Below are 57,516 nucleotides of genomic sequence, written 5' to 3'. Positions count from 1 at the left end.
CCGCACAGTTGGTGGTGATCAAAGGCAGGAAGATACCCAATACGCGGTAAAGTAGCGGACTGGTTTTACGTACCACCATTTCAGTGAATTGCACCACAACGGCAATCACTAAGATGAAGGAAATGGTTTGTAGATATTCCAAGCCGAAAGGCTGCAATATATAGGTAAACGTCAGATAGCTGCATAGGCTAGACAAGGTCAAAACAAAGGTGGTAGCCATGGCCATACCTATGGATGTTTCGAGCTTACCCGATACGCCCATGAAAGGGCATAGTCCTAAAAATTGTACCAATACAAAGTTATTAACCAATATGGTGCTAACCAGTATAAGGAGATAATCAGTCATCTCACGTCCATAAAAATAGTCGAAAAAAATATGCTAATAAAATGCAATACGATAGGTTTTTGTGCAGCGTAACTATAGCAAGTTGCTTATAACTAACAAGATCAAAACATGACCTTATTTAGTTTAATTTAGAATATATATAATAGGTTGAGATTATATAACCTCACATTATGTATTGATAAAGTACAACTGGCCTAGCTTATAAAGACCAGTTGTACCGACTCTCTAATGCTGTGCTTACATAACCCGTTGGCCTGGCTTAGCGCCTGCATGGGGCTCAAGTAGGTAAATCTCGTCACCCCCCGGGCCTGCTGCCAATACCATGCCTTCCGACAAGCCAAACTTCATTTTGCGTGGTGCAAGGTTGGCCACCATCACGGTAAGCTTGCCTTCTAGGTCTTCTGGCTTATAAGCGGACTTAATACCAGAGAAAACCGTGCGAGTTTCACCGTCGATATCGAGGGTGAGTTTTAGTAGCTTGTTGGCTTTTTCGACATGCTCGGCTTTGGCGATCAAGGCGATGCGAAGATCCACCTTCGCAAAGTCATCGAAATTGATTTCAGCTTCTAGAGGCTCTTTGCTCAACTCTGTAGCTTCTTGCTTAGGCTCAGATTCAGCTTTGGCGGCGGCATCTGCTTCAGCTTCCAAACGGCCTTCTTCGATCATGGCATCGATCTGCTTCTGCTCAATACGACCCATTAGCGCTTTAAATTTGTTTACCTGCTTACCAAACAGTAATTCGCTACGATTGTCCCAAGTCAGCTCTTTGTTCAAGAAGGCTTCGGCATCCGCAACCAAGTTTGGCATCACAGGTTTTAGGTAGGTAGCCAAGATGCTAAACAGATTCAATGCGACAGAACAAACCTCTTGTACTTTAGGTAAGGTGGCTTCATCTTTCGCCAATACCCAAGGGGCTTGGTCAGCAATGTAGGTGTTGGCTACATCCGCAAGACGCATGATCTCACGCACGGCTTTACCGTATTCACGTTTTTCAAAAGATTCTGCGATGCTATCACCCGCGTCGATGAAGCTTTGAATCATTTCCTGCTCGCTGACAGTGCTAGCCAGTTGGCCATCAAACTTTTTATTAATGAAGCTTGCAGTACGGCTGGCGATGTTGACCACTTTACCGACTACATCCGAGTTTACGCGCTGGATAAAGTCTTCCAAGTTCAAATCGATGTCATCAACACTGGCATTTAACTTGGCAGCAAAGTAATAGCGCAAGTACTGAGGGTCTAGATGATTTAAGTAAGTGCGGGCTTTAATAAAGGTGCCACGAGACTTCGACATCTTAGTGCCGTTTACCGTTACATAGCCGTGAGCATTTACGCCTGTTGGCGTACGGTAACCTGCGCAATCCAACATCGCTGGCCAGAACAAGGCGTGGAAGTTGATGATGTCTTTACCGATAAAGTGGTAAAGCTCAGCGTCGGAATCCTTACCCCAGTAATCGTCGAAGTTTAGCTCTGGTGTGCGATCACATAGGTTTTTGAAGCTGGCCATGTAACCGATGGGGGCATCTAGCCACACGTAAAAATATTTGCCCGGCGCGTCTGGGATTTCAAAACCAAAGTAGGGAGCATCACGACTGATATCCCATTCTTGTAAACCAGAATCCAACCACTCGGCTAACTTGTTAGCTACTTGATCTTGTAGGGTGCCACTGCGGGTCCATTTTGCTAAGAAATCTTGGAAGTCCGGCAGTTTGAAGAAGTAGTGCTCGGACTCTTTTTCAATAGGGGTTGCGCCGGAGTAAACCGAACGTGGATCGATCATTTCCATTGGTGTGTAAGTCGCAGAGCATACTTCACAGTTGTCGCCGTATTGGTCTTCGGCTTTACACTTAGGGCAGGTGCCTTTAATGAAACGGTCCGCTAGGAACATCTCTTTTTCAGGATCGTAGGCTTGCACAATCGAGCGCACAGCAATTTTGCCATTATCACGAAGGGCCGTGTAAATGCTGTTGGAAATTTCGCGGTTTTCTTCTGAGTGGGTAGAGTGGTAGTTGTCATAACCAATCAAGAAGTCGTTGAAATCAGTCATGTGTTCTTGGCGCACGCCATCGATCAACTGCTCTGAGGTGATACCGTTTTGTGCCGCTTTGATCATAATGGCTGTACCGTGAGCATCATCAGCACACACGGCGGTACAAAGGTGACCACGCATTTTTTGGAAGCGAACCCAAATGTCGGTTTGGATATGCTCCAGCATGTGCCCTAAATGGATTGAGCCATTGGCATAAGGGAGGGCGCTGGTAACTAAAATTTTGCGTTGCGTTTGTGCCATTAGATATAAGCCTACTGGATGTTAAATAGTCGAATGTTGGTTTGAACACTAGGCGAATTGAATTCTGGTTTTCACCAAGCCTAAAATGAACGAAACATTTTGAAGGCGTAATTATAAGTCCCAGTAACTTGTGTGCAAGAGCTAGACTTGCTTTTCCGCAATTTGCCCTCACACTAGGCACATAAACTGAATTTATTTTGATAGATTTTGCGCAGCAAGGGTAAAGACCCTGAATCATCGCCGCAAATCTTCAATGCTGATGGAGAACCCACCATGTTAAGTGATGCCCAAATACAAGCACAACTAGAGCAGCTTATTGATCTCAATACTGCTCAAGCCTATGGGCCAGTATGGCAAGTGATCAGCGATGATCAGCGTATCCATGTCACCTTAAGCTTGGGTTATCCTGCGGAGCAAGAACAAGCCAGTTTGCGAGAGCGTATTAGCGAGCAGCTTAAAGATCAACGCCAGTTAGTGTTAGACATTGAAGCAAGCATTCAGCGTCACAGTACACAGGGCAATATTGCAGGCTTAGAAGGGGTGAAAAACGTCATCGCGATAGCTTCTGGAAAGGGCGGCGTGGGTAAATCCACCACGACGGTCAACCTTGCGCTAGCCATGGCGAGGGAAGGTGCTCGCGTAGGGATTTTAGATGCGGACATTTATGGCCCAAGCCAAGGCATGATGATGGGCTTTGCTGAAGACACTCGCCCACAAGTGCGCGACGAGAAGTTCTTTATTCCTCCAACCTCTCATGGTGTTCAAGTGATGAGTATGGCTTTCTTAACCACCAAGGATACGCCAGTAGCTTGGCGTGGCCCTATGGTGACAGGCGCCCTGATGCAGATTCTGACGCAAACCGATTGGGATGATTTGGATTACTTGTTTATTGATATGCCACCGGGTACAGGCGACATTCAATTAACTTTATCGCAGAAAGTACCAGTGGCCGGTTCTGTCATAGTGACCACCCCTCAAGACATTGCGCTATTAGATGCGCGTCGTGGTATTGAAATGTTTAACAAGGTACAAATTCCGGTGTTGGGTGTGGTAGAAAATATGTCCACCCACATCTGTTCCAACTGTGGTCACCATGAAGCGATTTTCGGCGACCAAGGTGGTGCCAGTTTAGCGGCGGAATATCAGGTCGATGTCTTGGGTAAATTGCCTTTGAGTTTAGCGATTCGTGAGCGCAGTGATGCGGGGCGTCCTTTGGTGGTGAGTGAGCCAGAAAGTGAGGTGGCGAATATTTATCAGTCGATTGCTCGTAAACTTGGTGCTACCCTTGCTCACCGACAAGATCAGCAATTTTCCATGCCGACCATTGGCATGAGTGATGACTAAGGAAAAACCATGCGTTTGTGTGACCGAGATATAATTAAAGCCCTAGATGATGGCGCGATCGTAATAGAGCCGCGCCCAGATAACAGCGTCATTAGTGGCGTATCGGTGGATTTACGTTTGGGGAATTCGTTTCGTGTTTTTCAAGGGCATCCTGCACCCTACCTAGATTTAAGTAGCTCTAAAGCCGACTTAAGTAAAGTAATCGAATCGGTCATGAGCGATGAAATACTGGTGAAAGACGGTGAACCTTTCTTCATTCACCCAGGTGAGTTGGTGTTAGGTGTGACCAAAGAATCCGTGACCGTCCCAGATTATTTGGTGGGCTGGTTAGATGGTCGTTCATCGTTGGCACGTTTAGGGCTAATGGTGCATGTTACGGCGCACCGTATTGACCCAGGCTGGAGTGGCGGTATCGTATTGGAGTTTCTAAACGGGGGCAAATTACCCATCGCTTTAAGTCCTGGTATGACGATAGGGGCGATCAATTTTGAAACCCTATCTGGCCCTGCTGAGCGTCCTTACAATAAGCGTGACAACGCCAAGTATAAAGACCAAAAGTCTGCTGTAGGCAGCCGCATCAGTGGTGATAAGCAGGATTAATGTGTGTTGCTCTGCTGAGCCATTAAGTGATCAATAACATCAGGGGCAAGAAAAATCTTGTCACCTGATGGCCTATCTAAAACAATGTAATAACCCTTTAATACCTTTCTGATTGAACAAGCTGATACAACTAGCCTGCGAACTTTTTATTGTTAAGGAGCAGGTCATGTCTAATAAAAAAATACTAATGATTACTGGCGATTTCACTGAAGATTACGAAACCATGGTGCCGTTTCAGGCTTTGATGAGTGTTGGTCATACCGTCCATGCGGTGTGCCCAGACAAGCAGGCGGGAGACTCTGTTGCGACGGCCATCCATGATTTTGAAGGGGATCAGACGTACACGGAAAAAGTAGGGCATCGCTTTGCTCTTAATGCCAGTTTCGATGACATCGACCCTGCTGACTATGATGCTTTAGTGATTCCCGGTGGTCGCGCTCCAGAATATCTGCGACTCAATCCGCAAGTCATTGCCATGGTGAAGCACTTTTTTGCTGAAAATAAACCGGTGGCGGCGGTATGTCATGGGGCTCAATTACTGGCCGCCGCGGGTGTCTTGGCGAATCGTAAATGCTCGGCTTACCCAGCTTGTCAGCCTGAAGTGGAGCTTGCTAAAGGTGTCTATGCGGACATACCTGTGGATCAAGCCATTACTGATGGTAATCTAGTGACAGCGCCAGCATGGCCGGCTCATCCGCAATGGTTAGCGCAGTTTTATGTCTTGTTAAACGCCTAACTTACCTTGTTAGCAGACTGAATATGGCAAAACGAAATAAGGAATTTGCCTTGTTTAGTCTGCTTTACCTCTAGTACTTGTCCGTTGATTTCGCTATTTTCTATGCTTGAATATCATTGCTGTCCTAGTAAACAAAAATAATAAGTGCGACAAGGAATCCATGCTATGTGTAAGCTATTTGTGAACTCAGACCCTAGCCTATGGCAAAACGTTACCCGTTCATTGCGTATTGATGGCATGGTAACGAGCATTCGTTTGGAAAGTTTTTTCTGGTTTACCCTCGAAGAAATTGCCCAGCGAGATAAATTAAGTTTGGCGCAGATGATCGCCAAGCTTAACCATGAAGCGCTCGATGCGGGCCATGATCTGGATAACTTCACTTCTTTCCTACGTGTCTGCGCCATGCGCTATTTACATCTACAAACCCTTGGTATGCTGCCTCACTCTAGTGACATCAGTATTGCGTCACTAAACAGTGACCGCATACTCAAACAAGAAAAGTACTATTTAGACACCCACCAATAAGTTCGTCAGTCGGAAAAGCAAAGTTTTCGGTCAGCCTTATAAAAGACTGACCGCTTTGCTGTATAATCTTTTTTAAATGATCGAGCGTTGGCTGAGGGCTTATGACCTACGATGAATTTAACCAATTTTGTGCGGCACTACCGGCTACGACTCATGTGGTTCAGTGGGGCAATTCGCAAGTTTGGAAAGTGGGTGGCAAAGTTTTTGCCATTGGCGGTTGGGGAAAAGACAAACACCCCGCTTTTACCTTTAAAACCTCAGAATTAAACTATTTGTTTTTAAGTGAATGCCCGGGTTATCAACCGGCACCATACCTTGCTAGCCGAGGCCTTAAATGGATTCAACAGTACGATAACGACAATGTGAATTTGGATGAATTACATTATTATCTCAGTGAATCCCACCGCATCGTTTCTTTAGGCTTAAGTAAGAAAAAACAAAAAGAACTGGGTTTAAACCAAACGACAGAGACCGAATGAACTGTCGCCAAACCGCTCGTTAAGATCTTCAAACAACCTTTTTTCTAATTGGAAATTTATGTTTACAGCGTCCTCCACCCGATTAAATAAATACATCAGTGAAAGTGGTATCTGCTCGCGTCGTGATGCCGACCGATTTATTGAACAGGGTAATGTTTTTATTAATGGCAAGCGGGCGAAGGTCGGGGACCAAGTGAACCCTGGTGATACCGTGCGAGTAAATGGCCAGCTAATTGAGCCTCAAGACGCAGACGATTTTGTGTTTATCGTTCTCAATAAACCTGTAGGTATTGTCAGTACCACAGAAAGTTCAGAGCGTAATAATATTGTCGACTTTGTGAGTCATGGGGTGCGAATTTTCCCCATAGGGCGCTTGGATAAAGATTCCCAAGGGTTGATCTTCCTGACCAATAATGGTGATTTAGTTAATAAAATATTGCGTGCAGGCAATGACCATGAAAAAGAATATTTGGTAACGGTTAACAAGCCCATTACTGAGGCTTTCATTGAAGGTATGGCTGGAGGGGTGCCTATTTTGGGCACTATGACCAAAAAGTGTCCAGTGAAAAAAATCTCTCCCACTGTATTTAATATCACCCTAGTGCAGGGTTTGAATCGACAGATTCGCCGTATGTGTGAACACTTTGGTTACGAGGTAATGAAGCTGGAACGAACTCGTATTATGAATGTGAGTTTAAAAGGGGTTCCGGTTGGGGAGTGGCGCGACCTCACTCAAAAAGAACTGAGTGTACTGTTAAAATCGGTGGAGGATTCTTCCTCGGAAGCGGCTCCTAACCATAAAAGCCAAGGTCGAAAAAACAAACCTTCCCAAGCGGCTAAAGGTCGTGCGCAAGCATCAAAAACGGATGGCAAACCGAAACGCACGAATGGCTCAAAGAACACCCCTAAAAATGTGCCTAAGGGCAATACTAAGCACCCTCAAGGGGAAGGGCGCGGTGGCAGATCCAAAGACAAGCGACCCTTTGGTGAGGGTAAGAATATCACGGGCAAAGGTCGCAAGCCTGCCGGAAAACCCGCACCGAAAGGTCAATCAAAACGCCCTAATAATGGCCCGAAAAGATCACCGAAACGTTAAACTTTTGATGTTTTGGTTACCACAACACCGTTTAGATATAAAAAAAGGCGGTGATAGCGATGACTATCACAGCCTTTTTAATGTCATGAAAGCTCTGTCTAATTAAGCTTTACTCTTAGCGTCTTCATTGACCACAATGACTTTGCGATGAGGGAATGGAATTTCGATACCATTTTCATCCAATGCTTTTTTGATTAATTCAGGCACAGTGTAAAGTACGTTAAAATAATGCTCGCCTTTACAGAATGGACGCACAATAAAGTCCACAGAACTGTCGTTTAAGGTTTCTACTTCTACAAACGGGGCAGGTGTTTTTAAAATGTGCGGATGGTCTGCTAATACCTTATCGATCACCGCACGTGCTTTATCTGTATTTTCGTCGTAAGCAATACCAAATCGCATATCCACGCCACGCTCACTGTAATGGGAATGGTTGATGATTTGTTGTCCCCAAATTTGGCTGTTTGGAATAATAATTTGCTGATTATCAAAAGTTTGTAGAATGGTGGTAAACATGTCGATTTCCGTCACATTACCGAATCTTCCTGCCGCATCGATAAAATCACCCACTTTGTAAGGGCGGAAGAATAACAACATTACCCCTGCGGCTAGATTCGACATAGCCCCTTGCAGTGCAAGACCTACCGCTAAACCTGCTGCACCTAATAGCGCCACGATGGAAGCGGTTTGCACGCCGAAACGGTTTAATACCGCAATGATGACAAACGCCAAGATAATATAGCGGGCGACACTGCCAAGGAAACGAAATAAAGTGTCATCCAACTGATTGTGTTTTTTACTTAAACCAATGACGAGTTTATTGGCGCTGCTGGCAACCCAAAGGCCCAACAATAAAATCACACTTGCCAACAAGATATTTGTGGCCCAAGACAAGGCCATTGGGAAGTATTGATTCACATCCAACTGCTCTATGAATTCCGACATGCATATTATCCTTTAATTGAAACGCGCGGGGTTATTTAAATACTATGATGATAATCATTAGTTTTTTATAGCGGAGAGAATATTATGTTTTCTCCCATTGAAAGGAAAGTTTAATACTGTGACAATTTGTTTACATTTAAAATGCTATTGAATATTGCGTTATTGAATCTGTTTGTTAGGTTAGTATGTTGACTATTTGAAGGTTTTAATAAAACCGTATTATTCCATGGGTAAGCTAACTATTTAGCTAGAGACGCCTTGATTAGAGTAGGTAATCTTTCAAAAAAAGAGTGAACTATAAGGGCTTTTCATACCTCTAATAGCCAAGATGATATGCATTTGACGCACACAAAGCTGATGATAAAAGGTATAGTTAGGCGTGAAGTTTTAGATGGCGAGTGGCTGGGTGTTACAAGAAGAAAGCATTGTATGCGATGAATGCGATTGGGTGAATCTGGTACCTCCTTTGCTAAAAGGAGAACGGCTAAAGTGCGAGCGTTGTTCTCATGTTTTATTGAGTCTGCATCAACACGTCAATGGTCGTATCTTAGGTTTTAGCTTCTCTGCTTTATTAATGCTGGCGATATCTTTCGTTTTTCCTTTCTTGAGTTTTTCGAGTAAGGGCGCTCAGCACACCATGGATCTGTTTGATACCATACGCATTTTACTCGGACAAAACTATTTACTGATGGGAAGCCTGGTGTGTCTCATTCTAATCGTCTTGCCGGTTCTTTATCTGGTGTCCATTTTTCACCTTTCTTGGTCGCTGAAATGGCGCCGCAGGGTTCCTTATGTACAGCGTTATTTAGCTCGCTGGTTCATTGTCATTGAGCCTTGGTTAATGGCCGATGTTTTCTTAGTGGGCATCTTGGTGGCCTTGGTTAAAATGAGCAGCTTGGCAGATATTGAATTGGGGCTGTCCTTTTGGGCATTTTGTGCCTATGTGGTGCTCATGGTTAAGACGGTTTCTTTGGTGGATAAACGCTGGTATTGGTTGCAAGTGGCAGGCCCTGCGAAAAGGCTTCCTTCTATCCAAGCTATGCCTGCTCAGCAGCAAGGACTATTAGGCTGTCATTTTTGTGGTGCGACCTTATTAAAGGATACAACCCATTGTTATCGCTGTCGTCATACTGTCCATAGTCGCCGCCCTGGGAGTTTGAAAAAAACACTGTCCTATTTAATCGCTGCGATTGTGATGTATATTCCAGCCAATATTTTCCCCATCATGGAAACGACGTTTTTAGGTGCGACAGAGTCTTCCACTATCATGGGAGGCGTGTTGTTACTTTGGTCAATTGGGTCTTACCCCGTTGCCTTGATTATTTTCTTTGCCAGTGTGGTGATTCCGTTAGCCAAAATACTGTCTTTAAGTTGGCTCACTTGGCAATGCTACTTTCCGACGGAAAGAGCGACCATGCAAAAGATGAAGCTTTATCGGCTTACTGAGTTGGTGGGGCGATGGTCGATGATTGATATATTTGTGGTCGCGATTTTGACCAGTTTAGTACAACTAGGAAATTTGATTTCCATTTTACCCGGCCCTGCGGCCATGTCATTTGCCTCGGTAGTATTACTAACCATGCTGGCAGCTATGGTATTTGACCCCAGACTACTGTGGGATAAAGATAAGGGCAGCCTAGGTTTACAGGAGAAACAACGTTGAATTTGCCGAAGAACAATGTCGAGAGTTTACGACGCGTTCATTTTAATACCATTTGGTTGGTACCACTGATCGCCATTCTCGTGGCGAGCTGGATGCTCTACCAAAACTGGGCGAGCCAAGGCCCTATTATTACTCTAGTGGCCAGTAATGCAGAAGGCCTAGAGGCAGGTAAAACCACACTTAAAGCTCGAAATGTGGATGTTGGTAAAGTGATTGATATTCGTTTAAGTGAGGATTACGACAGCGCGATTATTCGAGTGCGTATGAATCATGGTACGGAAAACATGCTCCGTGAAGATGCTCAGTTTTGGGTGGTGAAACCGCGCATCGGTAAAGAAGGTGTGAGTGGTCTTGGCACCCTATTATCCGGTGCTTACATCAATATGTCGCCGGGTGAAGAAGGGGATATTAAGAGCGAATTTACCGTATTAAGTCAACCGCCTTTGTCGACTGAAAACGAAGGTATTAGAGTCGTTCTACATAGCAAAGACGCTTCCAAACTTGAAGTCGGTGCCTTGGTGCATTTTCGAGGTTATGAAGTGGGCTATGTGGAAGAAGTAGGTTTCGATGCTGAGCAAGGCGCTATTACCTATCGAGTAGTGATTCGTTCTCCCTACGATGCTCTGGTCAATACAGCCGTACAATTTTGGATTACTCCAGCTTTGGCGTTTAAGAGTACTGCCAAAGGCTTTGAAGTAAGCCTAGATTCCTTGGAAACTTTCCTCTCTGGCGGTATTTCCTTTGGATTAGCGGCAGAGCGCCCAGTAGGGAACGCTGTGACAGACTTACAAGAGTTTCGATTGTTTGCTTCGAAAACGGATGCGGATAACAATCGTTTTGATGACTACATTGAGTACGTTTTCTTATTTGATGCCAACTTAACTAGTTTACTACCGGGGGCGCCGGTCGAGTTTCGTGGGATTCGAATTGGCACCGTGATGGAAGTGCCTTTCACAGGTATATCGATGAGTAAACTGGCACAGTTTGAAGAACCTCTGATCCCTGTGATGGCGCGGATAGAACCCCAGCGTTTAGGCACACAGAGTGCGGATGATATGTCCTTACAAGAGTGGAATGCGCTTTTTGATGAGCGTATCGAAAAAGGCTTAAGGGCATCGATAATAATTGGTAACTATCTTAATGCCGCCAAATTAATCAGTTTGGACTTTATGGACGATGCGCCGCCGCCGCGCTTTAAAGAGTTTGAAGGCCATCGTATTTTCCCTACGGGCCCCGACTTCTTTGGCAATATAGAGGGCAAGATTTCTGGCATGCTAGAAAACTTCGCTGAAGCCCCCATTCAAGAAACTTTTGCATCCTTGAATCAGACCGTTGGGGAGGCCAGTAAAGCCTTAGCTCAGCTGCAAGCTCTGAGTAACAGCGTACAATCACTGGTGGAACAAACGAAGGACGAAGACTTGCCTGCAGAAGTGGCAAAAACGTTGCAAGAGGTGAATAACACCTTGGCCAGCTATCAGGCTAATGGCCAAATCGGTGGCCCTTTACGCTCTAATATGCAGACCCTAGAACGGGCATTAAACGAGCTGCAACCTTTGTTGAGACAATTGCGTGAGCAACCGAATACATTAATTTTTGATGCCAAACCGCACACCGACCTAGAACCTAAAGCGGCCCGTTAATAATGAGGAAAAGAAGTTCATGAGAAACTGGCGATTATTTTGTGTAGTGATTATTAGCGGTTTATTAGTCGCCTGTAGTACGCCTCCTGTAGCCCCAAGCAAGGAATACCTATTGTTGGATAAAGGCCAAGTTGAAGCCGAGCCAATCGCCACGAAAAGTGTTGCCATGCATCTATTACCTGTCAGCGTTGCGCCCTATCTATTAGGAACGGAACTTGTGTTGGTGTCTTCCCAGGGGGAAGTATTCCGTTCACAAAATAACTTATGGGCAGAACCTTTATCGACCCAATTAACTCGTGTGAGTCAGCAAAGCTTAGAGCACAGTCTGCCAAACGTTACTTGGTTCGGTCATCAGTCTGTTCCTGTGGATGGGGTTTATCAGTTAAACCTTGAGGTCGATGCTTTTTATGCAGACTTGGAAGGGAATGTGCACATAACAGGGCGTTGGCAGTTGGTCTCTCCAGCAAGGAAATTATTACAAGTGGATACCTTCACTATTGTGGAGCCGTTACAGGAGGATGGTTACCCAGCCATGGTGAATACCTTGTCTCGTCTCTGGCAGGAAAAGGTTGTTCAGGTAGTGTCTACGAAAATCTCTAAAGATTTATTATAAAATAGTTTTATATATTAAATGATTTAGAACAATAATTTGACTGCATAATATCTGTACTGCATGATGGATTAAATCACTTAATTTAGGTTCAGTGCGATGAAAAAATATTTATTCATTTTTCTATTTAATACGCCTCTTGCTTTTGCCTCTTCTTATGAAGAGTGTATCGATCTAACCGCACATGAAAAGTTTTCATTGTCCGACGGTTATGTGGAATATGAAGCGGTTAATTGGGAAAAAGCACTGCCGGCCTGTGAACAAGCAGTGACTGATCACCCTGAAGATTTTAAAGTTTTATACGGTCTTAGCCGAGTATATTCTCGTCAACTTGATGAAACGGGTGATAAAGCACTAACTGAAAAAATGAACTACTATGCGGTAAAAAGTTATTGGGCCGGTTTTAGTCATGCGGCCTGGGTGTTGGCTATTGAATACCTTGAAAATAAAGAGTGGGATCAAGCAATGTACTGGCTTGATCAAAATATTAAAGATGGAAGTGATAGGGCAATTAATCAAAAAGCGCTGTTACTATTTGATGACGACGAAGAGTACCCATACAAAAACTATCAGGAAGCAATAGATCTGTTAAAAAGCGCTTCCGAAAGTGACAATAAATATATTCATTTCAACTTAGCAAGTTTACATTATCTTGATCAATATGAACTGCTGGATTATGAGCTTGCCTTAAAGCACTTCACAAAAGCCGCAGATTTAGGGCATGTGTCCAGCTTATATAGATTAGGTGAGATTTATCATAATGGCTATGGTACTGAAACGGATGATAAAAAGGCTGTAGAGTACTTTCTCGCTGCAAAAAAAGCTGGCAGCAAATGGAGTAACCTAGATCAAAATTTGAGCCAAAGTGCCATGAACGCTTGGCGACAAAGTGATGAAGGTGAAGGATATGAGTATTATGATTTGTCCATCAATACCCTCAGGTCGATGGCTTTAAACGATGATCAAGAAGCCAAAACCTTTTTGCGACAGCAGCAAATTGCCATTTCTCCTGAAAATACACCATTAGATTTGTTCTCAGTTAAATCCCAAGGTGAAGCCCTTTTGAGAAGAGTTAATGGTTATTTTGAATCTTATATAGAAAATAATGACGATGAGAGCAAAGCAAAGGTCGACTTGGCATTTGATAAATATGTTCAAGTCATGGATAAAAATGGGTTTTACAGTGAGCCCATTGGGTATTTTGAAAAGCTTGTCAGCAAAGGGTATACCCCTTTTTTTGAGCGCAGCCAAATCTATCTTGCAAAGATGCATATACAGTTATTTTTAGACTACCAACACCGATCTAATGCTGTCCGGGCTTTATCCTCAGCGTTGCTTTCAGAAAGTCATTCTGTGTTTGAAACAATCTCTTCTGTTGTCTACACCGAGGTCGATGAAGATACCTATGACTCTTATGTAGCTTCTGCTGTGCAGATTTATAAAAACTATAATACTAATTTTGTGATTAACCGATTTGAACAAGCTCTCAAAGCAGGTATACCTGATCTAGCATTAATATATATGCGAGACAGTAATCTCAATATAGATGATCAGCGCAGCCATGATGGTGCGAGCATGCTACATTTAGCCATTTGGTATGATTACACCGACATCGCTAAGCAACTGATTCGTGACGGCGCTGATATTAACCTAGCGGATAATGATGGCGATAAACCGTTAGGTTATGCTATCCATATGAAAAATATGGAATTGATAAATTATCTGAATAGCCTAGGGGCAAAAAATTAGTTGGGCTATTTAAAAAATTAGGGGCAGAGTTTAATTAAGCTCTTTCTTAGGATTGATAATATTTATTTTACTCTGAACCTGATGATTAACAAAAAAGCCTCAAAGCGATTGGCTTTGAGGCTTTTTGACACTCTCTAAAATCTACATTGTATGTTGGAGATTCGTTGTCCTTCGCTCGTTTTCTAAAAGAAATAGTTATGGGGTTGCGTGTTTGTACTGGTTGTCGCATAAATAATCTTTTAGTATCGACCAACAAGCATTGCAGTGTCGAAAAAATGCGCTGTAGATACAAGGAAGAATTTTTACGCTCGCTTTACCAGTTTTAAATTTTATGAATAGTTTTATAAAACACTGTAAATTCAGTTGGTTATAAAAAATTAGGCAGTTTTGAAAGTGTGCTAATGCGCATTGATAAAGTGTTATGAGTAAAGAGATAGGAGTAGGAATGAGAAAAATATTATGGATTTCAGCTATGTTATTCTTCGCGCCAAACTTTTCGATGGCCAACGACGAGCCATCTTTACTCATGGAAGGTGGCCTAGAAAGCCTAATTGCGTTTAGAGATAGTTTTACTATTGAATACTCGGATCAAGTTTCTGATGGTTGCCTTCCTCAACCATCAAGAATGAAGGACAAGATGGAGTTAGCTATTAGGCAAAATGGGTTTTCTATTTCAACAGAATCGTTTTTTTCTAATAAAATAAAAATAACGGCGCTTGGTTTTGCGACAAATTCATCTTCATGCGCAATTTCGCTACAAGCGGAATTGGAGTTCTGGGCCAGCGTTTTAGTTCCTTTTGCTCAGACAGTACCTAAAGGCAACAATACGATCGCACCAATAATATATGATTTTGGCAGTGTAATTCTCACAGGGAATAAAAATGGAATGCAAAAAAGGGTTGAGAATCAAATAAAAGAGTTTGGAGATGATTTGTACCTAAATATATCTAGGGCCAAGGACTACATTTCCAAAAAATTCCCTGAAATGCCAAAATATCATGAGCAACAAAAATCTGAAAAATAGCAAACTCATAACAAGTCAATCAACTTCACACCTACTGTACCGGACGCAGAAAAGCTTCGCTGCTTATTGAGGTGTTAGTGCTATTAATTTTCTGCATCTAGAAATTTAAAATAGAGTAAAAATGAAACGTTTAATTATTGTGATATTTTTCATCAGCTTAAGTAATATTGTTGTCGCAAAAGATATGGAAAGTAGGAATAAACTTAGGTGGTTGCCAAATATAAAAATGGCAATTAATGCTGGATATTATAAAGAACTTACAGTGCAATGTGAGTTCCATGGTTATGGAAACTGGGAGAAGATACCAGATCTAAAAGGTGTTTTATCTACTGCAAAAAAAATCAAAGAAGCTGAAAATATTGTCACTGAAATAGTGAATGATTCAGATTTTGAAAGTGACCTTAATGATCGTATACGTGCTTATTACACAGGAATGCAGTTAGCTAAAGTATCATTTGACAACCTTTACCCATATATTAAAGCTGATAGATCAAAAGTAATGTGGTATTGCCGTTCTGATATGGCTCTTGAAGCAAAACGAGCTTTATCATTTGAGCCCTGGATGTAAAAAAATTACTAAGAAGTGCTTCAATAAGGGCGTTAGCTTTACTAAGGAGAATTAAGTGCCAGCCGAACTAGATGAAGCATATTTTCAACATGTAACAGAACACTTTGAAAAGTGTGGAGATTGGTCAAAAGAACGAAATCATTTTTTTGAATGGATGTGCGCATCTGAGTTTCATTGGTTCTTCGTACAAGGCTTAGATGCAATTAAATCTGGTTTTTATCTTCCTGGAATATCTTCGTTATTAAATGGCTTTGAAGCCAGCTTAAGAGTAACTATTTCACAAGTAAGCACTGAGGGAACTGCATCGCCAGAGCTATCGCCATATAAAGTATTAAGTAATAACTTAATTAAACAAGCACATGAAATTGGTATTCCGGTTAGTTTTTTGGCTTTAGAAAATGAACCTGACTTTATGGAAAAACTCGATAGTGTAAAACCCAATAGAGTTGATGTTGAATTAGTACGTTTACGTAATAATATTTGCCACGGCAATATTTTAGAGTTTATTAATAAGGATCGTGGTCCTGAGAATTCTTTTTTCACACCAGAGTGCATGAGAGACTTGGCTGAAAATTTATTAGTAGTTGCTTACGCTTGGGCGCAAGAACTTGGTAAATTTAGGCGAAGTGATGGTTTATTACATCATGATAATCTAAAAACTCCGACGCAAATGGGTGGCTAACAAGTTGTTTAAAAGGACAAAAAACAGTTGGTTTTACTCCTTAGTCGCTAATTATAGTCGACAATTTTTTTTGCCTCTGAACAAGGTGTTAGCGCCCACATGAAAATCTTAAGCTACTGTCGTAGAGGGTAGAATGTTAAAAAATAGCGGAAGAGAGAAACTGTCCGACAAAAAAATTGACTCTCCTTTAAGTAATGAGAAATTTATTAATAAATTGTTTGAACGATTAGTTGCATTGAAGGTGGAATTCAAGGATGTGGATTTTCGCTATTGTATTTTTGATGCAGCCTACTTAAGAGGTTGTAGTTTCGAGGATTGCGACTTTACCGGCTGCAGGTTCATTAATAGTAATCTTGCAGGTTGTAGTTTTAATGGATGTAAGTTTGACTATGCATCTTTTGATAAAACTCATGTAGATAACGATATTCTTGATGTTGGTTGCCCAGGCCCAGAGAATCTTAAGCTTAAATTTGCGCGCTCATTACGTATGAATTACCAACAAATTGGCGATGCTAAATCTGCAAATAAGGCCATTAGAATTGAGCTGCAAGCAAGAGAAGATCATCTTCATAAGGCATGGAAGTCAAAAGAGTCTTACTATCGGAAAAAATACAAAGGTCTTGATCGAGTAAAGACCTTTGGAGAATGGCTTGAGTTTAAATTATTGGATTTAATATGGGGAAATGGCGAGTCGACTTGGAAGCTATTTCGCGCCGTTCTAGTTGTTTTACTATTCATAACAGGCATTCATGTCATCGGCTTTGATGACCCAAGCCTAGTTAAATCATACATCGATACGTTTTTTATTTCGCCGCAAGTATTTCTTGGGGTATTAAAACCACCAGAATATCCAACGTATTATATAACTTTAATCTTTTTGATTAGGTTAATTATGTTCGGATTCTTTATGTCTATTATTATCAAGCGTTTTAATAGGCGGTAAAAATGCATATATACGCATTTGGATCTGTTTGTCGTGGTGAAGTTGATGCGTCATCAGATATTGATATGCTTGCCATTGTTAATGGTCATGATTCAAGATTTAATCCAAGTGATTATTCAATTTACTCCTATGGGCGAATACATGATCTTTGGAATCAAGGAAATCCTTTTGCTTGGCATCTTTTTTTGGAGTCTAAGTTGGTTTACTCACAAGATGATATTGACTTCCTTAAGAGCATAGGAGAACCGAGCAGTTATAATTCAGGAATTGAAGACTGTGAAAAATTTCGTGAAATATTTCTGTCTGCAAAAGAGTCCATAGTTAATTCGGATCTTACTGAGATATTTGATCTATCATCTGTATTTTTAGCGGTAAGGAATTTTGCAACATGTTATTCATTGTACAGCGAGTTAACTCCAGATTTTTCTCGTAATTCAGCTCGCAACTTAGGTACCCACAGCATTCCTATTGATGCGTCTACATATAGTTTGTTAGAAAGATCCAGAGTGCTTTGCACAAGAGGTATAGGCGAAATTCTAGACAGTGAAGAAATAGATCAAGCAAAAAAATATTTAGGTAAAATAGATTCATGGATGACTGGAATATTAAAAATTATGAAGAATGATATTTATGAGCGAGTTTAATAACAGAATCAACGCACAAAGAGATGCACTAAAAATTGTTAATGGATCTGGGCTATTCGTCGAGTCTTTATTGAGTTTGACAGAGAAAGCTATTGATCGCTGGTCTAAAAATAACAAGCTTGACGCTCACGACCCTATCATTACATTGCTCAAGTCGATGTCTGGCACTTTGTTTTTTCTTGCCAATAAGAGTCAAGAGCAAGTCACAGAAGACTACAAAGTATTATCCGAAAAGGTAAGTACTCAGCTATATGATTTAGAGTTGGAAATGGCTAACAAAGTATTGCAGCGGACAAGCCTCTGAATGCGGCGAGTAAGGAGCATCATGACAATTAAAGCAATCCTCTTTGACCACGATGGAACAACCGTAGACTCAGAACAAGCTCATTTTGAAATGTGGAGAGATGTGCTGCGAGAGTATGGTGTTGTGTTATCGCATGAGGAGTATACGAATCAATACGCAGGTATTCCCACGACTTCAAATGCTGTCACTATCGTGGAAAATCAAATGATAAATGCAACACCAGCTCAACTTGTACAGGCTAAGGCTGAAGCGACCAATCAATACTTATCGGAACAAGCATTTCCTCTCATGGATGGTGCATTTGATTCAGCTCGATATTTCTATGAGCGAGGTTATCAAATTGGAATTGTTACCGGTGCTGGCAGGGAAGGTGTCGATGTTACGCTAAAAGAACATGGCTTTGACAAATATGTATCTGTCGTAGTTTCTGGTGACGATGTAACGAATAGTAAGCCTGCACCTGACTGTTATTTGTTGGCAGCTGAAAGATTGGGCGTAGAACCATCTGAGTGTCTAGCGCTAGAGGACACTTATAACGGAAGCCTTGCTGCAATTGGTGCAGGTATAAAGTGTGTCGGTGTCTCTGCATCAAGTCGTGTAAGAGGTTTGTTCACCGGAACAATTTACGAGTGTGCCAATCTTAATGAGGCGACAGAGTGGATATCCGAAAGCGTATTGGCGTGAGAAAACAGCTAATAACAATTGGGTCAGAGTTAAATTAAGCCTCTTTCTTAGGGGGAGCATCATTTCCGCTTCACGCTAAAGCGTGACCTACGCTTATAAAGAGCGTCAAACAATTGGGGGCAGAGTTAAATTAAGCCTCTTTCTTGGGGGGAGCATCATTTCCGCTTCACGCTAAAGCGTGACCTACGCTCATAAAGAGCGCCGAACGATTGGGTGAGAGTTAAATTAAGTCTCTTTCTTGGGGGTAGCATCATTTCCGCTTCACGCTAAAGCGTGACCTACGCTTATAAAGAGCGCTGAACAATTGGGCTAGAGTTAAATTAAGCCTCTTTCTTGGGGGGAGCATCATTTCCGCTTCACGCTAAAGCGTGACCTACGCTTATAAGAGAGCGTCTAAGTCAGTTTGATTTAGACGCTCTTTTTAGGTGTGTTGCTTTGAAGGTTAACGAACCACGGCTTTGGGTTGGTTCAATTCTTGGCGTTTGCGCAGTGACTCATAAAATGGTGCGTAGGTTGGGCGGTCAATGTATTGGCCATCTCCTGATTTCGCCATTAGCTTGCCATCATGCCATGCCAGTTTACCGTTACAAATAGTGGTTTTTGGAATGCCATTTATGGTCATGCCCTCAAAAATACTGTGTTCAATATTGGATTGATGGGTTTTCGCCGACAAGGTTTTGCTGTCGTTCGGGTCCCACAGCACTAAGTCTGCATCGGCGCCGACACGGATACAGCCTTTATTCGGGTAAATGTTAAAGATCTTCGCTGTATTGGTGCTGGTCAACGCCACAAATTCGTTGGCGGAAATTTTGCCTTGGTTGACGCCTTTTTCCCATAACACCATCATGCGCTCTTCAACCCCTGCAGTACCATTAGGAATCATTGCGAAATTGTCTTTACCCATGGCTTTTTGCTCAGCACAGAAAGCACAGTGGTCGGTTGCTGTGGTTTGAATCGTGCCTGCTTGTACACCTTTCCAGAGGGCATCTTGGTGCTGTTTAGGGCGGAATGGAGGGCTCATGACGTGAGCCGCAGCCGTTGCCCAATCAGGGTTTTGGTAGACACTTTCATCTACTGTTAGGTGTCCTGCAAGGACTTCCCCAAACACGGTCTGCCCATGATCTTTGGCATAACGGATGGCATCCACGGCTTCTTCTGTGGACACATGTACTAGGTAAATTGGTGCCCCTAGTGTGTTGGCAATACTAATGGCTCGGTTAGCGGCTTCGCCTTCTACAGAAGATGGGCGTGAAAGAGGGTGCGCCTCTGGGCCTGTCATACCTTGCTCAAGCAATTTGTTTTGTAGGTGATAAACAAGTTCACCATTTTCCGCATGAACGGTAGGAATGGCACCTAGCTCAAGACACTTGGTAAAACTGGACACTAGAATGTCATCCGTGGCCATAATGGCGTTTTTATATGCCATGAAATGCTTGAAGCTGTTAACCCCTTTGTTCTCCACAAGGTATTCCATTTCTTGTGCGACGCTGTCATCCCACCAAGTGATGGCGACGTGAAAGGAATAGTTAGAGTGAGCTTTTTGTGCCCATTCTCGCCATTGATGATACGCCTCAACCAAAGACTGCTGAGGGTTGGGGATCACAAAATCAATGATGCTGGTGGTACCACCCGCTAGGGCAGCTGCGGTGCCAGAGGCAAAATCATCTTTTGCGACGGTGCCCATAAATGGCAATTGCATATGAGTGTGTGGGTCTATGCCGCCGGGCATGACCAACTTGCCTGTGGCATCAAGCACTTCGGCGTCTGCAGGGGCGCTTAACTCTTTGCCGATGGCGGTAATTTTACTGCCTTCACATAAAATGTCGGCTTGGTAAGTTTCTTCATGTGTGACAATCGTGCCACCTTTTATTAGTAGACTCATAACAAGTGTCCTTTTTTACAACCACGCAAAGGCGCTACAGCGTTGTGTCAGCACTCAAAGACGTGTGATATCGAGATATAATTTTACGGTATTACGAAAGGGCGGCTAACGCCGCCCACAGGTGGTGATTAAGACTGTACAGCGCTGGCTTGATTTGCTGCAGACTGTTGCATGTTGGCTAGGATGAAATAGACCACGGCACCAGTGAAAGCTCCTGTGAACCAACCATAGCTGTAGAACCAACTGATCGCAGGAACGTTCAAGGCAATGATGGTTAGAAGAACCGAGAAACCAAAAGCTGACAACCCTGGTACATTGAAGGCAGGGTATAAGCTACCTGGAGTGTAAAGAGCCACTAGATCTAAATGCTGACGCTTGATCAAGAAGTAATCCACAATCATGATGCCAGCAATAGGGCCAAGCAGGCTGGAGTAACCAAGCAACCAGTTGGAATACATGCTTTCAACACTGACATCGGATTCCAACCAACCCATTTTTTTCAGCAATTCCCAACCCATTAATAGAATGCCCACCAAACCTGTTAGCAGCGCACCACGGGTATGGTTAATAAGTTTTGGCGCAATATTTTGAAAGTCATTGGTTGGGGACACCACATTGGCCGCGGTATTTGTCGATAGAGTCGCAATAATGATTAACACCATAGCAATGGCTACCCAAAGCGGGCTGTCGATTTTACCGATTAATGAGACAGGATCAGAAATGGTTTCGCCAACAAGCGTGCTGGAGGCAGCGGTTAGTACGACACCTAATGCGGCAAAGAAGAACATAGTCACAGGAAGGCCGATGATTTGGCCAATAATCTGGTCTTTTTGAGATTTGGCATAACGGCTAAAGTCTGGAATGTTTAGAGATAGTGTTGCCCAAAAGCCCACCATGGCCGCTAGACCACCAAAAAAGTATCCCCAAAAACCAGCCTCTTCAGGACGATTTGCAGGAGTTGCTAGTATTTCAGTGAAAGAGACTTTTTCGCCTGCCCACATCATAAGACCAATACTGACGATCAGCAGTAATGGCGCAGATAGGGTTTCCAACCATTTAATGGATTCGGCACCACGAATCACCACATACATGTTTAATGCCCAGAAGACGAAGAAACCAATCACTTCACCGACACCACCAAGACTTGCCCAACCATCGGATACGGCAGAGAGGAAAAGGTGAATCGCCAAGCCGCCAAACATGGTTTGAATACCAAACCAGCCACAGGCCACTAAGGCTCGTATGAGACAGGGAATATTTGAGCCCACCATACCAAACGAGGAGCGTAGTAAAACTGGAAAAGGAATACCAAATTTAGTGCCTGGGTAAGCGTTTAACGTTAAAGGAAACAATAGAATGGCGTTGGCAACCAAGATGGTAATTAGAGCTTCCATCACAGACAAACCAAAATAAGCTGTCAATACACCACCTAGCGTATACGTTGGCACACAAATCGACATACCAACCCATAGCGCTGTGATGTTCCATTTATTCCAAGTACGGTCTTTAATTTTTGTAGGCGCTAAATCATCGTTATAAGCACTACTTTCTTTAAGATCTTTATCGACCTCCAATTCATAAAACTCACCTTGCTGTACGGATTTACTGCTCATATTACTGCACCTCTTAGCTGCTGATTTTATAGATTCATTCAAGTTTTTAGTGGGTGTTCATGTCATGATTTTTTAAATATGCTCATTTGCAATACGCTCACTGGCTTCCAGCATGGTATGCAATAAAACGTTGGCGCCCGCGGCACATTCTTCCGGCGAACTGTATTCTGCTTCGTTGTGGCTAATGCCTTTTAAACAGGGGGTGAAGATCATGCCTGTAGGAATGAGGTCTGCCATGTAACAAGCGTCATGACCGGCTCCAGCATAAATGTCCATGTGACTGTAACCGAGTTTTTCTGCGGCACGTTTCACATCATCGGAGGCATTAAATTCAACAGGAGCAAAGTACCAGAAGGGGTCAAGTTTCACTTCTAGGCCATGCTCAACGGCGATTTTTTCACAGAATATTGCCAGTTCTTCGTGCATTTTTTGGAGCACTTCAGGCACTGGGTTGCGTAAGTCGGCACTGAATTTCACATTGCCAGGGATGGTGTTTCGAGAGTTCGGCCACACTTGCATAAAGCCTACTGTGCCCAAGCCGTTTTCATAACGATTAGCGATTTGTTGCATTTCGGCAACGATAAGAGAAGCGGCCAGCATGGCGTCTTTACGTAAGTGCATTGGGGTTGTGCCTGAGTGGGAAGGGCGACCAATAACTTCAACATTGTACCAACGTATGCCTTGACCTAAGCGGACAACGCCAATGGCTTTTTTCTCGTCTTCTAGGATTGGGCCTTGTTCAATGTGGGCCTCAAAGAAAGCCCCCATGTTACGGCTACCCAGCTCCATATCACCCAAATAGCCAATGCGCTCAAGCTCATCTCCCAAGCGAATGCCGTTTACATCGGTTTTGTTTAGCTCGGTTTCTAAATCAAAACGACCAACATAGGTACCAGAGCCTTGCATGGCGGGTTGGAAGCGTGAGCCTTCTTCGTTGGTCCAAACGGAAAATTCCATGGGGGTTGGTGTTTCGATGTTGTTTTCATGCAGTACTCTCAATACTTCAACCCCTGAAAGTACTCCAAATACACCGTCAAACTTTCCGCCGGTAGGTTGGGTATCAAGATGGCTCCCCGTCCCTACAGCGGGTAGGTCATTATTTTTACCTGGACGGCGCGCAAAAATGTTGCCAATTTTATCCACCGAGATGCTGCATCCTGCCGCTTCACACCAGCTAACAAACAAATCTCTGGATTGTTTGTCTAAATCTGTGCCCGCAAGGCGATTACAACCACCTTTTTCTGTCCCACCTATTTCTCCCATTTCCATCAAGGTGTCCCAAAGGCGTTGCTGATTAATACGAAGGTCTTGCATGCTCTCTCCTTTTTCGCGCAAATATAAAAGCAGTTATATTTTTCAAACTATTATTTACCAAAAGGTAAAAATATAAGTTAAGGGAATAGATTTCTTATTTAAGACATAAAACTATATATTTGAGTAATGGATGTTTTTAAATAGAAAATCGAACTGTCTTTTTGGTCAGCAATAACTAGGCCAACTTAAATTAATTGTTGGGAAAATAGCTCGTTTGATTAGGTGAAATATGTTATTTTACTGTCATTATTGAATGAGAAAATTGAGTAAAAACAGAGAGTTAACCTTTTGGTTGGGAAGATAAAAGTAGGACAAGAAATTGACAGATAAAAAGCTAAGGAAAACAAAACAGTCGGTAAATCGAGCGTTACTAGAGTCTCGAATTTTACGTTCAGCAGAAATCGTTTTTGCCTCTAAAGGCTTTAGTGGTGCTTCGATGGAGCGTATCGCAGAGCTGGCAAAAATATCTAAGCAAAATCTAATTTATTACTTTCCAAACAAAGACTTACTGTACAAAAGAGTGCTTAAGGAAATCCTCGATATCTGGATTGAAAAGCTGTCTTTTCTGGAACACCAAGAGGACAGCCCAGAAGAGGTTATCGCTAACTATGTGCGGGAAAAAATGCAAATTTCTCGTCTTTACCCTAACGGCTCTAAAGTTTTTGCTCATGAAATCATCAGCGGGGCTCCTGTCCTAAAAGAGTATTTGATTAGCCACCTAAAACCCCAATTTGATCGTGATGTAGAATTAGTTAAGTTGTGGATTAATAAGGGTTTAATTGAAGAAATTGACCCTCAGTACTTATTTTTTACGATTTGGGCGGCTACGCAAACCTATGCCGATTTTTCGGTGCAAATGGAAGTCTTATTAGGCAAGAGTCAGTTGTCGGATGAAGATTTTAAACGAGCGGAATTAGCGGTGACGGACCTAGTTGTGCGCGCTATTGGTGCCAAAAAAATAATTTGATAATTTTTTGAAAGTAATTCTCCGTTTCTGTCATTTCATTTACCCCTGCTTGTTGAGCAGGGTGTCCTCTTAAAAACCCTTATTTTTCATAATCCTAACCATTTAGTTAACTGTTTATTAAACTAAACTTTAGCTTGGTTGAGCTCTAATGGTGCGCCTTCTGCACCGAAAAAAAACTATTTACTCTCCTTTAAATGATTGATATTAATTTTTATACCAAATGGTAAAAAACTTAATTTAACTGTGTGTTGGGGGAGAATATGATCTCTGTTTCTGAAGCCATATCTTATGAATTTGCAACTGGGCCTGATGTGTATGCATTATGCCAGCAGGCGGCAAATATCCGAGATGAGTACTGGGGTAAGCAGCTGACTTACTCTAAGAAAGTCTTTATACCCCTCACTAATATGTGCCGTGATACTTGTGGATATTGCACGTTTGTACAAGGTCCTGACTCCCCCCACGCTAACTACATGACACCTGAGCAAGTGTTGACCACTGCCCGAGAAGGTGCGGCGCTAGACTGTAAAGAAGCCTTGTTTAGTTTAGGAGAGCGCCCTGAAGAAAGACACCAAAAAGCTCGTGACCTACTGGCCAGCGTCGGCCACACCAACACACTAGACTACTTATATGAGCAGTGTGAAAGTGTACTGACTCACACCACCTTGTTGCCACATGTGAATGCTGGGGCGTTAACCTATCAAGAGCTTAAACAGCTTAAGCCTGTTGCTGCCAGCATGGGCATGATGTTGGAAAACATTTCCACCGAGCTGTTCCGAAAAGGCCAGGCTCACCATGCCTGTCCAGACAAAACCCCAAAACGTCGACTCGACACCATTGAACAAGCAGGGCGCTTAGACATTGCCTTTACTACAGGCATCTTGATCGGCATTGGCGAGTCTTGGGAAGAGCGTATTCTTAGCCTCATTGCGATCCGTGATCGTCATCAAGCCTATGGCCACATTCAAGAAGTTATTATCCAGAATTTTCGTGCTAAGCCCGGCACCGCTATGGCGGGTTGTAACGAGCCAGATTTAGAAGATATGAAGCGCACCATTGCCGTGGCCCGTTTGATCTTGCCTGCTGAAATCAGCATCCAAGCACCACCCAATTTGGAAATGGAATACGGCAGCTACATCAGTGCTGGCATTAATGATTGGGGAGGTATTTCACCTCTCACCAAAGACTTTATTAACCCTGAGCGTGCTTGGCCACAAATTAGCAGTGTTGCTCAAGCCTGTCAGGGGTTGGGTTATTCCCTAGCTGAAAGATTGACCATTTATGATCGTTTCGGCCAACAAAATGACAAGTATTTGACGGCCAATATGACGCCGAAAGTTTCCACACTTTCGAGGGATTTACTGGCCCAAAGCCATGCTCTTCAAGGAGGTATTCGCCCATGAGTTTACGCATTCAGGATCTTGAGACCAATACACCATCGGCGATTTTTGATCCAGCCGTTAGCCCTGCCATTAATGCCATTTTGCAGCGGGCTTTATCGGGTGAAGAAATCGACAGTGAGGAGGCTTGTGCCTTGTTTGCGACCCAAGGGGCGGAAGCTCAGGCGGTTTTAGACTGTGCCGATGCGGTGCGCAAAAAACGTGTTGGCGATGTGGGAACCTTCGTGGTCACGCGCAATATCAATTTTACTAATGTCTGTTATATGGGTTGTCGATTCTGCAATTTCGCCAAGGAAAAAGGTGATAAAGAGGCCGAATTTTTAACCGTAGAGCAGGTGGCAGATCGAGCTGAAGAAGCTTGGCAGCGAGGTGCAACAGAGGTTTGTATTCAAGGGGGCTTGCACCCAGATATTGATGCCGACTATTACCGAGAGTTAATTGTCGCGGTAAAAAAACGTGTGCCAGATATTCATATTCATGCCTTTTCTCCTTTCGAAATATGGTACGGCTGTAAGAAAGCGCGCTTAGAACCTGAAGTGTTTTTAGCCGAATTGAAACAGCTAGGGTTAGGTTCTATGCCGGGCACCGCCGCCGAAATCCTTGATACGGAAATCCGCAAAAAGCTGACTAAGAACAAACTCACCACAGAAGAATGGGTACGTATTATTAAAGCCGCTCACTCAGTCGGTGTGCCGACCACTTCTACCATTATGTATGGTCATGTAGATCAGCCGATTCATTGGGCCAATCACTTAAAGCTATTGCGTGATATTCAGCGTGAAACTGGAGGCTTTACGGAATTTGTTCCCCTTGGCTTCATTCATTATGAGACGCCTTTGTACCTTGATAACCCAGATCAAGTTCGCCCCGGTCCCACTCAAGACGAGCATTTCAAAATGCATGCGATTGCTCGACTAATGCTGCAAGGCTACATCGATAATATCCAAGCCTCTTGGGTGAAAATGGGCCCAGAAGTTGCGACCAAAATGCTACGTTCTGGTGCGAACGATTTAGGCGGCACGTTAATGAATGAGAGTATTTCTCGCGCTGCAGGTGCGACCCACGGCCAAGAAGTATTACCTGAAGACATGGTGGCCAATATACAGGCGGCTGATCTTAATGCCGTACAACGTAATACCCGCTATGAAGAGGTGGCGTCTTTTAGCCAACCTCAAACGCCACGCTTTATTGCCATTCAAGGAGTCGCCTAATGGCTGAGCTAAATATTACCTTACTCGCGGGCGGCGTAGGCGGCGCAAAAGCGGCCGAAGGCCTAGCGGCCAGCCAATATGCGAGTGCTACTCGAGTGATCGGTAATATCGCTGATGATGAAGAATTTCATGGTCTTTGGGTTTCCCCGGATATTGATACGCTGATTTATTCATTGGCCGATAAAATTGACCGCCAGCAAGGTTGGGGACGTAAAGGCGAGAGCCATCAGGTATTGCAAGAGCTTGCCTTACTCGGGCAAGAAACTTGGATGACCTTAGGAGATTTGGACCTCGCGACTCATATTTATCGTACTGCTCAGAAAAAACAAGGTATGAGTGCCAGTGAGATAACCCTTCGACTGGCTCAATACCATGGTGCCAGCCTACCGATTTTATTACCGACTGATGATGTGGTGCAGACCAAACTTCACACAGATAAGGGATATCTATCTTTCCAAGAGTATTTTGTTCGTGAGCACTGTGATGCTCAAGTAAAACAGGTGGAATACGTGGGTGCCGAGGAGGCGACCCCTTGCGAGGCCACCCTAGAGCAGATTCATAACTGTGATGTCGTGGTGATAGCACCGAGCAATCCTATTGTCAGCATTGGCGCCATTTTAAGTGTGCCAGGCATAGCGGAAGCCTTGGAAAACACCTCGGCCTATGTGATTGCAATTTCCCCTTTGATTGGCGGTAAAACCGTCAAAGGACCGGCGGATCAAATGCTCGCGGCCATGGGTAAACCAGCGAACTCTATGGGCGTTTATCAATGTTATCAGCGTTTCATCAATGCTTTGGTGATTGATGAAAGTGACCGCCAAGAGGCTAGCGCTTTGCATGATCTAGGTGTGGATGTCTTGGTGACCCCAAGCCTCATGAGCAACACAGATGAGAAGCGCGATTTACTCAGTAAGGTCGTGGATTTTGCCCTACAACGACAAACTATTCAGGTGGCCTAATGAAGAATCTATGTATTGTGATCCCTATGAAGTCTCCGATCCGAGCCAAACAGAGGCTAAGGGAATGCCTGAGTAATGAGACACGAGAACAGCTCGCTGTGCATCTTTATGAGAAGACGTTAAGTTTTTTTCAGCAACATTTTGATTGCCCTTGCTTGGTGGTAAGTGACTCTCAGCAAGTGCTGGAGATGGCGCAAAGCTACGGCACTCATATCTTATTTGATAATGGCAAAAAAGGCTTGAACGGTGCTTTGCAACAGGCTTGCCAGTGGGTCAAAGCACAAGGTTTTCACCAGCAGCTCATTGTGCCCGGCGATATTGCTCAGTTGGAAGAAGACGAAATAAGCCAATTGTTGCAGGCTTCGGAGCAAGCTCAAGTGGTGATTGGCGTGGCCAAAGATGGCGGAACGAATGCCTTGCTGACCAGCCCACCCGATGTGATTGAGTTTGCTTATGGTCGTCAATCGGCCTTGGCGCATCAAGCACAAACCATTGCGTTAGGGGTGACTTGTGAATGCTTACATCTTGCCAACCTAGCGCTGGATATTGATCAAGGGATGGATTTGCAACAAGCCATACAGACCCCTTTGTTCGACCCTTTCCTTGCTCATGCTAATCGTGTGGCGAATAACGTCACTCAGCAAGATACTCAGGTGGCCTATGTCTGATTCAATTTTTAGCAGCAGTGAGCTGTCCATGTTTCGTTTAGCTGGCTTGCCTGATTTTCAATCAGGGGATGATCTTGCACAGAGCATTATTGCCACCCTTGAGGCCAACAAGCAAACCCTTCAACAAGGTGACATCTTAGTCATTGCCCATAAAGTGGTGTCTAAAACCGAGGGCGCTTGTGTGGAGTTGGCGGACATTACCCCTAGCGAAGAGGCTATAGAGCTGGCCAAACAGGTCAATAAAGACCCGCGTAAAGTGCAGGTTATTTTGTCTCAGTCAAAGCGTATTGTGCGTGCGATGAAACGCCCAGATCAAGAAGAAGGGGTGCTCATTGCCGAACATAAGAAAGGCTATATCTGCGCCAATGCCGCTGTGGATGAATCGAATGCTGACCATCCTGGCCAATTAATTTTACTCCCAGACGACCCAGACAGCAGCGCTCAAACGCTATGCGCACGCCTAGAAGCACACTTTGGTTGTGATTTAGGTGTGGTGATCAGCGATACCTTTGGTCGCCCTTGGCGTTTAGGGCAAACCAATGTAGCCATTGGCTTGGCTAATGTGCCAGGGGTGATGCACATGGCAGGAGAAGTTGACGCATTCGGTCGCCCGCTAAGTGTTACCGCACCAGCCTTTGGTGATGAGTTAGCCGCGGCGTCGGGATTGTTGATGGAAAAAAGCGCCAAAGCCCCAGTCATTATTTTTCGTGGCTTGAGTTGGCCAAAAACAGACAGCTCAAGCCGTGATCTTATTCGAGCCCATAATGAGGATCTTTTTAGATGAATGAAGTAAGTAACCCAAACAATGTTGCCATTATTGGCGGTACAGGCCCCCAAGGTAAAGGCCTAGCCCTGCGCTTAGCCAAAGCGGGTGTTAGTGTCATCCTTGGCTCACGCAGTGCCGAAAAGGCCCAGCAGTGTGCAGAAACTCTCATGGCGCAATTACAAAGTGAGTATGGGGTTAAGGCTGAGATTTCAGGCATGACTATGGTGGATGCCACCCAAGCCGCGGATGATTTGGTGATTTTATCTGTGCCTTATAGTGGTCATGACGAAACCTTGTCGGCATTAGCGCCTCAGTTAGTAGGCAAAACCTTAGTGGATATTGTGGTGCCGTTAACACCGGGTAACCCAAAGTCTGTGACCATGCCCCCAGAAGGCTCGGTGACAGAAGCGGCTCAAGCTCTACTTGGTGAAGAAATCCCAGTAGTGGGGGCGTTACATAACGTGTCTGCTATTACCTTGAATGATCTAGGGCGTGACATTAACTGTGACATTTTAGTTTGCGGTAATGACTTGGCCGCTAAAAAGCGCACCATGGCCATGATCGAAGTGATGGGCACCAAAGCTTATAACGCGGGTTTAGCCGACAGTGCTCGCTGTATTGAAGCGATTACGCCGATTTTAATCCGTTTGAATATCTCCAAAGATGTGCCGTTTTCCCATGCGGGGATACGCATTTGTCCACCTACTGGAGAGCACTAAGCGCTTTTCAACTCGCACAATCATTAACATTTAAAAATTAATAGTCAGAGGAAAATAACATGGAATTTGGTATTACGTTTAAAGGCTTTGTAAGCCCAGATAGAGCTCGTAATTTGGTGCGTCAAGCGGAAGCTGCAGGCTTCGATTATTGCTGGTTTTATGACTCTCATATTCTATGGCGCGAGTCTTTCGTTGCCATGGCCATGTGTATGGAACATACCAAAACCATGCGTTTTGGACCTTGTGTGACCAACCCAAATATTCGTGACTGGTCATTATCTGCCAGCTTATACGCAAGCCTTGCACATCAGAGTAATGGCCGTTTTGATATTGGTCTAGGTCGCGGTGACTCTTCTATGCGTGTGATGGGTAAAAAGCCCGCCACCTTGTCTCGCTTAGCAGAGTTTACCACTAAGGTAAAAGCCATGGTTCGTGGTGAGGAAGTAGAGTACGGTGAGTGCCCAGAGCCTGTAAAACTGCCTTGGGCGACAGGTTATGATCTGCCAGTATGGATTGGTGCTTATGGACCGAAAGCCTTGGCGACAGCGGGTCAGGTAGGGGATGGTTTGATTCTACAAATCGGTGATCCTGATCTGGTGAAATGGTTTAAAGACCAAGCGATCAGTGCTGGTGAAGAGTCGGGTCGTGATATGTCCAACTTTAAAGTCCAAGCGGCGGCTCCGGCTTACTTTGGGGATATGGATTACTGTATTGAACACACTAAATGGTTCCCCGCTATGGTAGGTAATCATGTGGCGGACATTGTTGAAAAATACGGCAGCGATTCTGGCCTAGTACCTAAGAGTTTGACGGACTACATTGAAAACCGTAAAGGTTATGACTACTCAAAACATGGTCAAAGCGATAACCCATTCCTAGACTTTATCACCGAAGACATCATTAAGAGCTTCTGTGTATTGGGTACGGTGGAAGATCACATTACTAAGATTAAAGCGTTGGAAGAGGCGGGCACCACCCAGTTTAATATCTATCTGGATAATGGTGACGAGGAAGAAATTATTGCCAAATATGGCCGTGAGATTATCCCTCAATTCAAGAAAGCTTAACGCTGAGTTAGTGAACCATCAAGGTCTGCGCAAGCAGGCCTTTTTTATTGCTAAAAGCATTTTGAGCCTAAGGTTTTACCGCTATACTGAAGACATAAAAGCTTGTTGCTTAAGCACAAATCCTTTTGCTTAAGCTAGGAGGTAGTATGAATATTTCATCCATTATGTCTTCCCCTGTGGTCACCGTTGAGCTGGATGACGATTTATCTGTGGTGAATGAAATCTTTTCTAATACAAAATTTCATCATCTATTAGTGGTGGAGGAAGATCGTTTAATCGGGGTGGTATCGGATAGGGATTTATTGAAAGCCATTAGTCCTCGAGTTGGCACTGCAGCGGAAGAACCCAGTGACACGGCTACTTTAAATAAGAAAGTGCATCAAGTGATGACCCGCAAGCCTATTTGTATCCGTCAGGAAGACAACCTGTATCGAGCAGTGGATTTATTCATCGAGCATAATATTTCGTGTTTGCCGGTATTGGATAAAGACCAGTTACCAGTCGGGATTATAAGCTGGCGGGACTTATTAAAAGCCATTAAAAAGCCCCGTCCTGTAGAGTGATATTCACCAACAAAAAAGGGCAAGCTCCACTAGGAACTTGCCCTTCTTGTTGGAATGAAAGCCTTATTCTGGCTTATCTTGAGCCGCTTGAATGCTTTTTTGGATCAAAGGTGAAATGGTTAACCCTTGTACTATGATAGAGAAAATCACCACTACATAAGTGATCACCACCATTAAGTCATGCAAGTCATAATTTGCGACAAAAAACTCATCGCTCGGAATAGCCGCCGCCATGGCTAGGGCTAATCCTCCACGTAAGCCACCCCAGGTCAAAATCTTCACCGAATGCTTATCGTATTTTCGGTAGCGTTTGAACACCAAGAAGGGGCTGCCAACACTGATAAAACGTGCCAGTAAAACCACCGGGATCATTAATACCCCTAGACCGATAATTTCCCAAGATAACGGGATAGTGACGATCAACATACCGATAATCAAGAAGAGTAAGGCGTTAAGGAAACTGTCGGTGGCGTGCCAGAAGTCTTTCACATAGCGGGTGCCATCAGGGCCACGGCGTTTAGAGGCTTTGGCACGGGTAATGTTGCCCAGCAAAATACCGCAAGTCACCATGGCTAGAGCGCCGGAAATGCCCCAGATGTTCGCTAAGGCAAAGCCTGCGGAAGGAATGGTCAATGTGACCAGCAAGCGGATGTTCATATCACGACAATTAATGATCACGAAGTGACCCACTACGGCGATGGCTAAGCCAAATAAAATACCGCCAATAGCATCCACTAAGAAGAGCTCAGCTACTCCTTCAAAATTGGCTTCTGTACCATAAAATGCCACCGCAAAAATGGTAGTGAAAATCACTAAGCCCACACCATCATTGAACAGAGATTCTCCTTCGACTTGAACCGAGATACCTTGTGGTGCCTGCATTTGCTTAATAATGGCCAATACGGCGATAGGGTCGGTAGGACTGATCAGCGCGCCAAACAATAAACAATAAATGAAGGGCACAGAAAAGCCACATAAGGCAAAAATATAATAGCTCAGATAACCCACGATAAAGGTGGAAACCAGCGTGGAGAAAAGCACCAATATGGTGATTTCCCAGCGTTGCTTTCGCAGCGCGGTCAGGTCGATTTCTAATGCCCCAGCAAAGAGTAGGAACCCAAGCATGCCTTTTAATAACAGCTGGTTAAAATCAATGCCGGCAACCACCTGGGTAATAAAGAGTGCGGTTTGGTCACCCAGCATTTTTACGGCCACGATGAGCAGTAACGATAAGGCCACAGAGCCTGTGGTGATGGCGATAGTGGTCTGCATTTTCAGTATGTATTGGTTAGTAAAAGCAATAAATACGGCCAAAGCAGAAAGAAAACAAATTAAATACCAAGCGTTCATCAACGAGCCTTCGAGTATCTGTCAATCAAGGATAATAGGGAGGGTAGAATTGGCAGGCATTTTATAGCCAGTTGTTGGCGCTGTCACTGTTCTAAGAGGCTGGCAAGAGACTTGTTCGTCACTCAATAGGGCAGTCTTTCACAGAGACTTTTCCCCTAGATTAGTTTTTCTATCCAATGAGACAGGAATCTTATTAATTACGACTTTAAATGCAAAAATCCGTTATCTAATGAGCATAAAAAGTTAGTTTCAAACGTCTTATTTATCTTTGTAAAGATATTGAAAATTAAGTTTTGAAGAGAAGGTTTAAACACTTTGTTCGTTTATAACGAAAATAACGGACACTTCTCGTAAAGCGGGTGAAGCCCTTACCTAAGCCTTGTATAATGGCTTAACTAAAAAATTCACGAATTTAATTATTTCTTTGAGGCACATTTATGGCAACTCCTTCTCAGCATGATTTACGCAATGATTTTCGCAATTTGCTGGCTTCCAATCAGTGTTATTACACCGCCTCGACTTTCGATCCTATGTCGGCGCGAATTGCTGCGGATTTAGGGTTTGAAGTGGGTATCCTAGGGGGATCTGTCGCATCGTTACAAGTATTAGCGGCGCCAGACTTTGCTTTAATCACACTAAGTGAATTTACAGAACAGGCTACCCGTATTGGTCGTGTGGCCCGTTTGCCTATCATTGCCGACGCTGACCATGGTTATGGTAATGCCTTGAATGTGATGCGCACCATCAGCGAGTTAGAGCGTGCCGGTGTTGCTGCCCTAACCATTGAAGATACCTTGCTACCAGCTAAGTATGGTCGTAAATCTACGGACCTTATCCCTGTGGAAGAAGCTGTTGGTAAACTAAAAGCCGCATTGGATGCACGTATTGATCCAAGCATGAGTATCATTGCTCGTACCAATGCGGGGCAATTAAGCACAGAACAAACGATCTTGCGTGTGAAGGCTTACCAAGATGTGGGCGTGGACGGCATCTGTATGGTGGGCATTAAAGACTTTGCTCACCTAGAAGAAATTAGCCAACATATTCGTATTCCAATTATGCTGGTGGCTTACGATAACCCAGCGTTACGTGATCCAGAGCGTTTGGCTGAAAATGGTGTACGTATCGTGGTCAATGGTCATGGCGCTTACTTTGCTGCTATTAAAGCCACTTATGATTGTTTGCGTGAGCAGCGCGGTATTGCCGAAGGTAAGCTAAATGCTTCGGAACTTTCTACTCGTTACTCAACGCTAGAAGAGAACCGTGAGTGGGCGAATAAATACATGGACGTTCAAGAGTAATCTGAGCGATAGAATGAAAAATGCCCACCTATATGGTGGGCATTTTTGTTGAGGCTTTATTCACCGAGTTGCGCAAGTTGTTGGTAGGCATTACGTAACCATACCTTCATACGTTGGCGCTCAGCAATGTTCATAATGCTACGATTATTGGCCACCGCCCAGAAACTACTGTTGTTAAAGTCGATTTTCTGGGTGAGTTTGGTTTGTAATTTTGGCAGTTCAATGATCAAGGCATCTCTTGCTTGAGCTTTGCTGTAGGTGTCGGACTTTTCAAAACGTGCGAAGTCGTTACCACGGCCAAGGTTTTTCACCACAATGAAGTCTAGGCTTGGCTCGCTGTAGCGATCTAATAGCTTATCAAGCAAAGCGACTGAGTCGGCGCCATCGTCCATTACATGCCATAAACATACTTGGTAACCAAGTTCTTCTAATAGGCCGAAAACATCGGTTTCTTCAATCCATTTACCCAACGGCTGTGCGGCTTGAGCGGCTAGATCAATAATTAGATCGTGATCTGGTTTTTCTTCTAACGCGGCTAACATGCCATCTAGGCTGTCGTCTTCACCAACGATAATAGGTGAGGCAAACTCACTATAAAAACGTGAGAAAGTGCCATGAGACGAATCGCAATCAAAGCCTAAAAAAGGTTTTTCATGATCGATATAAAACTGTGCGAGCAAACGTGCCGTCATGGATTTTCCGACACCGCCTTTCTCACCGCCAATGAAATGTACCTTAGCCATTTTTCTCTCCCTGTAACAAAAGTTATGAATCGTCTAAAAGCGTGATTTTTACAGCGTTTTTGTCGAATATGGTAAGGCTACTTTACCAAGAATTGCCCAGTAAAGTAGCCTTAATACACAACATTTTGTGACTTTTTTTGTCTTGCCATGGCCGTGTTTCTTTCAGCCCAATTAGACTCACCGAATAATGGCTTGGTGAGCCTATGAGGCTGTGAAAAATGGACTTAGATTAATTCAAGCTCTTGCATCACTTGGCGTATGGTCGCTTTCGTTGACTCTTGTAGCGGTACAATCGGCAAGCGGCACTCTTCACTGCACAGGCCTAGCAGTGATAAGGCGTATTTAGGACCGGCAGGGTTGGGTTCGATAAAGAGGGCGTTGTGTAAGGCAAACAATTTATCTTGTAGGGCTGAGGCCTCGACAAAGCGACCCTCTCGGCATAAATCATGTAACTCAACGATTAGTTTAGGAGCAACATTAGAGGATACAGAGATACAACCTTGTCCACCTCCAACGTTATAAGCGATGCAGGTAATGTCATCTCCACTTAAATAATCAAAGTCCTTGTTGATGCTGACACGTTCACGAATTGGGCGTGTTAGGTCTCCCGTAGCATCTTTAACACCAATAATACGTGGTAATTCTGCCAAACGTGCCAGTGTAGAAACTTCTACTCCAACAACCGCACGGGGTGGGATATTGTAAACAACGATGGGCAGTTTACTGTGGTCGTGGACGTACTTGAAATGTTGGTACAAGCCTTCTTGATTGGGGCGATTATAATAGCCTGCTACATGCAGTGTGGCATCGGCGCCAGCTTGGTAGGCAAATTCCGAATAGTTGACCGCTTCGATAGGGTTGTTGGAACCTGCCCCCGCTAAAATGGGCACTGCTTTATTTGCTTCTTCAACGGTAATTTCAATGACACGTTTATGTTCGTCTTCACTTAGGGTTGGGGATTCACCTGTGGTACCAACAGGTACTAACCCATTGATGCCTTGATCAATCTGCCAGCGCACAATTTTACGCAAGGCTTGCTCGTCAAGTTGGCCATTTTGGAAGGGAGTAATTAACGCTGTGATTGCACCGTAAAACATAGTTTCGCCTTAATTTAGGCCGGTGGCATTCTGCTGAAAAGAAAGTGCTAACCCGTCAGCAAGAATGCTGCCGGGAAGTTAGATATCTTAAATTCGCACGTCAGCATCGCAAAGCTTGTAAGCCTTACGTTTATCGCCGTTGCGTTTATTTAAGATTACTGAGGTCATAAAAAAAATCATGTAATAATTTGTATAAATCATCCTGACCTTTTTTCGAAAAAAGGTCAATGAATTTTATCAAAAAAATGATTAGAAGCCTCAGCAAGAAGACTTCTAATCGTGGTGAGATTAACCGTCTTGGTTGATCGAGTGAATAAGGTCTTCTAATACGCTATCTGCTTGAACGTTTTCTACCTGACACGTCCCTGCATTCAAGTGACCGCCGCCGTTGTATTTCAGACACAGTTCACCGACATTGGTGTTTGAAGAACGATTAGTAATGGATTTACCTATGGCAAAAACTGTATTTTGTTTTTTCAGTCCCCACATCTTGTGAATGGAGATATTGCAGTCTGGGTAGAGTGCATAAATCACAAAACGGTTAGTGGTATAGATGGTGTCTTCAGCAGTAAGGTCGAGTACCACTAAATTTTTGTGTACCGTAGCACAGCGTTGGATCTGCTGTTTGGCTAGGGCATCGTGCTCTTGATAAAGAGCAACACGTTCTTTCACATCCTCAAGGGCAAGAATTTGCTCAATGGAATGGTCGCGGCAGTAATCGATGAGTTGCATCATCAACTGGTAGTTGGAGACACGGAAGTCATGAAAACGACCTAGGCCTGTACGGGCATCCATGATGAAGTTTAATAACACCCAATCAGTAGGGTTAAGGATTTCATCTTTGGAAAACTGTGCTGAGTCACCCTTGTCTACCGCTGCCATCATGTCCACAGAGATATTCGCAAACTTTTCTAAACCACCGTAATAATCATATACCACACGTGCGGCAGAAGGCGCATTTGGGTCAATGATATGATTGTCTAGATTACTATCGTTACGTACTGTTTCGCTTAGGTGGTGGTCGAAGGCCAAATGACAACCCGCCACATAAGGTAGGTTAGTGGTGATATCGTTGGCCGTGATTTCAACCTTGCCGTCTTGCATATCTTTTGGGTGTACAAAGAGAATATCGTCAATGATATCGAGATCTTTTAATAAAACAGCACAAACGAGACCATCGAAATCACTGCGGGTAACCAGTCGAAATTTATCGGTAGACATGTAAAAACCTATTCTTTATTTGTTGTCATTTATTATTTATAAAATCAGTTTATAAGCCAGTTATTGCTTAAAAATGAAATCTTTTGATGCCATAAGGTGTTTTGTCCAAATAGCGTAACCTTTTTTATTCAGGTGCAGTCCATCGCCTTCAAATAGTTCTTCATCCACTTCATTGTCACTGTTTAGCAAATGCTGATACAGATCCAAGAGCTGGGTGTTAGGTCGAGTATTAGCAAGCTTTTTCAGTTGCTTGTTGGCCATTTCAATTTCTGTTTGCACATTGCGTCGAGCAGGACTTGCTTTGATACTGATCAGGGTAACTGGGATGCCCGCCAAATGCTGATCTATCTTTTGTAAAAGCTCGATGTAGAGTTCCACGACCTTATTACAATTGTGAGCATTGCCAAGATCATTATCCCCGGCATAGATCACTAATGAGCGAGGGTTGTGGGGCAAAATCAAGCGTTCAAAGTAGTAAACACAGGCCTCTAGGGTCGCACCACCAAAGCCAAGGTTCAGAGCATCTTGATCATTAAAAGTGGTATTGATGTCTTTCCATAAGCGAATGGTGGATGAGCCGTAAAAGGCGACAGGTCGGTTGGTGTATTCTTTACGAGTGAGTAAAAACTCCAGCTCACGTACATCCGACTCAAACTCAATATCCAGTTGATTTAGATTGAGTACGTTTGAGCGGTAACCCACTTTGCGGCTAAAGGTTGGGTACTGGCGAATTTCTCTCGACAGAGCCACAGCCTCGTCCACATAGGTTTTGTATTCTTGTTGGTATTCCGCTAAGAATTTCCCCATGGCTTTACTGTCACTAATGTCTACTCGCTCTGACAGTTTGAAGGCAGGCTTGATAATCACGGTATAGATATTGTGGTCAGCGCGTTTATCGAAGTTGGCCACCACAATGGGCACAATCCAAGGTTCATCTGTTCCCATGGATGCCGCTATTTCAAAGGCATGAGGAAGAAATGCGCCAGGGGATTGATGAGTGCCAAAGCTTTGCCCTTCTGGTGAGATCATCAGCGGGAAGTTATTGCCCAAGGTTTCTTGTGACTGACGGATAAAATCTTCATATTCTGGGGTGTTCTTGGTGAGCGTTTCCCAAGAGTTCACAAAGATATTACCGAAACGCTCATAGTAATCGTCTCGCCAAAACTCACTTTCTTTGCTGCGACGTACGATACGTTGTCCGGAAATACCGTACTCTTTATCGATGATCATGGAGCTAATGAATTGAGCGTCCATGGAAAAACGGAAACCATTTGGCAAACGGTTGGTTGGAGAACCTAGCAAGTGGTTGTAGATGAATAAGCTACCGGCTTTTTTAGGCAGGTTTTCTAATCCCTTGATCACGTAAGGCACTTGTTGGAAAGCCAATTTAAACTGTTCTGTTCCTAGGCGTCTCGCATCTAAAGCTGGCGTGTCTTTGGGTAACGCATTGATGCTGTCATAAGCATTTTGCAAATGACGGTAAAACGCATTTTCACGTTGTAAGTCTTTAAGAATATCCAGACACATACCAGAAATAGTACGTTCTAGGACACAGCCAAAGTGTAGGCACTTGTAGAGGATGCCAAAAGCTTCGTCCGTAGTGATGGCGCTTTTCAACAGCTGGCTTACTTTGTAAAGCGGCGAGCTGACGGGAAGCAAAGCGGCGTTTTGTTCAATGACGTTATTAACCGCGAGAATTTCATCTTTAGCAATTTGCGATAGGTAACGCATGCGCGAGGCTTGTAAATGTGTGCCGATCAACCAGATTAGGCGATGTAAGTATTTCACCGAGAATTTTGCGTTATCAGCAAATAAGCTAAGTAAATCTTCTCTGGCAATAAATAAGATGCTGCTGTCACGGGAAGAAATAATCGAAGTGCGGTTTTTAAGGCCTTCTGCCTGAGTGCACCAAGCTAGAATCGTTCCTGATCGGGCAATCGAGCGGGTGGTGATCTGCTCTCCTGATTCGGTTTGGTAATTGATGACTACCTTACCTTTAACCAATAAATACAAACCGTCAGCAGGTTGATCTTGTTGGCTAATAATGTCCCCTTGGTGAGCCAGTAGTATGGTGGACTGTTTGGCCATGCTGTGAATTTCAGCTTGGGTAAAAGACTCACAGAAAGGCGCGTAGTTTAGTAGCTCAATTGCATCTTTTAAGGACTGCTTTTGTGTTTTCGGATTGTTTAATGGGCGAGTTTCTTCAAAAGACAAAGACTCATTAGAGAAGAAAGGCCGTGTCTGGTTTTGAATATTTGTTAAGACTGGCAGAGATTCTTGATACACGTATTGTAAAAACTGATTGGCAAATTCCAGATTGTCATCCAACAGCTTTTGTAATTCAAGAATTGGGAACACCAGAAGGGTGGTTGATTTCGTGGCAGTGAAGGTGGTGGCGTAACGGGATGGATGTCTAAAAGCAGACCAGCCGATAGGCGCCAGCAAGGTGTTAATCATACCAACATTGTAGGATTTAGCTTCTTCGCGCAGTGGGACAGAGATGGCCACTTCCCCTTCAATTAGAAAGTATAAGGAGTGACCGATTTGAAACTGCTCAGCCAACACTTCACTGGCTTTTAATTTTTTAACGCTGGCAAGCTCAACTAGGGCGGAAGTCAGCGCTTTGTCTGCTTCTGCCATGAAGGGAAAGGCTTGAATGTGTTTATTTACTGCCATGGTTATTTCCTTAAATCCGGAGCTTAATTGGGTCGTTTAATGGTGATGTTTTCGCCAAGTTCAGCGTAATCATTACCACCAAGGCGAGCTAAAGGGTTCAGCTTCTGGTTATCAATAAAAGTGCGTTGTGCTTGCTGTGTGATGAGATCGTCATCCACATGGAGCGAAAGTATTTCTAAATATAGTGCCTGAGTCGGCGAGTCACCTAAATTGTGTACATCGTATAATCGACAATGCAGGGCGACCTTTGCTTCTTGTAAACGCTCAAAATGCTCAGTGAAAGGGCAAAGGGATAAGCCAAGTTTTTCGATTTCGGACTCCCCATAGGCTAAGTTAGCCGCACTGTCATTGACCGCATGGGCCCATTCCACACTGGGAATATGCAAAACACATTCCTTATCGCGTAGTAAATTGAGCTTGGTATCTTTGGCGGTGTCTTGGTCTTTGTTGCCGATGGAAACAACTAACAGGGCGGGGTCAGAAGATAGTGCCGCGAAATAAGAGAATGGGGCTAGGTTGTAACTTCCTGCGAGGTTTTTCGTCATGATCCATGCAATGGGACGAGGTGTGATGGTTTGAGTGATCAGGTGGTAACGCTGATTACCATTGAGTTGATCAAACGAAAAAAGCATTTGTGCACCTACTTATTTGCAAACATTCCCCCTTAAATTACTACAAATACCAAGGGGTTGTGAACATCTAGTGGTGACTTATCGAGATATTGATGAAAAAAACTGCCCCTACACGCGATATGTCTGCGGTGGAGGGGATAGATACGCGTAAAGCTGTGGTTTTGGTTCCCTAAAGGGCGAAGGTGAGTGGCTAATAAGCCTCCAAAATACAGTTAAAGGCAATAACAACACGGTCACTGTTTCCAAAGTAAGGCAGTGCGGAGTGCTTTAAGTAGGAAGGGAAAATGACCACTTGGCCTTCGGTGGGCTGGAAATCCCACACACCTTGACCGCCCAAATACGCGGTACCAAGGTCTGCGTAATGTTCAGCGTTGACTCTAGGGTCATAAAAACGGTTGAGTCCACCCTTGTTTAAATCCGCCGCGTCGCCGGGCTGGAGGTAGTAAATACCACACCATGAGCAGTTCGGGTGGGAGTGAGCGTCATGGTAGCCACCTTGCTGAGTCACATGATACCAAGACTCAATAATATGAGCGTCAACTTCTATATCCTCTGGCCAAAACCCTTGATTAAGGTCGCTGGCGACACCCAGTACTAGCTCCTCTAAAATGCGCTTGGTTTCCATCACATTAGCCTCTTCCATATCCAGAAAATCCAGAGTGCTCTCGTGTAGGGCGTGTTTGGCTTTTGGGGCTACTTGGCTGGCTATGGCGGTAGATTGTTGCGCTTTCTGCTGATATATCTGCGTAACTAAGGCATCTTTTAGAAACTCATGATCAGGCATCTCTGCCACATATAAGGGTGTTGCCCAAACATTGATTTCTTCGATACTGGTATGACTCATGGTTGGCCTGTGTTGATGGTTTCGCTAGGTTAAAAATGAGGAGCTAAGTCTAATTCTGTGCAAACGGGTTTGTAGCCACAAAACATCATGACGAGATTTCGAAAGCCGGTGGCGTTATCTGGGCCTTCCAAGCCTTTAATGCTCTGGTCCATTAGGGCCAAATAATTCTGTATGTAGGGCAGAGTCGTTGGGTTATGGCGAGACATGGCGCTTTCATAGAAAGGAATGCGCTTATCCCAGATACGTTGAGCTTGGCAAGCTTGGCGTAATGAAGTGGTTTGCATGGCAGCCAGCAAACTCACCAAAGTCTGGATTTCTCGATTAAACAGCCAAAGAATAATATTCGCTTCCACACCTTCCGCCAGTAATTGATTCAGGCAGTGCATGGCCTCTTTGGTTTTGCCCATTAATAGGCGATCACTGAGATCGTAAATGGAATAACGGCTACTGTCCGCGACAGACTCAGCTACCTGAGCACCTTCTATGTTGGCACCAGGACCATGAATTAACACCAGCTTTTCAAGCTCTTGGGAAAGAGCCAAAAGGTTACCTTCACCGCGCTCACAGATGAGGCTGGCCGCATCACGAGAAAGGCTAAGTTGTAGGCTTTTAGCTCTTTGTTGTACCCAATTCGGCAGACGGTTGGCATCAATCGGCCAAACCTGTACGAACACCCCTTGGGACTCTAGTTGAGTAAACCATTTGCTTTTTTGCGTGCGGGCGTCAATTTTGGGTAGGCTGAGTAAGATAATGTTGTCTTCACCTAAAGACTGCCCTAATTGGGCAAGGGCCTTGGTGTGCTTTTCTGCCAACTTGTCTATTTGAATGTCGAATAAACGTCGGTCGGAAAACAAAGACAAACTTTGGTTTTCATTGATGATGTCTTGCCAGTCGAATTGAGCATCGACCACATAACGCAAGCGTTCAGCAATTTGCGCAGCATGGGCTGCTTGTCGAACACTGTCTGCCGCTTCTTGGCACAAAAGCACTTCGTCCCCAGATACTATGTATATGGGGGCTAGGCTTTTTTGCAACTGTTGAGGTAACTGGTCGGCTCTTACTTTCATATAAGTGTCGACTATAGAGGCGAGTAGCTAAGATCACTGAGCAGCTGACTCACAAGCTCTTCATACATACCTTCGGTCTGCTGCTGGTTGTAGGCAAGTTTAGTACTCTCTTCGGCATTTTGGTTGGCTAAAGACTTGGACGTACTTACAGTGCGAGGGCCGTACAAGGCTTTGCCTTGGTTATTTCGAATGAAGTAAACCGCAGTTAAACGACGTTCTATTTGCGTAATATCGTTGTCGCTATTGGTGGCGAGCGTTGTATCCGAAGTACTAATAGCGTTGACTTTTAATTCAGGAATGTCAGCACTGGCCTGAGCTTTATCGAGCACAGTTACGCCGGCTTTTTTCAGGGCAATTCTGAGGTCTCGGTCGAAGTCGTTTGAACCACTGGCTGAGTTTAGCGTGATGACTTTTAATGAGTCAGGAATGATGATTTGGCCTCGTAAATGAAAGCCACAAGCAACAAGACTTATGACCATAAAAAACAGCATGCATAGACGGCTGGATTGCTGAAATACACGAGTCATGGAAGTCTCCTTTATGAGCAAAGAACTAAGAGGTGGTTTGACCACCTCTTAGAGGAATAGTCTTAGTTAGCGACTATGTTTACCAAGCGGCCTGGCACCACAATTACTTTACGAACGGTCTTGCCTTCTAGGTATTTCGCTACACCTGGGTGGGCTAACGCTTCGGCTTCAATGGTCTTGTTGTCTGCACTTGCAGAAACCGTTAATTCGGCGCGTTTCTTACCCAGTACCTGAATAACGATGGTCAGCTCATCTTTCACCAGCGCCGCTTCGTCTAAGGCAGGCCAAGGAGTATCAACAACATTGTCAGTATGACCAAGGTCTGTCCAAAGTTGGTGAGCGATGTGTGGAACAATAGGAGACAACAATAAGGTTGCCGCTTCTAAGGCTTCACGCTCTACTGCAAGACCAAGTGCAGAGGTATCTTCGAACTTGCTGATCTCGTTGCAAAGCTCCATAACCGCTGCAATAGCAGTATTAAAGGTCTGGCGGCGTTCAATATCATCGGTTACTTTTTGAATGGTTTCGTGGGTTTTGCGACGCAAGGATTTTTGCGCACCATTCAAGGCTGAAACGTCTAATTCACCGACTTTGCCAGCATTGGTATGACGGTAAGAAAGCGCCCATAGACGACGTAGGAAACGTGAAGCGCCATCGACACCGGCGTCATTCCACTCTAGTGATTGCTCTGGTGGGGCGGTAAACATGATAAATAGACGAACCGTATCCGCACCGTATTTCTCAATCATTTGTTGAGGGTCAACTGTGTTACCTTTGGATTTCGACATTTTAGTGCCGTCTTTGTTTACCATGCCCTGAGTCAACAAGCGCTTGAATGGTTCGTCAGAGTTTACTAAGCCAGCATCACGAAGCAATTTGTGGAAAAAGCGTGAGTACAACAAGTGCAAGATGGCATGCTCAACACCACCAATGTATTGGTCAACAGGAAGCCAGTAATTAGCTTCTTCTGTTAGCATTGCATCGGTTGAATCTGGGCAGCAGTAACGCGCGAAGTACCAAGAAGACTCCATGAAGGTATCAAAGGTGTCAGTTTCGCGTTCGGCTTCTTCACCGTTGAATAAGATGTTGGAGAAGTCAGGGTTGTTTTTGATAGGTGAGTTAACCCCATCCATGATGACATCTGTTGGTAATTCAACAGGCAGTTGGTCCGCTGGAACTGGCACCACAGAACCGTCTTTTAGATTGATGGTCGGGATAGGTGTTCCCCAGTAACGCTGGCGGCTTACACCCCAATCACGTAGGCGGTAATTAACTTTGACTTCACCAAGCTTGTTCTCGGTCATCCAAGTTGAGATAGCATCGAAAGCTTCTTTGAAGGCCAAGCCGTCAAATTCACCTGAGTTACATAGAATGCCTTTTTCAGTGAACGCCGCGTTGTCTAAATCAATCGCTTCTTCGCCAGCAGGCTTGATAACTTGTTTGATTTCTAAACCGTATTTTTTAGCGAATTCAAAATCACGCTGATCGTGAGCAGGAACAGACATGACTGCGCCTGAACCATAGTCCATCAATACAAAGTTGGCGGCGTACACTGGCACCACATCACCTGTGATTGGGTGAACGGCTTTAAAGCCAGTATCCATGCCTTTTTTATCCACGGTTGCCATGTCGGCTTCTGTGGTTGATATAAGCTTGCACTCTTCAATGAAGGCAGCAAGTTCTGGGTTGGTTTGCGCCGCTTCAAGAGATAACGGGTGTTGTGTTGCGACAGCAACATAGGTCACGCCCATGATGGTGTCTGGACGCGTGGTGTAAACAGACAAACGCTCTTCTTTACTTTCAACGGCGAAACTGAATTCTAAGCCTTCAGAACGACCAATCCAGTTACGTTGCATGGCTTTAACGTGTTCTGGCCAGCCATCTAATTGATCAAGGTCGTTAAGCAATTCTTCAGCGTAATCGGTAATACGGATAAACCACTGAGAGATTTCTTTGCGTTCGACCAAAGCACCAGAGCGCCAGCCGCGACCATCAATAACTTGTTCGTTGGCCAATACTGTCTGATCGATTGGATCCCAGTTTACCGCTGCGGTTTTTTTGTAGGCTAAGCCTTTTTCCACCAACTGAGTAAAGAACCATTGTTCCCACTTGTAGTATTCAGGTGTGCAAGTGGCAATTTCACGGTCCCAATCGTAACCAAAACCAAGCTCTTTGAGTTGGCCTTTCATGTAGGCAACGTTTTCCATGGTCCATTTGGCTGGTGCGGTTTTGTTCTTGATGGCTGCGTTTTCTGCTGGTAGGCCGAATGCATCCCAACCCATAGGTTGTAAAACGTTTTTACCTTGCATACGCTGGTAACGAGAAATAACGTCACCAATTGTATAGTTACGAACATGGCCCATATGGAGACGGCCACTAGGATAAGGAAACATGGAAAGACAGTAGAATTTCTCTTTGTTGGAATCGGCAACAGCCTTAAATACTTTGTTTTCATCCCAAAAAGATTGAGCAGCTTGTTCGATTTGCTGCGGATTGTATTGCTCTTGCATGATGTTTAAGCATCCCATGTTCGATGTTAGGTTGGCAGTTCTGTACTCTAGGTTAGAGTCATACGGTGATGTGATACAAATGCTTTGTAATCAACAGAGTCTGTAAATATCCGCTATTTTATAGGGATGCTAGGCTAATGAGAAGGTGCATATAGGAGGAGTTATGAATTCTATGAAAAAAGATGGGGTAAATACGCCAACGGATTCACGTTTAGTGGAGGAAGCACGCAAAACTTTAATCGGTGCTAAAGATTGGCTACTGGAAGATGTAGCGCTAATGGGCGCTTATTGGCACGATAAAATGGGTTATACAGAAGCTTGGATTGACGCTAACTGGCATCTGGTTTTGGAGGAGGGACAAGATCTGATTCATGAACTGGATGAAAAAGAAGATGCAGCTCTTTTGTGGTTAATTAACCATGTGAATAATAACCCTGTACCACTACAAAATTGTCATGTGGTGGGGGATGAAGTACCGGCAGGAGAGTATACCTGTATGGCTTGTGGCCATAATAACCTAGTATTGAAAAGTCAGTCACTGAATGCCTGCGAAGTATGTCATTACGGCTTGTTATCAAGCCATGATTAATTGTGCCTAGTTTTTAGACGCGGGTTTGTGCGCTCGCTTGGAAGGCGCAAGTAGGCATAAAAAACCGATAAGGGCGAGTAGCGCTAGGGTCATCAGATTACCCCATTGCACATACGGGGTTGTGCCGTTATAAAGGCGAACTTGCGAGGTGAGGCTGGTTTTCTCAAACTGTGGTGCTTGGGCGTGAATTTCACCTCGCTCATTAATGACGGCGGTTACCCCTGTGTTGGTTGCTCGTAACACAAAACGGCCGCTTTCTTTGGCTCGGAACTGGGCAATTTGTAAATGTTGCCAAGGGCCAATGGAGGCACCAAACCAAGCGTCATTACTGATTGTGACAAGGAAATCACTGTCTCTTACCATGTTTCTCACCTGTTCTGAGTAGACAATCTCATAACAAATAAAGGGAGCAGCGGCCCATTCTCCCACTTGTAGTGCGGGCTGGTTGGCTTCTCCCGGCAAGAAACCTGCAATGGGCATATTAAAAATATCGAGAATAGGACCAATAAAAGAGGCTAGAGGGATGTATTCTCCAAATGGTACCAGGCGTTGTTTGTAGTAAAGTCCAAAGCCATTTCCAGTTGCCCAGATGGCATTATAGTACTGGCCTGTTTCGATGTTTTTATCTGGGATACCGGTGATTAAACTGGTGTTTGATTGGCTTAATTCTTCGATAAAGCTTTCTAGATGAGGGCGTATTTGTGGGTATAAATAGGTGATGGCGGTTTCTGGCCAAATCACCAGATCGCTGTCTAGGTGCTCTATGGTGGTTTGCTGGTATTCAGCCAAAGAGGTGCGGGCGGTTTGGGACAGCCACTTTTCGTCTTGACTGACATTGCCTTGAATTAAGGTGGCCTTGAGTTCCCCAACGGGAGAAACCCACTGCATAGGGCTAAAGTGTAGGGCGGCCGCTACCCCCCATAAGCTGAGTACACTTAGCCACACAGACCAGTGATTAGCCTGTCTCGCTAATAAAGCTGCAAGGCTGACACTGGTTAAAATAACCAAGGCGCTGGTTAGCCAAATACCACCAATGGGCAGCAGTTCAAACAACCAAGTGTCTTGAATGGCATAACCGGGTAGCAGCCAAGGGAAGCCGGTAAATAAATGACTTCTTAGATATTCACCGATTAGTAAGCCTAAGCCTATGGCAAAACCGCTGGGTAATTGTGGGATTTTTCGGCTAAGATGCCAGCCAAGCCAAGCAGAGAAACTCCAAAACAGGGTCAAAACAGCGATAAAGCCAAGAGTGATGACGACCGCTATGAGGTTCCCCACCTGCCCGTATTCGGAAATACTGACAAACACCCAAGAGACGCCTCCAGAGAAAAAACCTAGAGCGACAGAGCTGCCTCGATAACAGGCGACTTTTGCTGTCGGACTGGTCATGACGAGCAAGCCGTACACCACAATGGTGATGAAATACGCTGGCCAGAAATGGAAAGGGGAGAAGCTGCTCACTCCAATTAGTCCTGCCACAATGCCTATTAGATAAATAACTGGAGTGGGGAAAGAGGACAGATGGTTTAACAGGAGGGAAATTCGCCCCGTCTTAGTTGCTAAGAGAGCATCATGACGAGACGAATTCATATCTTATTCCGCGGTGTCCGCAAAAGGCTGAGAGACTTGGATCGTCTTTACACGACGACCATCAGATTTAATGACGTTAAAGTGAAGACCATTAAAGGCAATGGACTCATCTCTAAGTGGAACATGTCCAAATTGTTGTACTAAGATGCCGCCAATGGTGTCAAACTCTTCTTCGCTAAGGTCACATTTAAAAAATTCGTTAAACTCTTCAATGCTACATAGTGCGGAAACTCTGAATACACCAGATTGATCTGTTGCTTGAATGTCTTCACTGTCTAGTTTGTCGGTTTCATCTTCGATTTCGCCAACAATCTGCTCTAGCACATCTTCAATGGTGGCAAGGCCTGAGACACTGCCGTATTCATCAAGTACGATGGCCATGTGGTAGCGCTTGGTACGGAAGTCGTTTAGCAAAACATTTAGACGCTTACTTTCTGGAATAAAGTTAGCAGGACGTAAACGACTTAAAATATCATCAATAACAATTTCTTCGTCTTTGAAGAGGAGTGGAAGTAAATCCTTGGCTAACAAGACGCCAAGGATTTTGTCCGAGTCTTCGCCCACAACAGGGAAGCGTGAATGGGACGATTCAATCACTTTACGGATTGAGGTTTTTGGGTCATCTTCAGATTTGATCACCACCATTTGTGACGGCGGGATCATAATGTCACGAGCTTGTACCTCAGAAACTTCCAGCGCACCTTCTACAATGGTGAAAGCGTCTTGATCAATAATGTCAGATTTTACGGCTGTTTCTAAGAGTTCAACAATATCTTTGCGACTTCTTGGTTCATCATGAAAGGCTTGCGCTAAACGCTCAAACCAAGATTTTTGTTGATCGTTGGAGCTACTCGATCGGTCTTCACTCATTGGGGTGTGAACTCACTCTTTTATCAAATAAGGGTTGTTAATGGACAGTTGGGCTAATAGTTCGACTTCTAGCGCTTCCATTTCTTCTGCTTCATCCTCATTTATATGATCATAACCACGTAAATGCAAGATGCCATGGACAGTCAAATGTGCCCAATGGTGAAATAATGTTTTGTCTTGTTCTTGTGCTTCTCGCTCAACCACTTGTCGGCAGATGATCAGGTCACCCAGCAATGGTAACTCTATGCCTGGAGGGGCCTCAAAAGGAAAAGACAAGACATTGGTAGGCTTGTCTTTACCTCGATAGTCATGGTTAAGCTGTTGGCTTTCTGCTTCGTCGACTAAGCGAATGGTGACTTCAAACTCATCGTCACGCTCTGGTAGTGCCTTGCTTGCCCATAGAGCAAAGTCTTCTTCAGTAGGCATGCCTTGGCTGTCTTGTGTGGCAATTTGCAAATCTAACTCTAGGCTTGCCATTAGGACTCACCTGTTGAGTTTTGAGCATCTTGACGAGCTTGATTGCGCGCTTTTTTCTCTGTTTCAACTTCCACATCAAAACGGTCGTAGGCTTCCACAATACGCTGTACTAAAGGGTGGCGAACAACATCGGAAGAGCTGAAGTGAGTTATGCTAATACCATTCACGCCTTTCAATACATGCATTGCATGGGCTAAGCCAGAAGAGGTGCCGCGAGGTAAGTCAACTTGTGTGGTGTCGCCTGTGATCACTGCAGTAGAACCAAAACCAATACGCGTCAAAAACATCTTCATTTGCTCGCGAGTGGTGTTTTGGCTTTCATCAAGAATGATAAAAGAGTTATTTAAAGTACGACCACGCATAAAGGCAAGAGGGGCGATTTCAATAACATTCTTCTCGATTAGCTTGTCGACCAATTCAAAGCCAAGCATTTCATAAAGAGCGTCGTATAATGGGCGCAGGTAAGGATCGATTTTTTGTGATAAATCCCCTGGCAAGAAGCCCAGTTTCTCACCCGCTTCGACGGCGGGGCGTACCAACATAATACGCTCAACACGATCGGCCTCGAGTGCTTCAACCGCACAAGCCACGGCAAGGTAGGTTTTACCTGTACCAGCGGGGCCAATACCAAAGTTAATGTCGTGCTTACGAATCTGCTTTACATAGCCTTGCTGATTCTGGCCTTTAGGTTTAATAAAGGCTTTACGTGTCTTGATGACAAGCTGTTCTGCGTTGCCTTTCTTCACCTTGTTCAAAGACTCAATGGCAGACTCTTGTAGGTACAAATGAATGGTTTCAGGTGAAATTGCTGTATTGGAAAGTGCTTCACGGTAAAGGTTTTCTAAAAGCAATTTAGTGGCGGCCACATGGTCTGCGCTTTCGCCTGAAATGTCGAAAAGTTCGCCACGGTATTGGATGGTAACTTCAAGACGTTTTTCTACTTGTTTGAGATTTTCATCTAATTGTCCACACAGTAGGGACAATGCACCGGCATCTGCCGGCAGCAAGCGTATTTGTTGAGTTGTAAGAGTCGTTTCCAAGGGTTACCTTACTTAATGAAGTATAAAATCACTGTCAAGTTCAGAGCCGATGAACTCACCAAGTAGGGAGTTCGGGTAAGCGTCTGTAATGACAACGTCGGCAAATTTGCCAATAAGTTGTGGGTCGCTGGCACTGAAGTTCACAATACGGTTGTTTTCGGTACGACCCTGTAGCTGGCCTGGATCACGAGGTGAATAACCACTGATAAGAATGCGTTCTACATTGCCTACCATGGCCAAACTTATGTCATAAGACTGTTGGCTAATGCGGCGCTGCAAAATTGCCAGACGTTCTTTTTTCACCTCTTCAGGGGTGTCATCTTCTAGATTGGCAGCAGGTGTCCCCGGGCGCTGACTGTAAACAAAACTGAAAGAGTGGTCGAAACCAATCTCTTGAATCAAGTTCATGGTATCAATAAAGTCTTCGTCCGTTTCGCCAGGAAAACCAATGATAAAGTCAGATGACAAACTAATGCCTGGGCGAGCTTCTTTAATGCGGTTGATTTTATCAATGTAGTATTGACGGTCATGGCCACGCTTCATATTACTAAGCACACTGTCAGCACCACTTTGTACTGGTAAGTGTAAGTGACTCACCAATTTAGGTTCAGTGCGGAAAGCATCAATTAGGCTATCAGTGAACTCAACAGGATGAGAGGTAGTGAAACGAATGCGTTCCACGCCTTCGATTTTGGCCGTAGCATGAATAACATCCGCCAAGTCTGCTTCGTCGCCATCGCTGGTTTCCCCACGGTAGGCGTTTACGTTCTGGCCCAGTAGGTGAATTTCGCGAACACCCTGTTCAGCAAGCTGTGCAATTTCGACCAAAATACTGTCGAATGGACGGCTTACTTCTTCACCGCGGGTGTAAGGAACAACACAGAAAGTACAATACTTGCTACAACCTTCCATGACAGAAACAAAGGCCTCAGCACCTTCCACTTTAGGGGCTGGCAAATGGTCAAATTTCTCAATTTCAGGGAAAGTGACGTCCGTAATGGGAATGTGCTTAGCTGCAGCATTCACCATTTCTGGTAGCTTGTGTAAGGTTTGCGGGCCAAAAATCATATCCACGTGCTTGGCACGCTTACGAATGGTGTCACCTTCTTGGCTGGCCACACAACCACCCACCCCAATGACTAGATCTGGGTTCTTTTGCTTAAGCTTTTTCCAACGACCTAACTGATGAAATACTTTGTCTTGAGCTTTTTCACGAATTGAACAGGTGTTAAGCAACAATACGTCAGCTTCATCTGCATTTTCGGTGAGTTCCATTTCATGACTATCGCCAAGTAAATCAGCCATACGAGACGAATCATATTCGTTCATTTGACAGCCATGAGTTTGAATAAATAATTTTTTTGCCATGTAACCTTTAAACCTAAAAAAGAGTTTGTCTTATCGACTTTGGGTCTATTATATTGGGCTTTGCAGATGAATCACAGAGGTGTGCTTCTAAACGAGTACTTTATATGCAAAAAAGTCTTATTTGGTCGGTTGCTTAGGTGTTCCTTTGAGGGTTAAACGATAACGAGTATTAAGACAAGGATATCCTAACGTTTTGCAAAAATACTATCTTATATTGATGTGTGCTATGGGCCTAAGCTCCTCTCTTTGGGCAGAGCAAGACCCCGTGAATTTTGAGTTGGGTTTAGGCTATGGGCTATTAGATCAAAAGTCCTTATTGAATATCGATGCCAAGGTGAATATGCCGTTGGGAGAGTACTCTTCTACCCAAGTGTATTTAAACAGTAATTATCTGATAACCGGTTCAGATAAAGATACTTATGCTTTATCTGAATTAGCTTCGAATTGGTTTTTATTTAATGACTATGGTCGTATTGGTGCAGGTTTGGGGGTGACAGAGCTTGTGCCTAAAGATGCCAGTCAAGAAAGCGAAAGGGAAGTCACGGGGCGCCTTATGGTCGATGCATTTCTTGAGAATTTCTCCTTTATGGGGCAGTACGTCAGCGCGGACAGGTCGTTAAGTAACCTAACTAGTAGCCGAATTGGTATGAGTTATTACTTAGATGACACCCGCCGAGTCTCCTTATATAAAGAGCGGTTTGATGATAAAGACGTATGGCGACTTGAGCATTACTTCCAACCAGACTCTCTTGAGCAGTTAGCCAGTGTTGGTCTTATTGCCCGTAAAAATAATGACCTAAGCTATTTTGGTGTGGCCATAGAATACTATTTTGACCGGGTTTTTACCTTAAAGGATAAAGACCGGGCTTATCATTAGAGGGAGAGTTATAGAGGAGAGGTTAGCTGGGTTTCAGTGTGCTGAGTATGAGTTGCCAATCCGCTTCCTCCACTGGCATAACGGACAAGCGGCTGCCTTTTTGAGTAAGCAACATCTGTTGCAAGGCCGGGTGTTGTTTGAGGGTCTTTAAGGTTAATAAACTCGGCCACTTTTCTACAAATTCAATATCTACCATAAACCACCTTGGGGTTTCGGGAGTGGATTTCGGATCAAAATAAGGGGATTCAGGCTGCCAGCTCGTGTGGTCTGGATAGGCGCGTTGACAGACTCTTGCTATGCCTGCAATGCCCGCAGGCGTACAACTAGAATGGTAAAAGAACACTAGATCGCCCACGCTCATCGCTTGCATAAAATTGCGCGCTTGGTAATTACGTACCCCATCCCATGGAGACTGTTGCATCTGCTTTAAATCATCGATGGAAAATGCGTCAGGTTCAGATTTCATTAACCAATAGCTGGGCACAGTGGTTACCTTTGAGTGTGAATTTTATGTGGTTAGGATTTTATCTGTAATGACTTTGTGATACTACTAATGTTATTGCGGCGATGTTGGTGTAACGGAGTAAACCACGCTTGGAGGTGTATGAGCCATTTTGCTTGTAAAGAATTTTCCGCTCTGGAAAAAGAGCTCAAAACGGATCTAATTGAATGTTTTGATGAAGCTCAGCAAGAGATGGAAGCCGTTATTAATAGCATCGAGGATGAAGGTTTTTCTTTTGAGAAACTGGACAATCTCTTTCGTTCATTACACAGCATGAAGGGCAATTGCTCCGTCTGTTTTTTAGACCCTTTAGTAGATGTTTTACATCGATTAGAAGAGATAGTCGATGGCATGCGAGGGGGCTATATTGCTTATCATTATACCCTTGGGGAATTGATCAATGTCGTAGTGGAACAAGTAGGTCTACTGCTACAAGACTTGTACCAGCATCATGGGGCAGAGCATGCTACCTTGATGGTGTTGCAAAAAGGTCTGGATGAACTCTACGCCCATGAAGACACTCAGCAGCACCCGTTTTTAGCCAAAAAAATACTGGCCAGGTTCAGCGATGAAACAGATGTTGAGGATGAGCCACAACCAGCACAGCCACTCCTAACCGAGATTGAATATACTCTCGAGCAGCAAGCAGATATTGATGAATTTTTAAAATTCAGCCAGAAGCTGAATCCTCTGCTAGGGTATTCATCCGAACGAAGTGAGCGAATATTAAAACTGTGTTTGCTGATCAATGCAGAAACCACTGCGCAAACAAGTCCTGTCCAATTGAGTGCCGCTGCCTATATGCACAACATGGGGATGGCGATGATTCTAAAGTGTAAGGATGACCCCGTTGCTAAACAGCAGGCAAAGCAGAATCATCCAAAGGTGGGGGCTAAATTGCTGCGTAGCCATAAAGGCTGGGAGGAAGCGGCAGATATTGTTGAAGCTCACAAGGAACGTTTTGATGGCAGTGGTTACCCAGAAGGCATAGTGGGTGGCATGATACCTCAAGGGGCGTTTGTTCTGTCTATGGCTGTGACCTTTATTGATATTGTCTGGGGCAAGACGGCTAGTGAATACAATAAGAGTGCGTTACAGGCGGTTCAAAGTATAAACTTTGAGAGTGGTAAAGGCTTTCCTCCTCACTTGGTTGAATGTTTTAATGGGGCAATTCGTAAGGTCTTAGTGGCTAAAAGAAAATAATAGCCAATCGTTCACCGCTTCAATAAGACAGTTTAATGAAAGAGTCCCGTTTACTCCCTTTAGTTTATCACCCTCATTACTCCATTCCGTTTCCAGCAGGTCATCGCTTTCCCATGGCGAAATTTGGTCTGTTAGCCGAAACACTGCAGCAGCAGGGCATTCTCACTAAAGCAAACCATTATCAGCCTAACCCTATGTCGCTAAGGGTGTTGATGGCCGCCCATGATAAGCACTATGTTCAAAATTTTATTCGTGGCGAACTACCCCCAGATCAATTAAAGGCAATAGGGCTGCCTTGGTCTGAATGGTTAGTGGAAAGAACCTTACGAGCGGTCTCTGGCACCTTATTAACCAGTCAATTAGCGTTGGAGCATGGTCTCGCTTGTCACTTAGCTGGGGGAACCCATCATGCCAAACCTGCTGCCGGGGCGGGTTTTTGTATTTTTAATGATTTGGCGGTGGCGGCGATCAATTTAATCCATGAAGGCCAAGCCAAAAAGGTGTTGATACTAGACTGTGATGTACACCAAGGGGACGGCACCATTGCTTTTTTCCATGACCGTCAGGATATCATTCCCGTATCTTGGCATTGTGAGGAGAATTACCCGCCCCTTAAAGAAACTGGCGGCGTGAATATTAAGGTCCCAAAAGGTGCTGGAAATGCTGAGTATTTTGCCATTATACAAGATACCTTGCCTAAGTTACTGGAAGAACATCAGCCGGATTTTGTTTTCTACGATGCGGGAGTTGATGTGCATAGGGATGACCGGTTAGGTTATTTGAACCTTACCGATGATGGCATTTTTGCTCGGGATAAATATGTGATAAAAACCTGTTTGGAGGCAAAAATTCCAACCGCTTGTGTGATCGGAGGGGGCTACGATCGGCAGGAAGAGAAGGTGGCCTGGCGCCACAGTCTATTGCATCAAGCGGCTCATCAGGTTTGGAATATTCGATAAGATGGCAAGCACTGGCTGGACGTTGCTTGCCATCTTGAACGATATTAGGCCTTAAACTTATCCGTAATTTGTTTGATGAGTTGAGACTGCTCTTCCAGTTTGGCCATTTGTTGGGCTGTTTTGGCAGAGTCCTCGCCGATGTTTTCCGCAAGCGAGGCGATGCCCGACACATTTTGCGAAATACTGTTGGCGACTTGGGATTGCTCGTTGGCCGCATTGGCTACCTGAACATTCATCAGCGTCAAATTCTTAATGGATTCGGTGCTAGAGGCAATGATGTCATTAATTTTTGCCATAGCTTCTGTCACTTTTTCCCGCTGAGAAACCGAGCCCTTCATATCATTGATGGTCTTTTCCGCGCTGGCTTGTAACTTCTCTAAGATATCTTTGATCTCTACGGTACTTTCTTGGCTACGCTGCGCCAAGCCTCGCACTTCATCGGCAACAACAGCGAAACCTCTACCTTGTTCACCAGCACGGGCGGCCTCAATAGCGGCGTTAAGCGCCAGTAGGTTGGTTTGTTCAGAAATGCCTTGTATAACGCCAAGAGCAAGGTTGATTTCTTCTACGTTGACACCAACCACTTCTACAGAGCTTTCAACGTTGTTCAGCACACGACTCAGTTCCTCTAGCTGGTGGCCAGATAGCTGGACTTGTTTGACCACCTCTTGAATTTCAGATTCCGTACTCTCTGCCGTTAATTTCGTGGACTTAGCGTTGTCGGCAATCTCAATAGAGTTAGACGCCATTTCTTCAATGGCGGTGGCAACCATATTCGTTTCATCGATCTGCTTGTTGGAAACCTGTTCAAGTTTTAGTTTTTGCTGATTCGCGTTGGCAGAAATAGCGTGCAGAGCATCACTAGACTTCTTAAGTTCACGAATATCCAACGCCATGGATTCAAGAAATTGATTAAAGCTCATAGCGATATTGTTTAAAATATCAATGGAGCTGTTAGGCAGTTTTTGACTTAAGTCTCCTCGACCAGAGGCTAGATCATGAACAGATTTACTGAGCAGGCTTAACGCGTTCAGAATGGTTTGCGATGAGAAGATGACGAGTAGCGTGAGGCCTGCAAAAATCACCGCTAAAATGATGAAACTGCTGACTAAGCTTTCATTCTGGATGTCATCAATGGAGGAGTGGATACCACCAATGATGGCGTCTGTGCTATCGATGTAAAAGCCAGAACCCACCACAATGTCCCATTTTTTGATGTACACCGCATAACCGTATTTTTCAGCAGCCTCTGTGCTACCGGGTTTCGGGAAAAAGAAGACACTGTAACCGTCACCCTTCATCGCTGCGTTGACGATATCTTGGATGAATAGGTTGCCTGCTTTATCTTTTGCCTGCCAAAAGTCGCCGCCTATAGGTGCGCCAGCGCCATGCATGACGCGTTTGCCCTTGGTATCGTAGGCATACAAGTAACCTTGCCCATTATCAAACTTGATCTTATTTAGTTTCGCGAGCGCATCGGCTAAGCCTTGGATGCCGGGCTTATTGATGTCGTCTTGAATAGCACTAATAGAAGAATCAAGAACCGTTTTTAAACGATTCTTCTCGATTTCAATCGTGGAGTTTTCGACAAGAGTAGAGACGCCACTATTGACCTCTGAAAGCGTTTTTATCTGAATAAAAGCGCTGATAACCGCAATTAATAAAAATGGCAGAAAAGACAGTAAATAAATGCGCAGCTTTAAGGACTTGAACATAATGGGTAGGTTCTCATAATGGGTCTGTTTAAAATCTACCTAGTTTTAACTAGATGTTTTACAGTATATCGGTAAATTGGGTTGTGAGTTTAGAGACAGCATGGGTTTATTGTAAACTCGACTCTTTAGTATTGTATGCTTTTGTAAGTTTTTCCTTTTATTTTTTAAAAGGGACAGGGTGCTACGAATGCCAGCCAAGCCCCTGTAAAAGGGTGTCGAAACTCAATCCGGTAAGCATGCAGTAAAAGTCTTGGTTCGTTATCAAACAGTTCATCGTAGAATTCATCCCCTACAATGCCATGCCCCAAGCTTTGCATATGCACTCTAAGCTGATGGGAGCGACCTGTATAAGGAATTA

At 44.2% G+C, this 57,516-nt stretch carries 55 protein-coding genes (2 of these 55 only partly in view); 31 read left to right on the top strand and 24 right to left on the bottom strand.

All coding sequences use genetic code 11. The features are described 5' to 3' along the window. Together rsxA and metG are read right to left on the bottom strand one after the other, a co-directional pair. Positions 1-346, bottom strand: partial view of an electron transport complex subunit RsxA gene (gene rsxA / locus ABJF92_RS08755; protein WP_445975872.1) — the 5' portion only. Its footprint begins 236 nt before the window's first position; 346 of the gene's 582 nt are visible here — the first part of the coding sequence; its start codon is at positions 344-346; its stop codon lies off the left edge, out of view. 237 nt (positions 347-583) lie between these two features. After that, a complete protein-coding gene (metG, locus tag ABJF92_RS08750; RefSeq protein WP_446815409.1) occupies positions 584-2,635 on the bottom strand; it encodes a methionine--tRNA ligase in 2,052 nt (683 codons plus the stop codon). A 273-nt stretch (positions 2,636-2,908) separates the two neighbouring features. Here metG and apbC point away from each other — a divergent pair, with 273 nt between their 5' ends. The 6 genes from apbC to rluF all read left to right on the top strand — a co-directional run bounded on the left by apbC (position 2,909) and on the right by rluF (position 7,415). Next, positions 2,909-3,979: an iron-sulfur cluster carrier protein ApbC gene (gene apbC, locus ABJF92_RS08745; RefSeq protein ID WP_446815408.1), complete on the top strand. Its 1,071-nt coding sequence runs from the start codon at positions 2,909-2,911 to the stop codon at positions 3,977-3,979. Positions 3,980-3,988: 9 nt separating this feature from the next. Next, complete coding sequence (gene dcd / locus ABJF92_RS08740; protein ID WP_446815407.1) at positions 3,989-4,579, top strand: dCTP deaminase; 591 nt, start codon at positions 3,989-3,991, stop codon at positions 4,577-4,579. A 166-nt stretch (positions 4,580-4,745) separates the two neighbouring features. Continuing rightward, positions 4,746-5,315: a DJ-1/PfpI family protein gene (locus tag ABJF92_RS08735; RefSeq protein ID WP_446815406.1), complete on the top strand. Its 570-nt coding sequence runs from the start codon at positions 4,746-4,748 to the stop codon at positions 5,313-5,315. A gap of 165 nt (positions 5,316-5,480) precedes the next feature. After that, the gene (locus ABJF92_RS08730) at positions 5,481-5,840 is read left to right on the top strand and encodes a ribbon-helix-helix domain-containing protein (protein ID WP_445975877.1); all 360 of its coding nucleotides are present in this window, start codon (positions 5,481-5,483) and stop codon (positions 5,838-5,840) included. A 101-nt stretch (positions 5,841-5,941) separates the two neighbouring features. Then, entirely contained in the window at positions 5,942-6,319 is a 378-nt protein-coding gene (locus ABJF92_RS08725; RefSeq protein ID WP_446815405.1) for an MmcQ/YjbR family DNA-binding protein, read from the top strand. 58 nt (positions 6,320-6,377) lie between these two features. Next, on the top strand, positions 6,378-7,415 hold the full coding sequence (gene rluF, locus ABJF92_RS08720) for a 23S rRNA pseudouridine(2604) synthase RluF (protein WP_446815404.1): 1,038 nt from the start codon (positions 6,378-6,380) through the stop codon (positions 7,413-7,415). Positions 7,416-7,517: 102 nt separating this feature from the next. On the opposite strand, the gene ABJF92_RS08715 is transcribed toward rluF, so the two are convergent. After that, complete coding sequence (locus ABJF92_RS08715) at positions 7,518-8,360, bottom strand: mechanosensitive ion channel family protein (protein WP_446815403.1); 843 nt, start codon at positions 8,358-8,360, stop codon at positions 7,518-7,520. 391 nt (positions 8,361-8,751) lie between these two features. On the opposite strand from ABJF92_RS08715, the gene ABJF92_RS08710 reads away from it, so the two are divergent. From ABJF92_RS08710 to ABJF92_RS08660, 11 genes are all read left to right on the top strand, one after another. Next, positions 8,752-10,023 carry a PqiA/YebS family transporter subunit gene (locus ABJF92_RS08710; protein ID WP_446815402.1) on the top strand — a complete coding sequence of 424 codons (1,272 nt, stop codon included), beginning with the start codon at positions 8,752-8,754 and terminating at the stop codon, positions 10,021-10,023. Continuing rightward, positions 10,020-11,663 (top strand): intermembrane transport protein PqiB, encoded by a 1,644-nt coding sequence (gene pqiB, locus ABJF92_RS08705; RefSeq protein WP_446815401.1) that lies wholly within the window; start codon positions 10,020-10,022, stop codon positions 11,661-11,663. Before ABJF92_RS08710 ends, pqiB begins: the two co-directional genes overlap by 4 nt. 19 nt (positions 11,664-11,682) lie before the next feature. Then, on the top strand, positions 11,683-12,276 hold the full coding sequence (locus tag ABJF92_RS08700) for a PqiC family protein (RefSeq protein ID WP_446815400.1): 594 nt from the start codon (positions 11,683-11,685) through the stop codon (positions 12,274-12,276). A 96-nt stretch (positions 12,277-12,372) separates the two neighbouring features. Beyond that, entirely contained in the window at positions 12,373-14,022 is a 1,650-nt protein-coding gene (locus ABJF92_RS08695; protein ID WP_446815399.1) for an ankyrin repeat domain-containing protein, read from the top strand. A gap of 421 nt (positions 14,023-14,443) precedes the next feature. Beyond that, on the top strand, positions 14,444-15,046 hold the full coding sequence (locus ABJF92_RS08690; protein ID WP_446815398.1) for a hypothetical protein: 603 nt from the start codon (positions 14,444-14,446) through the stop codon (positions 15,044-15,046). 121 nt (positions 15,047-15,167) lie between these two features. Then, positions 15,168-15,614 carry a hypothetical protein gene (locus ABJF92_RS08685; RefSeq protein WP_446815397.1) on the top strand — a complete coding sequence of 149 codons (447 nt, stop codon included), beginning with the start codon at positions 15,168-15,170 and terminating at the stop codon, positions 15,612-15,614. Positions 15,615-15,669: 55 nt separating this feature from the next. Further along, positions 15,670-16,296: a hypothetical protein gene (locus tag ABJF92_RS08680; protein WP_446815396.1), complete on the top strand. Its 627-nt coding sequence runs from the start codon at positions 15,670-15,672 to the stop codon at positions 16,294-16,296. A 133-nt stretch (positions 16,297-16,429) separates the two neighbouring features. Next, on the top strand, positions 16,430-17,239 hold the full coding sequence (locus ABJF92_RS08675; RefSeq protein WP_446815395.1) for a pentapeptide repeat-containing protein: 810 nt from the start codon (positions 16,430-16,432) through the stop codon (positions 17,237-17,239). Between the two features lie 2 nt (positions 17,240-17,241). Then, positions 17,242-17,883 (top strand): nucleotidyltransferase domain-containing protein, encoded by a 642-nt coding sequence (locus ABJF92_RS08670; protein ID WP_446815394.1) that lies wholly within the window; start codon positions 17,242-17,244, stop codon positions 17,881-17,883. Then, on the top strand, positions 17,870-18,187 hold the full coding sequence (locus ABJF92_RS08665) for a hypothetical protein (RefSeq protein ID WP_446815393.1): 318 nt from the start codon (positions 17,870-17,872) through the stop codon (positions 18,185-18,187). The genes ABJF92_RS08670 and ABJF92_RS08665 overlap by 14 nt, the downstream gene beginning before the upstream one ends. After that, positions 18,188-18,871 carry an HAD family hydrolase gene (locus tag ABJF92_RS08660; RefSeq protein WP_446815392.1) on the top strand — a complete coding sequence of 228 codons (684 nt, stop codon included), beginning with the start codon at positions 18,188-18,190 and terminating at the stop codon, positions 18,869-18,871. It begins immediately after the preceding gene. A gap of 442 nt (positions 18,872-19,313) precedes the next feature. Here the strand turns inward: ABJF92_RS08660 and hydA are convergent, their stop codons facing one another. From hydA to ABJF92_RS08645, 3 genes are all read right to left on the bottom strand, one after another. Next, positions 19,314-20,753: a dihydropyrimidinase gene (gene hydA / locus ABJF92_RS08655; protein WP_446815391.1), complete on the bottom strand. Its 1,440-nt coding sequence runs from the start codon at positions 20,751-20,753 to the stop codon at positions 19,314-19,316. A 128-nt stretch (positions 20,754-20,881) separates the two neighbouring features. Beyond that, positions 20,882-22,366 carry an NCS1 family nucleobase:cation symporter-1 gene (locus ABJF92_RS08650; RefSeq protein ID WP_446815390.1) on the bottom strand — a complete coding sequence of 495 codons (1,485 nt, stop codon included), beginning with the start codon at positions 22,364-22,366 and terminating at the stop codon, positions 20,882-20,884. Positions 22,367-22,438: 72 nt separating this feature from the next. Further along, positions 22,439-23,680, bottom strand: a complete 1,242-nt coding sequence (locus tag ABJF92_RS08645; protein ID WP_446815389.1) for an allantoate amidohydrolase — start codon at positions 23,678-23,680, stop codon at positions 22,439-22,441. Positions 23,681-23,999: 319 nt separating this feature from the next. On the opposite strand from ABJF92_RS08645, the gene ABJF92_RS08640 reads away from it, so the two are divergent. The 9 genes from ABJF92_RS08640 to ABJF92_RS08600 all read left to right on the top strand — a co-directional run bounded on the left by ABJF92_RS08640 (position 24,000) and on the right by ABJF92_RS08600 (position 32,000). Next, positions 24,000-24,647 carry a TetR family transcriptional regulator C-terminal domain-containing protein gene (locus tag ABJF92_RS08640; RefSeq protein WP_446815388.1) on the top strand — a complete coding sequence of 216 codons (648 nt, stop codon included), beginning with the start codon at positions 24,000-24,002 and terminating at the stop codon, positions 24,645-24,647. A gap of 260 nt (positions 24,648-24,907) precedes the next feature. Beyond that, positions 24,908-26,050 (top strand): 7,8-didemethyl-8-hydroxy-5-deazariboflavin synthase CofG, encoded by a 1,143-nt coding sequence (cofG, locus tag ABJF92_RS08635; RefSeq protein WP_446815387.1) that lies wholly within the window; start codon positions 24,908-24,910, stop codon positions 26,048-26,050. Continuing rightward, entirely contained in the window at positions 26,047-27,258 is a 1,212-nt protein-coding gene (gene cofH, locus ABJF92_RS08630; protein WP_446815386.1) for a 5-amino-6-(D-ribitylamino)uracil--L-tyrosine 4-hydroxyphenyl transferase CofH, read from the top strand. The genes cofG and cofH overlap by 4 nt, the downstream gene beginning before the upstream one ends. After that, positions 27,258-28,217, top strand: coding sequence for a 2-phospho-L-lactate transferase (cofD, locus tag ABJF92_RS08625; RefSeq protein ID WP_446815385.1), 960 nt, complete (start codon positions 27,258-27,260; stop codon positions 28,215-28,217). The genes cofH and cofD overlap by 1 nt, the downstream gene beginning before the upstream one ends. After that, positions 28,217-28,885 (top strand): 2-phospho-L-lactate guanylyltransferase, encoded by a 669-nt coding sequence (cofC, locus tag ABJF92_RS08620; protein ID WP_446815384.1) that lies wholly within the window; start codon positions 28,217-28,219, stop codon positions 28,883-28,885. Before cofD ends, cofC begins: the two co-directional genes overlap by 1 nt. Beyond that, entirely contained in the window at positions 28,878-29,669 is a 792-nt protein-coding gene (gene cofE / locus ABJF92_RS08615) for a coenzyme F420-0:L-glutamate ligase (RefSeq protein ID WP_446815383.1), read from the top strand. Before cofC ends, cofE begins: the two co-directional genes overlap by 8 nt. Beyond that, positions 29,666-30,370 (top strand): NADPH-dependent F420 reductase, encoded by a 705-nt coding sequence (gene npdG / locus ABJF92_RS08610; protein ID WP_446815382.1) that lies wholly within the window; start codon positions 29,666-29,668, stop codon positions 30,368-30,370. Before cofE ends, npdG begins: the two co-directional genes overlap by 4 nt. 59 nt (positions 30,371-30,429) lie before the next feature. Continuing rightward, the gene (locus ABJF92_RS08605) at positions 30,430-31,437 is read left to right on the top strand and encodes a TIGR03842 family LLM class F420-dependent oxidoreductase (protein ID WP_446815381.1); all 1,008 of its coding nucleotides are present in this window, start codon (positions 30,430-30,432) and stop codon (positions 31,435-31,437) included. Positions 31,438-31,583: 146 nt separating this feature from the next. Next, positions 31,584-32,000, top strand: coding sequence for a CBS domain-containing protein (locus tag ABJF92_RS08600; protein WP_446815380.1), 417 nt, complete (start codon positions 31,584-31,586; stop codon positions 31,998-32,000). Between the two features lie 63 nt (positions 32,001-32,063). Here the strand turns inward: ABJF92_RS08600 and ABJF92_RS08595 are convergent, their stop codons facing one another. After that, positions 32,064-33,350, bottom strand: a complete 1,287-nt coding sequence (locus ABJF92_RS08595; RefSeq protein WP_446815379.1) for a cation:proton antiporter — start codon at positions 33,348-33,350, stop codon at positions 32,064-32,066. A gap of 437 nt (positions 33,351-33,787) precedes the next feature. On the opposite strand from ABJF92_RS08595, the gene ABJF92_RS08590 reads away from it, so the two are divergent. Next, entirely contained in the window at positions 33,788-34,651 is an 864-nt protein-coding gene (locus ABJF92_RS08590) for an isocitrate lyase/PEP mutase family protein (RefSeq protein ID WP_446815378.1), read from the top strand. 56 nt (positions 34,652-34,707) lie between these two features. Here the strand turns inward: ABJF92_RS08590 and ABJF92_RS08585 are convergent, their stop codons facing one another. The 9 genes from ABJF92_RS08585 to leuS all read right to left on the bottom strand — a co-directional run bounded on the left by ABJF92_RS08585 (position 34,708) and on the right by leuS (position 45,968). Next, positions 34,708-35,394: a mobilization protein gene (locus ABJF92_RS08585; RefSeq protein WP_446815377.1), complete on the bottom strand. Its 687-nt coding sequence runs from the start codon at positions 35,392-35,394 to the stop codon at positions 34,708-34,710. Positions 35,395-35,618: 224 nt separating this feature from the next. Then, positions 35,619-36,491 (bottom strand): 4-hydroxy-tetrahydrodipicolinate synthase, encoded by an 873-nt coding sequence (gene dapA / locus ABJF92_RS08580; protein ID WP_446815376.1) that lies wholly within the window; start codon positions 36,489-36,491, stop codon positions 35,619-35,621. A 288-nt stretch (positions 36,492-36,779) separates the two neighbouring features. Then, entirely contained in the window at positions 36,780-37,712 is a 933-nt protein-coding gene (locus ABJF92_RS08575; RefSeq protein WP_446815375.1) for an exopolyphosphatase, read from the bottom strand. A 60-nt stretch (positions 37,713-37,772) separates the two neighbouring features. Next, a complete protein-coding gene (locus tag ABJF92_RS08570) occupies positions 37,773-40,388 on the bottom strand; it encodes a cyclic nucleotide-binding domain-containing protein (RefSeq protein ID WP_446815374.1) in 2,616 nt (871 codons plus the stop codon). A 23-nt stretch (positions 40,389-40,411) separates the two neighbouring features. After that, on the bottom strand, positions 40,412-41,020 hold the full coding sequence (locus tag ABJF92_RS08565) for a flavin reductase family protein (RefSeq protein ID WP_446815373.1): 609 nt from the start codon (positions 41,018-41,020) through the stop codon (positions 40,412-40,414). Between the two features lie 190 nt (positions 41,021-41,210). Beyond that, on the bottom strand, positions 41,211-41,864 hold the full coding sequence (locus ABJF92_RS08560; protein ID WP_446815372.1) for a TIGR02466 family protein: 654 nt from the start codon (positions 41,862-41,864) through the stop codon (positions 41,211-41,213). Between the two features lie 29 nt (positions 41,865-41,893). Next, positions 41,894-42,931 carry a DNA polymerase III subunit delta gene (gene holA, locus ABJF92_RS08555; RefSeq protein WP_446815371.1) on the bottom strand — a complete coding sequence of 346 codons (1,038 nt, stop codon included), beginning with the start codon at positions 42,929-42,931 and terminating at the stop codon, positions 41,894-41,896. Positions 42,932-42,942: 11 nt separating this feature from the next. After that, complete coding sequence (locus ABJF92_RS08550) at positions 42,943-43,458, bottom strand: LPS-assembly lipoprotein LptE (protein ID WP_446815370.1); 516 nt, start codon at positions 43,456-43,458, stop codon at positions 42,943-42,945. Positions 43,459-43,520: 62 nt separating this feature from the next. Next, a complete protein-coding gene (gene leuS, locus ABJF92_RS08545) occupies positions 43,521-45,968 on the bottom strand; it encodes a leucine--tRNA ligase (RefSeq protein WP_446815369.1) in 2,448 nt (815 codons plus the stop codon). Positions 45,969-46,131: 163 nt separating this feature from the next. On the opposite strand from leuS, the gene ABJF92_RS08540 reads away from it, so the two are divergent. After that, positions 46,132-46,557: a hypothetical protein gene (locus ABJF92_RS08540; RefSeq protein WP_446815368.1), complete on the top strand. Its 426-nt coding sequence runs from the start codon at positions 46,132-46,134 to the stop codon at positions 46,555-46,557. Positions 46,558-46,563: 6 nt separating this feature from the next. On the opposite strand, the gene lnt is transcribed toward ABJF92_RS08540, so the two are convergent. Genes lnt through miaB form a run of 5 tightly spaced genes read right to left on the bottom strand, consistent with a single transcriptional unit; the run spans position 46,564 to position 51,902 of the window. Then, on the bottom strand, positions 46,564-48,147 hold the full coding sequence (lnt, locus tag ABJF92_RS08535; protein WP_446815367.1) for an apolipoprotein N-acyltransferase: 1,584 nt from the start codon (positions 48,145-48,147) through the stop codon (positions 46,564-46,566). Positions 48,148-48,150: 3 nt separating this feature from the next. After that, positions 48,151-49,017 carry an HlyC/CorC family transporter gene (locus tag ABJF92_RS08530; RefSeq protein ID WP_446815366.1) on the bottom strand — a complete coding sequence of 289 codons (867 nt, stop codon included), beginning with the start codon at positions 49,015-49,017 and terminating at the stop codon, positions 48,151-48,153. Positions 49,018-49,029: 12 nt separating this feature from the next. Further along, positions 49,030-49,494, bottom strand: a complete 465-nt coding sequence (gene ybeY, locus ABJF92_RS08525) for an rRNA maturation RNase YbeY (RefSeq protein ID WP_446815365.1) — start codon at positions 49,492-49,494, stop codon at positions 49,030-49,032. Continuing rightward, positions 49,494-50,534 (bottom strand): PhoH family protein, encoded by a 1,041-nt coding sequence (locus ABJF92_RS08520; protein ID WP_446815364.1) that lies wholly within the window; start codon positions 50,532-50,534, stop codon positions 49,494-49,496. The genes ybeY and ABJF92_RS08520 overlap by 1 nt, the downstream gene beginning before the upstream one ends. Positions 50,535-50,546: 12 nt before the next feature. Beyond that, a complete protein-coding gene (gene miaB / locus ABJF92_RS08515; RefSeq protein ID WP_446815363.1) occupies positions 50,547-51,902 on the bottom strand; it encodes a tRNA (N6-isopentenyl adenosine(37)-C2)-methylthiotransferase MiaB in 1,356 nt (451 codons plus the stop codon). A 226-nt stretch (positions 51,903-52,128) separates the two neighbouring features. Here miaB and ABJF92_RS08510 point away from each other — a divergent pair, with 226 nt between their 5' ends. Then, positions 52,129-52,779, top strand: coding sequence for a hypothetical protein (locus tag ABJF92_RS08510; protein WP_446815362.1), 651 nt, complete (start codon positions 52,129-52,131; stop codon positions 52,777-52,779). A 22-nt stretch (positions 52,780-52,801) separates the two neighbouring features. On the opposite strand, the gene ABJF92_RS08505 is transcribed toward ABJF92_RS08510, so the two are convergent. Next, positions 52,802-53,245 carry an EVE domain-containing protein gene (locus tag ABJF92_RS08505; RefSeq protein ID WP_446815361.1) on the bottom strand — a complete coding sequence of 148 codons (444 nt, stop codon included), beginning with the start codon at positions 53,243-53,245 and terminating at the stop codon, positions 52,802-52,804. A 138-nt stretch (positions 53,246-53,383) separates the two neighbouring features. Here ABJF92_RS08505 and ABJF92_RS08500 point away from each other — a divergent pair, with 138 nt between their 5' ends. Further along, positions 53,384-54,484 (top strand): HD domain-containing phosphohydrolase, encoded by a 1,101-nt coding sequence (locus ABJF92_RS08500; protein WP_446815360.1) that lies wholly within the window; start codon positions 53,384-53,386, stop codon positions 54,482-54,484. Positions 54,485-54,519: 35 nt separating this feature from the next. Beyond that, positions 54,520-55,443 carry a histone deacetylase family protein gene (locus ABJF92_RS08495; protein WP_446815359.1) on the top strand — a complete coding sequence of 308 codons (924 nt, stop codon included), beginning with the start codon at positions 54,520-54,522 and terminating at the stop codon, positions 55,441-55,443. A 44-nt stretch (positions 55,444-55,487) separates the two neighbouring features. Here the strand turns inward: ABJF92_RS08495 and ABJF92_RS08490 are convergent, their stop codons facing one another. Next, positions 55,488-57,158 (bottom strand): methyl-accepting chemotaxis protein, encoded by a 1,671-nt coding sequence (locus ABJF92_RS08490; RefSeq protein ID WP_446815358.1) that lies wholly within the window; start codon positions 57,156-57,158, stop codon positions 55,488-55,490. Positions 57,159-57,322: 164 nt separating this feature from the next. Continuing rightward, positions 57,323-57,516, bottom strand: the end of a protein-coding gene (locus ABJF92_RS08485; protein ID WP_446815357.1) for an RluA family pseudouridine synthase. 445 nt of this gene lie beyond the right edge of the window; only the last 194 of its 639 coding nucleotides appear in the window; its start codon lies beyond the right edge, outside the window — the gene reads right to left on this strand; it ends in the stop codon at positions 57,323-57,325.

Origin of the sequence: Marinomonas sp. (assembly GCF_039940335.1) — a bacterium.
Lineage (GTDB): Bacteria > Pseudomonadota > Gammaproteobacteria > Pseudomonadales > Marinomonadaceae > Marinomonas.
This window is presented reverse-complemented; position numbering and strand designations above follow the sequence as displayed.

What these genes read in the sequence shown, in the direction of transcription:
- metG (WP_446815409.1), bottom strand. Translation starts at nt 2,635, where the DNA reads ATGGCACAAACGCAACGCAAAATTTTAGTTACCAGCGCCCTCCCTTAT.
- apbC (WP_446815408.1), top strand. Translation starts at nt 2,909, where the DNA reads ATGTTAAGTGATGCCCAAATACAAGCACAACTAGAGCAGCTTATTGAT.
- dcd (WP_446815407.1), top strand. Translation starts at nt 3,989, where the DNA reads ATGCGTTTGTGTGACCGAGATATAATTAAAGCCCTAGATGATGGCGCG.
- ABJF92_RS08735 (WP_446815406.1), top strand. Translation starts at nt 4,746, where the DNA reads ATGTCTAATAAAAAAATACTAATGATTACTGGCGATTTCACTGAAGAT.
- ABJF92_RS08730 (WP_445975877.1), top strand. Translation starts at nt 5,481, where the DNA reads ATGTGTAAGCTATTTGTGAACTCAGACCCTAGCCTATGGCAAAACGTT.
- ABJF92_RS08725 (WP_446815405.1), top strand. Translation starts at nt 5,942, where the DNA reads ATGACCTACGATGAATTTAACCAATTTTGTGCGGCACTACCGGCTACG.
- rluF (WP_446815404.1), top strand. Translation starts at nt 6,378, where the DNA reads ATGTTTACAGCGTCCTCCACCCGATTAAATAAATACATCAGTGAAAGT.
- ABJF92_RS08715 (WP_446815403.1), bottom strand. Translation starts at nt 8,360, where the DNA reads ATGTCGGAATTCATAGAGCAGTTGGATGTGAATCAATACTTCCCAATG.
- ABJF92_RS08710 (WP_446815402.1), top strand. Translation starts at nt 8,752, where the DNA reads ATGGCGAGTGGCTGGGTGTTACAAGAAGAAAGCATTGTATGCGATGAA.
- ABJF92_RS08700 (WP_446815400.1), top strand. Translation starts at nt 11,683, where the DNA reads ATGAGAAACTGGCGATTATTTTGTGTAGTGATTATTAGCGGTTTATTA.
- ABJF92_RS08695 (WP_446815399.1), top strand. Translation starts at nt 12,373, where the DNA reads ATGAAAAAATATTTATTCATTTTTCTATTTAATACGCCTCTTGCTTTT.
- ABJF92_RS08690 (WP_446815398.1), top strand. Translation starts at nt 14,444, where the DNA reads ATGAGTAAAGAGATAGGAGTAGGAATGAGAAAAATATTATGGATTTCA.
- ABJF92_RS08685 (WP_446815397.1), top strand. Translation starts at nt 15,168, where the DNA reads ATGAAACGTTTAATTATTGTGATATTTTTCATCAGCTTAAGTAATATT.
- ABJF92_RS08675 (WP_446815395.1), top strand. Translation starts at nt 16,430, where the DNA reads ATGTTAAAAAATAGCGGAAGAGAGAAACTGTCCGACAAAAAAATTGAC.
- ABJF92_RS08670 (WP_446815394.1), top strand. Translation starts at nt 17,242, where the DNA reads ATGCATATATACGCATTTGGATCTGTTTGTCGTGGTGAAGTTGATGCG.
- ABJF92_RS08665 (WP_446815393.1), top strand. Translation starts at nt 17,870, where the DNA reads ATGAGCGAGTTTAATAACAGAATCAACGCACAAAGAGATGCACTAAAA.
- ABJF92_RS08660 (WP_446815392.1), top strand. Translation starts at nt 18,188, where the DNA reads ATGCGGCGAGTAAGGAGCATCATGACAATTAAAGCAATCCTCTTTGAC.
- hydA (WP_446815391.1), bottom strand. Translation starts at nt 20,753, where the DNA reads ATGAGTCTACTAATAAAAGGTGGCACGATTGTCACACATGAAGAAACT.
- ABJF92_RS08650 (WP_446815390.1), bottom strand. Translation starts at nt 22,366, where the DNA reads ATGAGCAGTAAATCCGTACAGCAAGGTGAGTTTTATGAATTGGAGGTC.
- ABJF92_RS08645 (WP_446815389.1), bottom strand. Translation starts at nt 23,680, where the DNA reads ATGCAAGACCTTCGTATTAATCAGCAACGCCTTTGGGACACCTTGATG.
- cofG (WP_446815387.1), top strand. Translation starts at nt 24,908, where the DNA reads ATGATCTCTGTTTCTGAAGCCATATCTTATGAATTTGCAACTGGGCCT.
- cofH (WP_446815386.1), top strand. Translation starts at nt 26,047, where the DNA reads ATGAGTTTACGCATTCAGGATCTTGAGACCAATACACCATCGGCGATT.
- cofD (WP_446815385.1), top strand. Translation starts at nt 27,258, where the DNA reads ATGGCTGAGCTAAATATTACCTTACTCGCGGGCGGCGTAGGCGGCGCA.
- cofC (WP_446815384.1), top strand. Translation starts at nt 28,217, where the DNA reads ATGAAGAATCTATGTATTGTGATCCCTATGAAGTCTCCGATCCGAGCC.
- cofE (WP_446815383.1), top strand. Translation starts at nt 28,878, where the DNA reads ATGTCTGATTCAATTTTTAGCAGCAGTGAGCTGTCCATGTTTCGTTTA.
- npdG (WP_446815382.1), top strand. Translation starts at nt 29,666, where the DNA reads ATGAATGAAGTAAGTAACCCAAACAATGTTGCCATTATTGGCGGTACA.
- ABJF92_RS08605 (WP_446815381.1), top strand. Translation starts at nt 30,430, where the DNA reads ATGGAATTTGGTATTACGTTTAAAGGCTTTGTAAGCCCAGATAGAGCT.
- ABJF92_RS08600 (WP_446815380.1), top strand. Translation starts at nt 31,584, where the DNA reads ATGAATATTTCATCCATTATGTCTTCCCCTGTGGTCACCGTTGAGCTG.
- ABJF92_RS08595 (WP_446815379.1), bottom strand. Translation starts at nt 33,350, where the DNA reads ATGAACGCTTGGTATTTAATTTGTTTTCTTTCTGCTTTGGCCGTATTT.
- ABJF92_RS08590 (WP_446815378.1), top strand. Translation starts at nt 33,788, where the DNA reads ATGGCAACTCCTTCTCAGCATGATTTACGCAATGATTTTCGCAATTTG.
- ABJF92_RS08585 (WP_446815377.1), bottom strand. Translation starts at nt 35,394, where the DNA reads ATGGCTAAGGTACATTTCATTGGCGGTGAGAAAGGCGGTGTCGGAAAA.
- dapA (WP_446815376.1), bottom strand. Translation starts at nt 36,491, where the DNA reads ATGTTTTACGGTGCAATCACAGCGTTAATTACTCCCTTCCAAAATGGC.
- ABJF92_RS08575 (WP_446815375.1), bottom strand. Translation starts at nt 37,712, where the DNA reads ATGTCTACCGATAAATTTCGACTGGTTACCCGCAGTGATTTCGATGGT.
- ABJF92_RS08570 (WP_446815374.1), bottom strand. Translation starts at nt 40,388, where the DNA reads ATGGCAGTAAATAAACACATTCAAGCCTTTCCCTTCATGGCAGAAGCA.
- ABJF92_RS08565 (WP_446815373.1), bottom strand. Translation starts at nt 41,020, where the DNA reads ATGCTTTTTTCGTTTGATCAACTCAATGGTAATCAGCGTTACCACCTG.
- ABJF92_RS08560 (WP_446815372.1), bottom strand. Translation starts at nt 41,864, where the DNA reads ATGAGTCATACCAGTATCGAAGAAATCAATGTTTGGGCAACACCCTTA.
- holA (WP_446815371.1), bottom strand. Translation starts at nt 42,931, where the DNA reads ATGAAAGTAAGAGCCGACCAGTTACCTCAACAGTTGCAAAAAAGCCTA.
- ABJF92_RS08550 (WP_446815370.1), bottom strand. Translation starts at nt 43,458, where the DNA reads ATGACTCGTGTATTTCAGCAATCCAGCCGTCTATGCATGCTGTTTTTT.
- leuS (WP_446815369.1), bottom strand. Translation starts at nt 45,968, where the DNA reads ATGCAAGAGCAATACAATCCGCAGCAAATCGAACAAGCTGCTCAATCT.
- ABJF92_RS08540 (WP_446815368.1), top strand. Translation starts at nt 46,132, where the DNA reads ATGAATTCTATGAAAAAAGATGGGGTAAATACGCCAACGGATTCACGT.
- lnt (WP_446815367.1), bottom strand. Translation starts at nt 48,147, where the DNA reads ATGAATTCGTCTCGTCATGATGCTCTCTTAGCAACTAAGACGGGGCGA.
- ABJF92_RS08530 (WP_446815366.1), bottom strand. Translation starts at nt 49,017, where the DNA reads ATGAGTGAAGACCGATCGAGTAGCTCCAACGATCAACAAAAATCTTGG.
- ybeY (WP_446815365.1), bottom strand. Translation starts at nt 49,494, where the DNA reads ATGGCAAGCCTAGAGTTAGATTTGCAAATTGCCACACAAGACAGCCAA.
- miaB (WP_446815363.1), bottom strand. Translation starts at nt 51,902, where the DNA reads ATGGCAAAAAAATTATTTATTCAAACTCATGGCTGTCAAATGAACGAA.
- ABJF92_RS08510 (WP_446815362.1), top strand. Translation starts at nt 52,129, where the DNA reads ATGGGCCTAAGCTCCTCTCTTTGGGCAGAGCAAGACCCCGTGAATTTT.
- ABJF92_RS08505 (WP_446815361.1), bottom strand. Translation starts at nt 53,245, where the DNA reads ATGAAATCTGAACCTGACGCATTTTCCATCGATGATTTAAAGCAGATG.
- ABJF92_RS08500 (WP_446815360.1), top strand. Translation starts at nt 53,384, where the DNA reads ATGAGCCATTTTGCTTGTAAAGAATTTTCCGCTCTGGAAAAAGAGCTC.
- ABJF92_RS08495 (WP_446815359.1), top strand. Translation starts at nt 54,520, where the DNA reads ATGAAAGAGTCCCGTTTACTCCCTTTAGTTTATCACCCTCATTACTCC.
- ABJF92_RS08490 (WP_446815358.1), bottom strand. Translation starts at nt 57,158, where the DNA reads ATGTTCAAGTCCTTAAAGCTGCGCATTTATTTACTGTCTTTTCTGCCA.